This is a genomic window from Caulobacter ginsengisoli (assembly GCF_030814835.1).
GTDB classification, from domain to species: domain Bacteria; phylum Pseudomonadota; class Alphaproteobacteria; order Caulobacterales; family Caulobacteraceae; genus Caulobacter; species Caulobacter ginsengisoli.
The window spans coordinates 671811-726998 of the sequence record NZ_JAUSVS010000002.1 but is presented as its reverse complement, the minus strand read 5'-3'; the positions used below and the strand labels follow the sequence as shown (position 1 = coordinate 726998).

Sequence of the window (55188 nt, the reverse complement as noted above, 5' to 3'; positions counted from 1 at the left end):
GGAGCCGGCTGACCTTCTTCGGGGGGCCTGTAACACTGCGGCGACTACAGGCCCTGCATCCGGGCGTGAGGGTCATGGACCAGCGCGCCGCCGCCAAATGCGCGGTCCGCTATTTCGCCCTCGGCTGGAGCGGCGTGACGCCCAAGGCCTGCCGGGGGATCATCACCATCGTCTCGCTGGACCAGAGCTGGCTGGCCTGGGGTTGGCCCAACCGCTACCTGGCCCGGATGCGAGCGGCGGGGTCGGACGTGCTGGTCATCGGCGCGGTCGACAATCCCAAGTCGGGCGCGTTCCGGCGGGTCAACACGCCGGCCCAGCTCGAGCGGCTGCCGGCCGGCTTCGACGGCATGATCTGGACCGACCGCATCGACCTTGTCGGACCGGCGGCGCGGAAGCGCTGGCCCTAGGCTCGCGCCGGGATGTTCAGCCCGCGCTGCACCGCCGGCCGGGCCAGGCCCCGCTCCAGCCAGGCCGGGACGTGGCTGAGGCTGTCGTACTCGACCAGGTCGCCCGCCTCGTAGAAGCCGATCAGGTTGCGCACCCAGCCCAGGGTGGCGACATCGGCGATGCTGTAGTCCTCGCCCATCAGCCAGTCGCGGCCGTCCAGCCGGGTTTCCAGCACGCCCAGCAGGCGTTTGGACTCGGCGACGTAGCGTTCAAGCGGGCGCTTGTCCTCGTAGTCGCGCCCGGCGAATTTGTGGAAGAAGCCGACCTGGCCGAACATCGGGCCGATGGCGGCCATCTGGAAGAAGACCCACTGGATGGCCTCATAGCGGCGGGCCGGATCGGCGGGCAGCAGCTTGCCGGTCTTCTCGGCGAGATAGAGGAGGATCGCGCCCGACTCCCACAACGCCAAAGGTTGGCCGCCGGGGCCGTCGGGGTCGATGATGGCGGGGATCTTGCCGTTGGGATTGAGGGCCAGATATTCCGGCGTCCAGGTCTCGTTCTTGCCGATGTCGATCAGGTGCGGCTCGTACGGCAGGCCGATCTCCTCCAGCATGATCGACGCCTTCACCCCGTTGGGCGTGGGCAGCGAATAGAGCTGCAGGCGGTCGGGATGCTGGGCGGGCCAGAGCCTGGTGATCGGGAAGTCGGAGAGGTCGGTCATGCGGGACTCCATACGGCCGAACCTGTAACGACAGCCGGTGTTCCGACGAAATAGGATGTCGAACCGGAGACGCCAGCATGGCGACGCGCAGATCTTTTCTCACACTGGGCCTGGCGGCGATCGTCGCGGCCGGCTGTTCGGTCAGGGCCGGCGAGCCCAGCCGGCTGGTTCCCCCGCCGCTGCAGGATGAGGCGCCGGGCGCGATCATCGAGACGGCGGTTCTGGCCGGAGGCTGTTTCTGGGGCGTCCAGGGCGTCTTCCAGCACGTAAAGGGCGTCACCAGCGCGGTGTCGGGCTATGCCGGCGGCGACGGCTCCGCCGCCCATTACGAGACGGTGGGCACGGGCCGCACCGGTCACGCGGAATCGGTCCGCGTCACCTTCGATCCGCGCCGGATCAGCTATGGCCGCATCCTGCAGATCTATTTCTCGGTGGCCCACGACCCGACCCAGCTGAACCATCAGGGCCCCGACCACGGTCCGCAGTACCGCTCGGCCATCTTCCCGACCAGCCCGGAGCAGGCCAGGGTCGCCCAGGCCTATATCGCCCAGCTGGACCGGGCCAGGGTGTTCGGCGCGCCCATCGTCACCCGGGTCGAGCTGAACCGGCCCTTCTTCCCGGCCGAGGACTATCACCAGGACTATCTGGCCCGCTATCCGACCGACCCCTACATCGCCCAGAACGACCTGCCCAAGGTCCGCCAGCTGCAGCGGCTGTTCCCGGCCCTCTACAGCCCCACGCCGGTGCTGGTCGGCAACCGGAGGCTCTAGCCTGGCTGTGCTGGTCATGGGCGTCGCGGGGTCGGGCAAGTCGACCCTGGGCGCGGCCCTGGCCGGGCGGCTGGGCTGGCCGTTCCAGGATGGCGACGACCTGCATCCCGCGGCCAACATCGCCAGGATGGCGGCCGGGACGCCCCTGACCGACGCCGACCGCGCGCCCTGGCTGGCGGCGGTCGCCGACTGGATCGCCGGCCATCCCCAGGGGGTCGTCGCCTGCTCGGCCCTCAAGCGCGCTTACCGCGACCGGCTGGGCGCGCCCCGGCTGGTCTATCTGCGTGGCGAACCCGACCTGATCGCGAGACGGCTTGAAGCCCGTCGCGCCCACTTCTTCGCCCCCGACCTGCTGGCCAGCCAGTTCGCGGACCTGGAACCGCCGGGTCCCGACGAGCAGCCCATCGTCATCGACTGCGCCCTGCCGACCGCCGCCCAGGTCGAGGCGGTGCTGGCTCAGATGCGCTTGTAGTAGAAGGCCGAGCCGGTCAGGCCGCCATGCGGCTTGTAGGCATAGTCGGGGATGATCCCGGCCAGGCTGTAGCCCTGCTTCTCATAGAGGCCCGCCGCCCCGTCCTCCACGGCGGTGTCGAGCACCAGCAGGCTGCGGCCCTGCCCCCGCGCCAGCACTTCGGCGGCCTGCAGCAGGGCGCGGGCCAGGCCCCGGCCGCGGTGGCTGACCCGGGTCATCATCTTGCCGATCTCGGCCCGGTGCGGCTGGTTGGGCTGGGGCGCGGGCAGCAGGCTGACCGTCGCGGCCAGGGTCTCGCCGTCGAAGGCGCCCAGCACGATCCGCTCGCCCCGCGCCGCCGCCGCCAGCCAGTCGGCCCAGGCGACTTCAGCTGTCTCGAGCGGCAGAGGATGCATGAAGTTGACCGAACCACCATTGGCGACGACCTCGACCAGCATCTCGGCCAGGGCGCGGCGGACGGCGGGGCTGTCCTCAAGGGGGCGGATTTCGATGTCGGCCATGGCTCAGCCGGCGCCGGGGATGGGCCCGTCGATCTCCTGGGCCCGCTTCCAGGCCGGCCGGCTGGTGACGCGGCCGACATAGGCGGCGAAGGCCTCCCGGCGCGGCAGCGAGCCCACACCCGTCCCCCAGCCGATCTGGCTGCCGACATAGACGTCGGCGGCGGTGAAACGGTCGCCGCAGATGTAGGGCCTGGCCGATACGGCCTGCTCCAGGACATCGACCATCCTGTCGTAGGAACCGTAGCCGACCATGCGCTGCATGTCGGGCGGCACGTGCCAGCCCAGGGTGTTGTTGACCATCGCCGCCTCGGCCGGGCCGGCGGTGAAGAACAGCCAGCGGTAATAGTCCGCCCGCTCCTCCGCCGTCGGCGCCAGGCCGGCCTTCGGGAAGGCCTCGGCCAGATAAGCGCAGATGGCCGCCGCCTCGGTGACCACGCGGCCGGCATGGACGATGGCCGGGATCTTGGCCATCGGGTTGATCTTCCGATAGTCCTCGAACTGGCCGGCGTTGCCCCATTCCAGGATCACCGTCTCATAGGGCTCGCCCACCTCCTCCAGCATCCAGCGGATGATCCGGCCGCGGGACATGGGATTGGTGTAGAAGATCAGGTCGCTGGCCATGGCTGTCTCGCTTTGCGGAAGAGGGAGCCCTCAGGTTAGTCCTGCGGTGCGCCGAAGGATGTCAGCACCGGCCGGCGGATTTCCAGCGAAAGTTGGCGGGCGAAACGTCTGACCCAGATCAATTCCCGCGGACGGGAATGAGTGTTCGATGCCGCCCTCTTCCGTCGAACGGGATTCGATCATGTCTTGGCGCAACACGCGGACGGCCTACGGATGGGCGGCGATCGCCCTGCACTGGATTGCAGCCGCCGCGGTGGTGACGCTCTACCTGCTGGGCGAGCGTATGGAAGAGGCGGCCGACCGGGCCCAGGAACTGGCCGCGCGCCAGGTCCATGTCTCGGTCGGCGTGCTGCTCTTCGCCTTCCTGGTCGCCCAGATCTTCTGGAACCTTTCCCAGGCGCGACCCGAGCCGCTCGAGAAGCAGCGGGCCCTGCGGCTGGTCGCCGGCCTGGTGCAGATTCTCTTCCTGGTGATGATCGCCCTGCTGCTGATCAGCGGACCGGCCGTCATCTGGTCCGCGGCCCGGCCCATCCGGGTTTTCGACTGGTTCGCCATCCCCAGCCCCTTCTCCTCACGCGTCGATTGGCTGCACGAAGCGGCCGAGTTCGTCCACGAGGCCGCGGCCAAGCTGTTCTGGCCGCTGATCGTGCTGCACGTCCTGGGCGGGCTGAAGCATCTGGTTATCGACCGCGACCGCACCGTCCAGCGCATGCTCTGGGTCCGCCGCGCGCCCTGACGGAAAGGGCGGCCCGTCAGCCTCGCCGGGCGACCCGGACGATGAGGGCCCGCAGGCGGCTTCGCCGCCGCCAGGGCCGCCAGCTGTCCGCAGCGTCGCTGGGATCGCCCAGGCCGAAGTCCCCGACCAGAGCCTCCCAGAGCGTCGGGCGGCCGGGAGCCAGCGGCGCAAGCCGCCCCTTGGTGTTCAGCCGTTCGATGGCTCCGATCAGACCACCGGCCTCGCCGCGCGCCTGAACGAGGGCCCGGCTGGATACCCCCAGGAAGTGGCTCACCAACTGATCGCGCAGGCTGGCCACCGCCGCCCGCGCGTCCGGCCTCGCCGCCTCGATGGCCAGTTCACACTCGGTGTCGAACCCGGCGGAGCGGTTGTTGAGGTTGGCTGAACCGACCCGCAGAACCTCGTCATCGAGGATCGCCACCTTGGAATGGACAAGGACGGGTCCGCCCTTCTCGGTGCGGGGAAACCAGGCCCGGAAGCGGCCGAAGGCGTCGGCGGCTCTCAGGCGCCGCAGCACCGGGTTGCGGGCATGGTCCATGGTCAGGCGGTCGAACCAGCTGGGCGCGCGGCCGGTGACGATCAGCACCACCTCCGGCCCATCGGGCTCGGCCAGCCGGGCGGCCAGGGCCTCGGCGATGACGGGCGAGGTGAAATACTGGTTCTCCAGGTAGATGGTCCGCCGCGCCTGGGCGATGCAGGCCAGGGTCAGATCGAAGATCTCGGTCACCGCCGGCCGGTCGCGCCGGGCGGGGCGGGTGCGGGCGATGGCGACTTCGACATCGGTGAACCGCGGCGCGACCGACGCCGGCCAGGCGTCGCCCTCGGTCGGACCGCGCCGGGCTGGTTCGATCCCGCCGGCATCGCGCCAACGCTCACGAAAGAGCTCGCCCAGGGCCATCGCCGCGGCCCCGTCGGCCATCAGGGTCACCTCGTGCCGGGCGGGGTGCTTGGCCCGGTCGGGCAGCAGGCGCCGGGGCTCGTCGTGACGGTGATGCTGGCTGTCCCAGCGGTTGGTGACAATGTCTCCGCCGCCGCAGAAGGCCAGCTGGTCGTCGATGACGATGACCTTCTGATGATGGCAGGCGCCGAAAGGCCGGGCGACATCCAGCCTGAAATCCACGGGGGTATTCCTGAACCAGCGCCGGGCCCGATGACCGATGAAGTCGGGACTGCCATTGACCAGCATCGCCGACTTCCAGATCAGCAGCCGGACATCCAGCGCGGGGTTGGCGCGAACCATGCCGAGCAGAATCCGACCGATTTCGTCTGGATCGTCCGGCCCCTCGGTCCCATCCGGCGCCAGGCGGGTGCGCGGGTCGAACGCCCAGCCCAGGACCAGCACCGAATGACGGGCCCGGGTCAGCGCCTCCGCCAGGGCCGGATAGAAGGTTTCGTTGTCGATGAAGATCGTGGCGCGGGCGGCCGTCTCGGTTCGCCAGCAGGTCGCTCCCGGGACAAAGATATCCATCGACGCCGCCTCAGGGCTCGTCGGGCCGGAAAAAGTCGAGCAGATCGTCCCAGGGTTCGACCCGTCCGATCGGAACCCGCCAGAAGTCGGGCGCCTTGGCGGCCTCGAGGGCGGCGTCGAAGGTGCGGCCCATACTGGCGGTGTCGAAGCTGAGCATGCTGCCGTTCGCCGTGGCCTGCGGCGAGTCGGGGATGGAGGCGACGCTCAGGGGCAGATTGTTGGCCGCGCAGAAGGTCACCGCGACATTCAGCGCCTGGCGATAGGAGACCCGCAGCATGGTGTCGAAGCTGCGCACCAGGATGGCCGGCAGGTTGGGCGCCGTCGTGCGCGCCGCCGGGTCGAGGACGGTGTTGATCAGCACATAGATACGGCCCCTCTGCACCCGGCGGCCCAGCTTGCGCCAGTGCAGGAGGGCCTCGGGGAAGACGAACAGGGGCGCGGTGACCCCGCCGTCGATATGCATCTCCTCATATTCGACTCCGTCCGCCTCGCAGACGAACCGATGCGGCGGGAAGAGGCCCGGCAGGCTGGCGGAGGCGATCAGCACCTCGCGGAACAGCCGGGTGGCCTCCGGTCCGCCCCGGGCGGCGATCTCGCCCATGTCCCAGATGCAGGGCGCTTGGCTGTCGAGATTGGTGGTCGCCACCAGAAGCCGGCGTCCCAGCCGGTGCTGCGCCGCCACGGCGGCGACCAGCGCATCGTCGACAAAGGGATGGATCAGCCGCTCCAGGGCCTGGGTGCTGTAGACGCCGGCCTCCAGGGCCAGGGAGAAGCCGGCCAGGCTGAAGGTCTGGGCGGCATGACCGCCGGTGTAGGCGTCGCGCAGCCGATCGTCCCATTCAGGGCCGAGGAAGGCGAACGGGGCGATCAGCGCCCCGGTGCTGACGCCGGTGACGATGGCGAACTCGGGCCGGCCGCCGGCCTGGGTAAGCCCGACCAGGGCCCCCGCCCCAAAGGCGCCCCCCGCCGCCCCGCCAGAGATGGCCAGGACGTTGAAACCCGACCCGCTCCAGGCGGAGCGCGGCAGCGACAGCCGGTCGGCCACCGTGTCGAGTGAGGATTCGGCCTGTTCGAAGCTGAGCCGCACGCCCTTGAAGCCCTTTGGATCGGCGCACACCCCGACCGGCGCCGGCAAGCGGTTGCGGCCCGCGCGGCGCGGCCTGGATGGCGGATTCGATCCCGTCTCGGCCAAGTGCAGTCTCCCAAAGACCCGGGCGCGTCGCGCACCGGTCGATCCTAGTCTACCTCATGCGGAAGGGGCCGGGTTTCAGGCCTTCGTTCCGCCGAAGGATGTCAGCACCAGCCGGCGGATTTCCAGCGGAAGCTGGCGCTGCAGGGAGTCGAAGCCCTCGGCATACATCTGGCGCAGGGTCGGTTCCGAGACAGCCGCATAGGTCATGGCCCCGATCAGCAGATAGAGCCGCGCCAGGATCTCCGTGTCGCCCAGCGCCGCGCCGCCGCGGGTCTTGCGGGCCAGGGCGATCAGGCCGTCCAGGAAATCGCGCATATGCCAGCTGTGGGCGTGCTCGGCGCGCGGCCGGTTGTCGAGCAGTTCGCGCATCAGGAGCTGGGTGTCGTGCGGATGGTCCAGGGTGTTGTCGTAGAGGCGCTGAAACAGGATCTCCAGCTGCTGTTCGGGATCGGCGCCGCCCGCGCCGGCCTTGCCGATCATGGCGGTCAGGTTCTGCGCCATCTGGGCCAGGACCTCGCCGTAGAGCCGCTCCTTGCTGGCGAAATGGTGCAGCAGCGCCTGCTTGGTCAGGCCCAGTTCGTCGGCGATGGCGGCGATGCTGGCGCCATAGAAGCCGCGCTCGGCGAACAGCCGCTTGGCCGCCCGCAGGAAATCGGCCCGCGTATCGGTGACCGCCGCATCGCTCGAAATAGCCGATCTCCACCCTTGACGCCTTACCGATCGGTAAGACAAACTCCCCTACCACTCGGTAAGGAGCCCACTATGCCCGAGGACGCGGTGAAGTTCCATCAGCAGGACGACGACGGACGTCCGGGTCTGGCCGACGAGCCCACGGTGATCGAGCGCCTGCTGGGTCACATCGACCACCAGACCACGGACCTCGCCGACACGGTCTGGCGCGAGCCGGTGGAGCACTACCGCTCGCCCGAGCGCTTCCAGGCCGAGCTGTCAAAGGTGATGCGCCGCACGCCGACGCCCTTCTGCCCGTCCGCCGCCCTGCCCCGGACCGGCTCCTACCTGGCGCGGGACGCGGCCATGATTCCGATCCTGGCGGTGCGCGGCGCCGACGGCCAGGTCCGCGCCTTCCGCAACGCCTGCCGCCATCGGGGCGCCCAGGTCGCCGAGGGCCACGGCTGCAAGGCCGCCCTCGCCTGCCCCTATCACGGCTGGACCTATGGGCTGGACGGCCGGCTGCGCGGCATTCCGCACCCCGACGGCTTCCCGGGCGTCGACAAGGCCGAGCATGGGCTGGTTCCGGTCGGCTGTTTCGAGGCGAACGGCATTGTCTTCGTCACCCAGGACGGCGAGGCCAAACCGGACCTTGATCTCATCCCCGACCTGATCGGCGAGGGCTGGCGGTTCCTCGGCGCGGGCGAGCAGCTGATCCCGGCCAACTGGAAGATCGTCACCGAAGGGGTGCTGGAGGGCTACCATATCCGCTCGACCCACGCAGAGACCTTCTTCCCGCGCCAGTACGACAACCTCAACCTGGTCGAGGCCTTCGGGCGGGGCAGCCGGATCAGCTATCCCTACCAGAACATCGAGCGGCTGCGGGACGCCCCGCCGGCCGAGCGGCGGACCGAGCCGGTAATGACCCAGGTCTATCACCTGTTCCCCAACGCCGCGGTGGCCACCTTCCCGACCCATCGGGTGCTGACCATCTTCGAGCCCCTGGCCATCGATCGCACCGTCATCGTCAGCTACAGCCTGACCCGCCGCCCCGAGGGCGAGGAGGAGCAGGCGGCGGTCAGGCGCGGCCAGGACTTCGTCACCAAGGGCACCGACGAGGACCGGGCGATGCAGAGCGCCGTCCAGCGTGGGCTGGCAGCCAATGCCAATTCGGTCTTCACCTTCGGGCTGTTCGAGGGGGCGATCACCCGGCTGCACCGGAACCTGGCGCAGGTGCTCGGTGATCGGGACTGACAGCGGCGGCGAGGCGTGATCCAGTAGCGGCGTCCCAGCCCGAGGGGGTGAAGCGCCGTTGAACCTGCCGCTGCTGTTCTTCGCCGTCGATGTCGCCACGGTGGTGTGCGCGGTGCTGCTGGCCGCCCGCGTCCTGGCCAGCCATCCCCGCCAGCCCGCCGCCCAGCTGATCGCGCTGATCGCGGTCAGCGTGGTCTGCCATGTGATTCTTGGCCGGGCCGAGTACGGCCTCTGGACCCCGCCGGCGCTGCGCATCGAGGTTGGAGCGTGGCGGCCGTGGCTCAACCTGGGACGTAACCTGGCGCCAGGCCTTTTCATGCTGCTGGTCTTCCGGCTGTTCGCCGACCGCCAGAGACCGCCGCCGGTCCTCTGGGGCCTGCTGGCGGCGCAGCTGTTCCTGGAGGAGCCGGTGCGCTGGCTGCTGCCGGCGGGCTCGGCCCTGGCGCCGTTGCTCACCCAGATCGCCCCGACCCTGCTGCAGCTGCTGTTCGCGGGCCTGGCCGTCTACTGGACCCTGGCCGACTGGCGGTTCGACCTGGTCGAGGCCCGGCGGCGGGCCCGGGCCCTGGTGCTGGTCGTGGTGGGGATCAATGTGGTGGCCTCCAGCCTGCTGCTGCGCTGGCTGATCCCCGCAGACAGCCTGGCCAACTACCAGACCCATCTGGGACTGGGCGTCGCCAACCTGCTGCTGATGGGAGGCCTGCTGTTTCGCTACATGGGCGAGAGCCGCCTCCTGGACCCGGACCGGCCCCGCGAGCGGGCCACGCCCGCGGCGCAATCGGCCGACGCCGCGGCGCTGGCGCGACTGGAGCGATTGCTGAGCGAGGGGCTGGTCTATCGCGAGCCCAACCTGACCCTGGGGGTGCTGGCGGAGCGGGTGGGCGTGCCGGAATACCGGCTGCGGCGGCTGATCCACGAGGCGCTGGGCCACCGCAACTTCAACGCCTTCCTGCACAGCTACCGGATCGCCGAGGCGTGCGAGCAGCTGCGCGACCCGGCGCTGCGCCGCACGCCGATCCTGACCATCGGCCTGAGCGTCGGCTACCAGTCGATCAACACCTTCAACCGGGCCTTCCGGGAGGTGACGGGCCAGACCCCATCGGTCTGGCGCGCGGCCGCGGAGGCCTCACCAGAATCCGCATAACGACCCCGGTTTCTGCAATCGCCGGCCGTTTTCAGGAATCGGCCAGCCAGACCGCAAACGCCCTGCCAGGGTCGGTCCATCGCCCAATGGATCGGACCCGCCATGCCCTCCCGCCGCTATTTCCTCGACTGGATGCGCGTCATCGCCTTTGCGCTGCTGGCCGTCTTTCACGTCGGCATGCTCTACGTCACCTGGCGCTACAATCTGAAGAGCCCCAGGATCTTCCCGGACCTGGAATGGGCCATGCTGGCCCTGACCCCCTGGCGGATGGCGCTGCTGTTCGTCATTTCCGGCGTCGCCTGCCGGTTCCTGATCGAGAAACTGGGTCCGGGGCGCTTCACCCTGGACCGCCTGGCGCGGCTGCAGCCGGTCATCCTCACCGGCATGTTTCTGGTGATACCCGCCCAGACCTATGTCGAGCTGGTCGACAAGGGGCTGGTCCACACCGGCTATCTGGACTTCTGGTGGTCGTCCTACCTGCGCGCCGACCAGACGCTGGTCGCGCCGCTGCACAAGACCATGCCGACCTGGGATCACCTGTGGTTCCTGGTCTATCTGCAGGCCTATGTCCTGGGCTTTGCCGCCCTGTTCAAACTGTTCGGACGGCGCGGCGGGCGGGCCTTGCCGCTGGCGGTGCTGCTGATCGCGCCCGCCCTGTGGCTGGCGGCGACCAACCTGATCGTCGACACGGTGGCGCCCCGGACCGACGGCTTCGTCGACGACTGGGGCTGCCATCTGCGCTGGATCGGCCTGTTCGCGGCCGGCGCCGCCCTGGCCTTCCGCGACGACGCCTGGGCCTTCCTGGAGAAGCGGCGCGCGACGCTGGGCCTTGGCGCGCTGGCCCTGCTGGCCTTGCAGTTCGCCGTTCACGCCCTCGCCAGCGTCCCGGGCATCGATCCGCTGGCCCAGAAGATCGGCTGGAACCTGGCCAGCGGCCTCTATGGCTGGACCACCATCCTGGCCCTGGCCGGCTATGCGGCCCATTATCTCAACCGGGGTTCGGCGGTGCTGACCTATCTCAACCAGGCCATCCTGCCGGTCTATGTGCTGCACCAGCCGGTGATGCTGGTCAGCGCCTTCTGGCTGTTCCCCCTGCGCCTGCCGCTGGGGCTGGAAGTCGGGCTGCTGATCGCCGCGGCCTCGCTGGGTTCGCTGGTCCTCTATCACCTGGCCATCCGGCCCTTCGCCGCGACCCGCCTCCTGTTCGGTGTCAAAAATACCCAGCCAGGAACGCCGCCGCCGGCTCTGACAGCCCAACAATCTTGTTCGTCGCCTGGCGGTAGAACTTGAAATTGAGCTCGGTCTGCGGCCGGCCGTCCTGCCAGTCCGCGAACGCCTTGAGCTCGCGCCGCCCCAGGGGCCGGCTGGCCAGGGCGGTGCGGTTGACGGCGATACTGACCCGCGGCGTCTGCCGCTCGACGCCCGGTTTCAGCGGGATGGCCTCGGCGGCGGTGACCACGCCCCGCGCGACCAGCCCCTGCCCGCCCTTGGTCTCGCTGGCGAACAGGAAGACCGTGTCGCCCACGGCGATCCGCTTGCCGCCGTACATGGTCTTCTGGGCGGTGAAGACGAAGGTCTCCGCCCCTGAATCGGCAATCTCAGCCTTGATCGCGTAGGCCATAGATCAGGCCGACAAAGCGGCCAGCTCGGCCTTTTGCTTCCGGGTGAGCCCGTCGCGCACCAGCTCATACGACCGCGCGGCCAGGCTTTCGATCTCCTCGGCCGGCACATCGGCGTCGAGGTCGACGCTGATCCAGAACCGCCGGTCCAGGTGCGAGCGGTGGCCAACGCCCGCATACTGTTCGCGCAGGATCTCGGCCATGTGCGGATCGGATTTCAGGATAACGTTCTCGGTCCCCCGCACGGCCAGGATGGCGAACATCTTGCCCATGACCTTGTAGATCAGCACCAGCGGCAGCGTGCCCCGCGAGGCGGTCATCGGCGACCCCGCCGCGCCGGGCATGGCGTCTAGGATGGCCTTCAGGGCGGTGGTTCGGGCGGGGAAGTCCAAGATGGGGCTCCGCGGGCGGGCCTTGAGCCTAACGCCGCCGGGGCTGGACGGACAACCTCAGGAACAATCGCGGCGCCGGCAGGTTAGATTGCCTTGCGACAGGCGGCGGCAACCGCTTTTCTTGGCCGGCCCCAGCCGGAAGGCCGCGCCCGCGGAACAAGGATGCATGACATGACGGTCCAACCTCTTGCGTCGGCCCAGGCGCTGGCGTCGAAAGCCAAGACCCCGTTTCCGGGCGAGAGCGACGCCTATCGCGAGGCGCGCCAGGCCCTGCTGGCCGAGGAGATCGAGTTCCGCCGCCACATGACCCGCGTGGCCGAACAGCGCCGCGCCCTGCCGCCGGGACCGGTGATCGAGAAGAACTACCGCTTCAAGGACGAGCAGGCGTTCGAGGTCGGGCTGATCGACCTGTTCGGCGAGCACGACACCCTGGTCACCTATTTCTGGATGTACGGTCCGCAGCGGGAACGGCCATGCCCGATGTGTACGAACTGGCTGGGGGCGGTGAACGGCAACGCCGCCGATATCAAGCAGCGCGTCGCCCTCAAGATCCTGGGCCGCAGCCCCGTCGAACGGCAGTTCCTGTTCGCCCAGGAACGCGGTTGGCGGGACCTCAACTTCATCCAGACGGTCGGCGACGACTATGCCAACGACCTTGGCCTGATAGACGCCAAGGGCGGCGAGAGCCCCGCGCTGGTCGTCTTCCGCAAGGACGGCGACAAGGTGCGGCTGTTCTGGTCGAGCGAGATGACCCTGGAGATGGCCGATCCGGGGCAGGATCCGCGCGACGCGCCCGACATCGCCTCGCTCTGGTCGATCCTGGACCTGACGCCGGACGGCCGCGGGACGGACTGGTACCCCAAGCTCAGCTACTGACCCCGTCAGATATGGATGGCGTGTCCCAGCGCCCGCAACGCCGCCTCATGGACGGCTTCGCTCAACGTCGGGTGGACGTGGATGGTCCCGGCGAAGTCTTCCAGCCGCGCGCCCATCTCGATGGACATGGCGAACTCGCCCGATAACTCTGAGACATGGGCGCCGACCGCCTGCAGGCCGACCACGCGGTGATCGGACTTGCGCGCCACCACCCGCACGAAACCGCCGGTGTCGCCGGCCTCCATGGAGAGGGCCCGGCCGTTGGCCTGGAAGGGGAAGATGGCGCTGACCGGGTCGTGGCCGGCGGCCTCGGCCTCTTTCGGCAGCAGGCCGGCCGAGACGATCTCCGGCTCGGTGAAGCAAACCGCGGCAATGGTCGCCGGATCGAAGCGGCGGTTCTGGCCGGCGATGACCTCGACGGCGACATGGGCCTGGGCGGCGGCCTTGTGCTCGAGCATCGGCTCGCCGACCAAGTCGCCGATGGCGTAGACGCCGCTCATCGAGGTCTGCATCTTGTCGTTCACGCGGACGAAGGCGCCGTCCATGTCGACGCCCATCTCCTGCAGGCCCCAGCCCTCGGTCCGGGGCCGCCGGCCGACGGTGACCAGCAGCTTGTCGGCGGGGATGCGCAGGGTCTCGCCGCCCTTGTCCACCACCAGCTCGCCCTTGTCCCAGCCCGTGGCCTTGGCCGACAGATGCAGGGTGACGCCGGCCTTATCCAGCCAGGCCTTCACCGGCTTGGTCAGCGCATCGTCATAGAGCGGCAGGATGCGGTCCTGGGCCTCGACCACGGTCACCTCGCAGCCGAACTTGCGGAAGGCTGAGCCAAGCTCCAGGCCAATATACCCCGCCCCGATCACCGCCAGACGCTTGGGCAGTTCGCTCAGCGCCAGCGCTTCGGTCGAGGAGATCACGTCGCCGCCGAAGGGGATGTGCGGCAGGGCCGTGGCGATCGAACCGGCCGCCAGGATCACGTGTTCGGCCTTGATGACGACTGGCCCGTCCTTGGTCTCGACATGGCAGGTCTTGGCGTCGCTGAAGCGGCCCCAGCCGGCGACGACCCGGGTCTTGGCGCGCTTGAGCAGCGCGGTAACGCCGCTGTTCAGTTTGTCGACCACCGTCTCCTTCCAGGCCACGGTCTTGGCCATGTCGAGCACCGGCGCCGCCGAGAGGGAGATGCCGTCCTTGGCCCCGTGCGCGGCCTCGGCCATGCCCTCGAACTTCGAAGCCACATGGATCAGCGCCTTGGAGGGGATGCAGCCGCGGATCAGGCAGGTGCCGCCCAGCCGGTCGCCCTCGACCAGCACGGTGTCGATGCCCAGCTGGCCGGCGCGGATCGCCGCCACATAGCCGCCCGGGCCGCCGCCGAGGATCAGCAGGCGGGTGGTGATGGTTTCGGTCACGAGGTCAGTCCATGAACAGGGTGGCGGGGTGTTCCAGCATGGCCTTGACCCGCTGGATGAACTCCGCGGCGTCGTAGCCATCCACGACCCGGTGATCGAAGGACGACGACAGGTTCATCATCTTGCGCACGGCGATCTGGCCGTGGCGGACGACGGGACGGTCGACGATCTTGTTGGGCCCGATGATGGCCACTTCCGGGTGGTTGATCACCGGCGTGGTGGCGATGCCGCCCAGCGGGCCCAGCGAGGTCAGGGTGATGGTCGAGCCCGACAGGTCGTCCTTGGAACCCTTGCCGGAGCGGGCGATCTCGGCGACCCGCGCCACTTCGGCGGCGGCGGCCCAGACGTCCAGGGTCTCGGCATGCCTGACCACCGGCACGATCAGGCCGTTGGAGGTCTGGGTGGCGATGCCGATATGGACGCCGGCATAGCGGTGCACGACCCCCGCCTCGTCGTCGAAGCGGGCGTTGATCTGCGGATAGGCCGGCAGCACCCGCACCAGGGCCCGCATCATGAAGGGCAGCATGGTCAGCTTGGGCTGGTCAGCGCGCTTGGTGGCGTTGAGATGGACGCGCAGGTCCTCCAGCTCCGTCATGTCGACTTCCTCGACATAGGCGAAGTGCGGGATGCGGCGCTTGGACTCCTGCATCTGGCGGGCGATGGCCCGCCGCATGCCGATGACCTTGACCTCCTCGACGGCGGTGCGCCTGGCGAGGGTCGGGGCCGAGGCGGCCGGACCGGAGCGGGCGCCGGCGATGAAGGCGTCGAGATCCTCATGGGTGATCCGGCCGGCCGGGCCGGTCCCGGCGACATGGCCGAGCTTGACCCCCAGGTCCTCCGCCCGGCGGCGCACGGCCGGCGAGGCCAGCGGCTTTTCGCCGGGGGCGCGATCAGGGATGGCGTGGGCGACGGTTTCGACCGGTTGGCGCGGCGGGGTGGGTTGAGGCGCGGGCGGCGGCGCTTCGGCCTTTTCGACGACCGGCGGGGGGGCCTGCACGACCTCGGCGACGGGCTTGGGCTGGGCCTTCGGGGACGCCTCGTCGGCCGCGTTGCCGGATCCTTCGACCTCGAACACCGCGATGGCGCCGCCGACCGCCGCCATCTCACCGGGCGCGCCGGCGATCTCGATCACTTTGCCGGCGACCGGCGAGGTCATCTCCACCGTCGCCTTGTCGGTCAGCATGTCGACCAGCGGCGCGTCCTCGGCGACCATGTCGCCGATCTTAACGTGCCAGGCGACGATCTCGGCCTCAGCGGTGCCTTCGCCCAGGTCGGGCAGTTTGAAGACGAAACGTCCCACGCCTCTAAGCCTCCATCACGCGCTTGAGGGCCGCCCCGATGCGCTTCTGACCGGGGAAATACTCCCATTCGAAGGCGTGGGGATACGGCGTATCCCAACCGGTGACCCGCTCGATGGGCGCTTCCAGATGGTAGAAACAGGCTTCCTGGACCAAGGCCGAGAGTTCGGCCCCGAAACCGGAGGTCCGCGTCGCCTCGTGGACGATGACGCAGCGGCCGGTCTTCTTCACCGAGGCGGTGATGGACTCGATGTCCACCGGCGAGAGGGTGCGCAGATCGACCACCTCGGCGTCGACGCCCGCCGTCTCGGCCGAGGCGATGGCGACATGCACCATGGTGCCATAGGCCAGGACGGTGACCTCATTGCCGGCGCGGGCGATGCGGGCCTTGCCCAGCGGCACCACGTAATGGCCCACGGGCACGTCGTTGCCCTCGATCTTCTGCCAGGGCGTGACGGGGTTGTCCGGATTGCCGTCGAACGGGCCGTTGTAGAGCCGCTTGGGCTCGAAGATCACCACCGGGTCGTCGTCCTCGATGGCCGCGATCAGCAGGCCCTTCGCGTCGTAAGGGGTGGACGGGATGACCGTCTTGATCCCGGCGACATGGGTGAACAGAGCCTCGGGGCTCTGGCTGTGGGTCTGGCCGCCGAAGATGCCGCCGCCATAGGGGCTGCGGATGGTCATCGGACACCAGAAGTCGCCCGCCGAGCGGTAGCGCAGCCGGGCGGCCTCCGAGACGATCTGGTCGTAGCCAGGGTAGATGTAGTCGGCGAACTGGATCTCCACGCAGGGGCGCAGGCCGTAGGCGGCCATGCCGACCGCGGTGCCGATCAGGCCGGCCTCGGAGATTGGGGTGTCGAAGCAGCGGTTGAGGCCAAACTTCTTCTGCAGGCCCTCGGTGGCGTTGAAGACGCCGCCGAAATAGCCGACGTCCTCGCCGAACACGAGCACATCGGGATCGCGTCCCAGCATCACGTCCATGGCCGAGTTGATGGCCTGGATCATGTTCATCTTGATCGTTTCGGGCGCCTCAGTGGCGGCGGTTGGCTTGGTGATCGGCTTGTTCATGGTCAGATCCCCAGTTCCTGCCGTTGCCGGATCAGGCGCCAGTCCATTTCCTTGTAAACGTCCTCGAACATGGTCTTGACGCTGGGCCGGTCGCCGGCGTGCAGGGTGCCGTGCGACTCCGACTCCTTGCCGGCGGCCCGGACCAGTTCGACCAGCTCGGCGTGCAGGGCCTGCTGGTCGTCGTCCGACCATTCGCCGAGATGGATCAGGTGGTTCTTCAGCCGCTCGATGGGATCGCCCAGCGGCCAGAGCTTGGCCTCCTGGGCGGGCCGGTAGCGGCCCGGATCGTCGGAGGTGGAATGGCCCTCGGCCCGGTAGGTGAAGTGCTCGATCACGGTGGCGCCCAGATTGGACCTGGCCCGCTCCATCGCCCACTGGGTCGCCGCATAGACGGCCAGGAAGTCGTTGCCGTCCACCCGCAGGGCCGGAAGGTTGTAGCCGATGGCCCGCGAGGCGAACGGGGCGTCCTCGCCCCCGGCTATGCCCTGGAAGGAGGAGATGGCCCACTGATTGTTGACGATGTTGAGGATCACCGGGGCGCGATAGACCCCGGCGAAGGTCAGGGCGTGGTGAAAGTCGCCCTCCGCCGTGGAGCCGTCGCCGATATAGGCCGAGGCGATGCGGTCGTCGCCCTTCAGGGCCGAGGCCATGGCCCAGCCCACGGCCTGGGTGAACTGGGTGCCCAGGTTGCCGGAAATGGTGAAGAAGCCATGGGCCTTGGAGGAGTACATCACCGGCAGCTGGCGGCCCTTCATCGGGTCGAGCGCGTTGGAGAAGACCTGGTTCATCATCTCGACGATGGGATAGCCGCGGGCGATCAGGATCCCCTGCTGGCGATAGGTCGGGAAGCACATGTCGTCATGGTTCAGCACCATGGCCGGGGCGATCGACACCGCCTCCTCGCCGGTGCACTTCATGTAGAAGCTGGTCTTGCCCTGGCGCTGGGCGCGGAACAGCCGCTCGTCATAGACCCGGGTCAGCATCATATTGCGCAGGCCGCGCTTCAGCGTGGCGATGTCCAGGCCGGGATTCCACGGCCCGACCGCCTGGCCGTCCTTGTCCAGCACCCGCACCAGGCCATAGGCCAGGTCACGCATGTCCTTAGGCTGGGTGTCGACCTCCGGGCGCGGCATGACGCCGGCCTCGGAAATGTTGAGGTTGGAGAAGTCCGCCGTCTCGCCAGGCCGAAAGCGCGGCTCCGGAATACGGAGACTCAGCGCCCGACTGTTCTTCAATGACGCCATGACGGTTCAGTCCCAGGTGAATGGTCAGTGCAGCTGCGCGCCCGATGCAACGCGCAACCGGGCCCGAAGGGTGACGCGCCTTAAGCGCATTTGGCGAAAAAGTCCCAATATTCCGGTGACTGAGGTCGTTCTCACCAACAGGCGCGTCCGGAAAGGAACATTCTACCGGCACATGTCGATGGTTGACAAGGATATTGCTTGGTCGTGGCCTTCACCGCGGGCCGGCGCTCCGGCGGCGCTGCATTCCAGAGCGCGCGCCTTCTATTGTTCAGCGTCCGGCAAAAAATTCGGCCAGCGCCAGCGCGGTTTTCTCCGGAATCTCCTCCGGAAAGAAGTGACCTGCTCTGACCGCCTGGCCCCGCACGTCTCTGGCCCAGGCGCGCCAAAGCGCCAGCGGCCCGCCCGCCTCGGCGTACCAATCGTCCAGGGCGCCCGGCGCAGCCCAGAGCGCCAGCAACGGGCATTCGATACGTCGTCCGGCCGCCAGGTCTGCCTGGTCGTGCGTCCGATCAAGGCCGGCCGCGGCCCGGTATTCCTCGCAGATGGCGTGGAGGTGAGCCGGATCGCGCAACGCGTCCACATAGGCGGCATGGATATGGCCGGGAAAGGCGGAGCTGGCCGATCCCCACTGGTCACGCGCGTCGTCGATCACCGCTTCGGGCGCCCCGCCAAGCAGTCGCTCCGGCAGCGGGGCGGGCTGCGCCAGCAGCGACCAGGGCCAGAAGCTGAGCGCCAGCCTGGCGTCGGCGCGCGCCCAGACCGTCTCCGTCGGCAGGATGTCGAGCGCGGCCAGCCGCTCTATCCGTTCAGGATGATCCAGGGCGAGCCGATAGGCCACACGGCCGCCGCGATCATGGCCCGCCACGCTGAAACGCTCGAACCCCAGCGCCTGCATCACCGCGACCATGTCCCGCGCCATGGCGCGCTTGGCGTAGGGCGCATGGTCGGAAGTGGAGGGCGGACAGCCGCTCTGGCCGTACCCCCGCAAGTCGGCGCACACGACGCTGAAGTCGCGGGCGAGGATCGGCGCCACGCCACGCCACATCAGGTGGGTCTGGGGAAAACCGTGCAGCAGAAGCACCGGCGGCCCCGAGCCGCCGTGGCGAACGAAGATATGCGTCTCGCCGGTCGGGATATCGGCGCTCTCGAAACCATCGAACATGTCGATAGAACCGCCCAGCGCGTCACCCGCGTCGCGCCGCCTCGATGGCGGCGACGTCGATCTTCTTCATGTCCATCATCGCGTCGAACGCCCGCCTGGCTTCATCGCCGCCGGCCGCCATCGCCTCGGTCAGCACGCGCGGCGTGATCTGCCAGGAGACGCCCCACCGGTCCTTGCACCAGCCGCAGGCGCTCTCCTGGCCGCCATTGCCGACGACGGCGTTCCAGTAGCGGTCGGTCTCGGCCTGATCGTCGGTGGCGATCTGGAACGAGAAGGCTTCGCTCTGCTTGAATACGGGACCGCCGTTGAGCCCGATGCAGGCGACGCCGGCCACCGTGAATTCGACCGTCAGCACATCGCCCTTCTTGCCGGATGGGAAGTCACTGGGCGCGCGGTGAACCGCGCCCACAGCGCTGTCGGGGAAGGTCTGGGCATAGAAGCGGGCGGCGGCCTCGGCGTCCTTGTCGAACCAGAGGCAGATCGTGTTCTTGGCCATGTGCGTGTCCTTTCGCTTTCGTCCTGCCCCAAGGACGGGTCAGGTCGACAACTTCCGACAGCGCGCGATCGTTTTTTCCGCGCCTTCTGTCGACACGCCGGAAACCCCAGGGCTCCCTACTCCCACTCGATCGTCCCCGGCGGCTTTGACGTAACGTCATAGACTACCCGGTTGATCCCCTTGACTTCATTGATGATCCGCGTCGCCGCCTTGGCCAGCACGGCCCACGGAAACTCGTAGAAGTCCGCCGTCATCCCGTCCGTCGAGGTCACCGCCCTCAGGGCGCAGACGTCCTCATAGGTGCGGGCGTCGCCCATGACGCCGACGGTCTTGACGGGGAGCAGGACGGCGAAGGCCTGCCAGATCTGGTCGTAGAGGCCGGCGTTGCGGATTTCCTCCAGGTAGATGGCGTCGGCCTTCTGGAGGGTGGCGACCTTTTCGGGGGTGATCTCGCCGGGGATGCGGATGGCCAGGCCCGGGCCCGGGAAGGGGTGGCGGCCGACAAAGGCCGGGGGCAGGCCCAGTTCGACGCCCAGGACCCGGACCTCGTCCTTGAAGAGTTCGCGCAGGGGCTCGACCAGCTTGAGCTTCATGAAGTCGGGGAGGCCGCCGACATTGTGGTGGCTCTTGATCACCGCCGAGGGGCCGCCCTTGGCCGAGACGCTCTCGATGACGTCCGGATAGAGGGTGCCCTGGGCCAGGAACTCTGCCCCGTCGATCTTGCCGGCCTCACGGTCGAAGACCTCGATGAACAGACGTCCGATGGTCTTGCGCTTGGTTTCCGGGTCGCTGATCCCGGCCAGCTCGCCGAGGAATTGTTCAGACGCATCAACGTGGATCAGCGGGATGTTGTAGTGGTTCCTGAACAGCGAGACGACCTGCTCGCTCTCACCCAGCCGCATCAGGCCGGTGTCGACATAGACGCAGGTCAGCTGGTCGCCGATGGCTTCGTGGATCAGCACCGCCGCCACCGAGCTGTCGACCCCGCCGGAGAGGCCGCAGATGACCTTGCCCTTGCCGACCTGGGCGCGGATGCGGGCGATGGCTTCGCCCCGGAAGGCGGCCATGGTCCAGTCGCCGGAGAGGCCGGCGATGCCGTGGGTGAAGTTGCGGTAGATCTGGGCGCCGTGCGGGGTGTGGACCACCTCGGGATGGAACTGCACCCCGTAGAACTGGCGCGCCTCGTCGGCGATGGCGGCGAAGGGCGAGCCGGACGAGGTGGCGATGACCTGGAAGCCCTCGGGGATGGCGGTGATCTTGTCGCCGTGGCTCATCCAGACCTGCTGGTGTTCGCCAAGGCCGGCGAACAGCGGGCTATCGCGGGTGATGGCGATCTCGGCCCGGCCGAACTCGCGGTGATGACCGGTCTCCACCGCCCCGCCCAGCTCGGCGACCATGGTCTGTTCGCCATAGCAGACGCCCAGCACCGGCACGCCGGCCTCGAACAGCGCCCTGGCGGCCCGGGGGCTTTCGTCCTCGGTGGTGCTGGCCGGGCCGCCGGAGAGGATGATGGCGGCGGGCTGTAGGGCGAAGAGGGCGGCCTCGGCCTTGTCGTAGGGGTGGATCTCGCAATAGACGCCGCTCTCGCGCACCCGGCGGGCGATCAGCTGGGTCACCTGGCTGCCGAAGTCGACGATCAGGACGGGCTGGTGGCGGTCGGTCACGAGAGGCGCTCCGGAATGGCGGTGGACTGCTGCTCCCCCTCAGGGGGAGCTGTCACGAAGTGACTGAGGGGGCTACATCCACGGACGCCCGTGGATGTAGCCCCCATCGGCCCTCCGGGCCACTTCCCCCAGAGGGGGAAGAGCGGGGTGGGAAAGTGGCTCAAGGCGCTTTTTCCAGCACGGCGCCGAAGAAGCCGTCTGTGCCGTCCGTCAGCGGTGAGAGACGCAACGGCGGCTCGGTGGAAGCGAAGTCAGGATGCCGCTCGAGGAAGGCGGCGACGCGATCCTCGTTCTCCTCGGCGAAGAGGCTGCAGGTGACGTAGATCAGCCGGCCGCCGGGCTTCACGAAGGGGGCGGCCTGGTCCAGCACCGCGTCCTGCTCGCCCAGCCGGCGCTCCAGCTGTTCGGCCGAGAGCCGCCACTTGGCGTCGGGGTGACGTCGCCAGGTGCCCGAGCCGGTGCAGGGGGCGTCGACGAAAACGACATCCATCTTCGCGTCGAGGCCCCGCAGCGGGTCCTTCTCCATCGGGGTGCGGATCTGCAGGTTGCGCACCCCGGCCCGCTGGCTGCGCGGGGTGATGTCGGTCATCCGCCGGGCGTCGCTGTCATAGGCGTAGAGCTGGCCCTTGTTGCCCATGGCCGCAGCCAGGGCGAGCGTCTTGCCCCCGCCCCCGGCGCAGTAGTCCAGCACCTGCTTGCCGGCGATCTCGCCCGCCAGGCCGGCGGCGATCTGCGAGCCCAGGTCCTGGACCTCGAACCAGCCCTTGGCGAAGGCCGGATGCACCTCGACGGCGGCGGCCCGCTCGCTGGCGGCGGGCGCGGGCAGGCGCACGGCGTTGGGGAGGCGCCCGGCCGGCTCGGCGCCCTGGGCTTCAAGCGCATGCAGCACCTTGCCAGCGTCGGCCTTCAGGGTGTTGGCGCGCAGATCGACCGGGGCGCGGGCGGCCAGGGCGGCGGCCTCGGCGGCGCGGGTCTCGCCGAAAACGCGGGCCATGTGCGGGTCGAGCCAGTCGGGATAGTCGCCGGCCACCGGCGGCGGGGCCTGCGAGAGGTCGAGGTCGCCGGAGAGGCGCTTGGATTCTTCATTGGTCAGAGGACCGGGGCCGTGCGGTTCGTCGCCATAGGCGGCGGCGATCCTGGCCAGATCCCAGTCCCACAGCCAGCGCAGGGCCCCGGCGACGCGAACGCGGTCGGTCTCGGCCCCCATCGCCCAGGCCAGCGAGCGGCGATGGCGGAGCACGTCCAGCACCAGGCCGGAGACAAAGGCGCGGTCCTTGGAACCAGCGTAGCGGGCGCCATCACCCCAGGCCTTGAGGGCCAGGCGGGCGGGCTTGTGGCGAGCCTCCATGTCGGAGAGCACTTCGATCGCCGCTGAAAGCCTGCCGCCGTCCCGCACCTAAGTCCCGATCTAGTTGAAGAAGATGGCCCAGAAGACCATCAGGAGGCCGGCGGTGGAGACCAGCCAGACCAGAGAACGCAGCTGCTTCACCCCGAAGGCGTAGAGCGGCACATAGACGACCCGTCCGGCCAGATAGATCAGCGTGCCCCAATGGGTCAGGACGCCATCGCAGCCGGCGACATGGGCGATCAACACCGCGCCGATGAACAGCGGCAGGGTCTCGAAGAGGTTGTTCTGCGCCCGCTGCAGCCGGTTGGCCACCGGATTGAGCGGCGGCATCTCCTCGTCGCGCGCGCCGGTATTCCACTTCAGTCCGTACTGGCCCGTGCGGGCGATGTCGAACAGCAGGATCTGGATGAAGGCCAGGACCAGGGTCCCCGCCAGCATGTAGAGTTCAAAGGTCATCGTCTCGCCCTCCCCCTTCCCGTCTTAAGCGCTGCCCTGATAGTTCGGCGCCTCGCGGGTGATCATCACGTCATGGACATGGCTTTCGCGCAGGCCTGCCCCGGTGATGCGAATGAACCTGGCCCGCTCCCACAGGTCGGGAATGGTGGCCGAGCCGGTATAGCCCATGGCGGCGCGCAGACCCCCGACCAGTTGGTGAATGACCGGCCCGATCGGCCCCTTGTAGGGGGTCTGGCCCTCGATGCCCTCGGGCACGAGCTTCAAGCTATCGCTGACTTCCTTCTGGAAGTAGCGGTCGGCCGAGCCGCGGGCCATGGCGCCCAGGCTGCCCATGCCGCGATAAGTCTTGTACGACCGGCCCTGATAGAGGAAGACCTCGCCGGGCGCCTCTTCGGAACCGGCGAACATCGAGCCCATCATCACCGTGGAAGCCCCGACGGCGATGGCCTTGGCCAGGTCCCCGGACGACTTGACCCCGCCGTCGGCGATGACCGGCACCTGGCTGTCGCGGGCGGCGCGGACGGCCTCCTCGATGGCGGTCAGCTGCGGCACGCCCACCCCGGCGACGATGCGGGTGGTGCAGATGCTGCCCGGCCCGATGCCGACCTTCACCGCGTCGGCCCCGGCGTCGATCAGGGCCCGGGCGCCGTCGTAGGTGGCGACATTGCCGGCGATGATCTGGACCTTGTTGCTCTCGCGCTTGAGGCGGCGCACAGCTTCGCCGACCATGGCCGAGTGGCCGTGGGCGGTGTCGATGACCACCACGTCCACCCCGGCCTCGACCAGGGCCATGGAGCGCAGGAAGCCATCCTCGCCGACGGTCGAGGCGGCCCCGACCCGCAGGCGGCCCTTCTCGTCCTTGGCGGCGAACGGATAGGCCTCGGCCTTTTCCATGTCCTTGACGGTGATCAGGCCGATGGCCCGGCCCTCGTCGTCGACGACGATGAGCCGCTCGATCTTGTTGCGCTGCAGGAGGCTGCGGGCCTCGGCCTGGGTGACCCCCTCGCGGACGGTGATCAGGCCCTCATGGGTCATCAGGTCCCGCGCCCGCGCCGCGCCGTTCTGCTCGAAGCGCATATCGCGGTTGGTCAGGATGCCGACCAGCCGGCCGCTTCCGGGCTCCACGACGGGAAAGCCAGAGATGTGTTTCCTGGCCTTGATCTCGCGGATCTCGGCCAAGGTGGTGTCGGGGTGGATGGTCAGCGGGTTGATGACCATGCCGCTTTCGTAACGCTTGACCTCGCGGACCTGGTCGGCCTGCTCGTCGATGGTCAGGTTGCGGTGCAGGATCCCCATGCCGCCAGCCTGAGCCATGGCGATGGCCAGCCGGCTTTCGGTCACCGTGTCCATGGCGGCGGACACCAGGGGTATGTTCAACCCGATCTCGCGGGTCAGACGCGTTTCCGTGGATACCTGGGTCGGCAGCACTTCCGAGGGACCAGGTTCAAGCAAAACATCGTCGAAGGTCAGGCCTTCGCGAATCTCCATGGGAGTCTCCGTTTTGCGGGCGCGGTATTCCTGCAAAGCGGGGGTGAGTCAATCGGGCTGGCAGCGATTGAGGCTGATCGCTGCGCTTTGAACGTCAGTTGGCGAATTGAGCGTCGACGTCCTGACCGCCATAAAAGACACGCAGAATTTCCACCTCGTCGGACAGAACCCTAAAGGCGATCACGACACGCCGCTCGAACCCGATCGTGCGGACACCCGGTTCAAGGTCATCACGCCTGGAGCCTCGTTCCGGGAACAGGTTCAAGGCCATATAAGCCGCCTGAATACGTTCAAGATAAACGCCTGCACGGCGCGGGCCGGAGTCATCCGCGATGAAATCGTAGAGACGGATCAGATCGCGTCGAGCGCTCGGCCGAACAACGACCTTATAGGTCTTCGCCATCTGCCGCCATTCGGGCCAAGTGATGGGCCCTTAGTTCGGCAAGGACATCCTCGGCGGGGATGCTGGGCGCCGGATCATCCAACGCTTCCCGTATCTTCGCCCGCATCCAGGCATTGAGGGTTTCTTCTTCCCGATCCAGAGCTCTGAGCCCCGCGCGAACAACCTCACTCGCCGAGGCGTAGGCGCCGGATTTCACACGCGCCTCGACCTTTTCGTGCATCGCACCGAGCGTCACGGTCATGGGCCTGCTGGTTCGAGACATGATCACCTCCACAACGAATGATGTGACTTAGTCACACAAATTGCAAGATCACCCCTTGAACCCCGTCGCCACCAGATAGACCTCGGCGCTATCCGTGCGGCTGGCCTTGGGCTTGATGTTCTTCACGTCGGTGAAGTTCTGCTTGAGGATCTTCATGGTCGGGGCCGTCTCGCCGCCCTGGAAGGCCTTGGCGACGAACGAGCCGCCGGGCTTGAGCACAGAGATGGCGAACTCCGCCGCCACCTCGATCAGGCCCATGATCCGCAGGTGGTCGGTCTTGCGGTGGCCGACGGTGTTGGGGGCCATGTCGGAGAGGACGACGTCGGGCGCCCCGCCCAGCATCTCGATCAGGCGGGGGCCGCAGGCCGGGTCGGTGAAGTCCATCTGGATCAGTTCGGCGGGCGGCAGCGGATCGACCTCCAGCAGGTCGACCCCGACCACCTTGCCCGCCTCGCGCTGGAGGGCGATCTGCACCCAGCCGCCGGGGGCGCAGCCCAGGTCGATGATCTTGCTGCCCTTCTTGATCAGGTGCAGGCGGTCGTCGATCTCGGTCAGTTTGAAGGCCGCCCGGCTGCGGTAGCCCAGGGCCCGCGCCTCGGCGGCATAGGGGTCGTTGATCTGCCGCTCCAGCCAGGCCTGCGAGCTGGGGGTGCGGCCCTTGGCGGTCTTGAGGCGGGCGGGCTTGCCGCGGCCGCCCTCGTTGCCGCCGGTGGGCTTCTTGACCAGCCGGCGTTTGGGGATTTCGTCGTCGGTCATGCGCTCGCTCCGGCCAGCTGCGGGGCCCGGCCGCCGCGCCGGCGGCGCCGGCGCTTGCGCTTCTGGTTCTCGCTCATCAGGCTCATCAATATGCCCTCGCGCAGGCCCCGGTCAGCCACCCGCACCCGCTCGCAGGGCCAAAGCTCCTGCACGGCCTGCAGAATCGCCGCGCCGGCCAGCACCAGGTCGGCGCGGTCGGGGCCGATACAGGGCTGCTGGGCGCGCTCGCCGGCGGTCAGGGCCAGCAGGCGGTCGGCGGCGGCCTCGCACTCGCCCCGGGTCATCCACAGGCCATCGACCTGATTGCGGTCATAGCGGGCCAGGTTGAGATGCAGCCCGGCCAAGCTGGTGATCGCCCCCGAGGTGCCGATCATATGGGCGCGGCCGGCGTCGAAAGTCGGCCTAAGCGACTCGGCGGGCGCGAAATTGGCCAGCTCAGCCTTCACGGCGTCGACCATGGCGCGGTACCAGGCGTGCTCGGTCCGCTCGCCCTCGGGAAAGCGCTCGGCCAGGGTGACGACGCCGATGGGAATGGAGATCCAGGCGCGGATCGGCAGCCGCCAGGTCGCGAACTGGCGCGGGCGGGCGTCCAGGCCCGGGCCCTTCAGGTCCACCCACGAGATTTCGGTCGAGCCGCCCCCGACATCCAGCACCAGGGCCGCATCGGCCTCGCGGTCCAGCAGGGCCACGCAGCCGGCCACCGACAGCTGGGCCTCCTCGCGTGGCGGAATGATCTGCAGGCGCAGGCCGGTCTGGTCGGCGACCCTCTGCACGAAGGCCTCGCCGTTGGAGGCCATGCGGCAGGCCTGAGTCGCGATGGCCTTGATCTTCAGACAGCGGCGGCGGCGCACCTTCTCGGCGCAGACGGTGAGGGCCGCCATGGCCCGCTCCATGGCCGCTTCCGACAGCGCCCCGGTCTGGCCCAGCCCCTCGCCCAGCCGCACGATGCGGCTATAGGCCTCAACCACGCGAAAGCCCCCCGCCGTAGGGGTGGCGATCAGCAGCCGGCAGTTGTTGGTGCCCAGATCGAGCGCCGCGTAGGACGGCGACTCGCCCGGCGTCCCGCGCGCCCCGCCGTTGCTGGCAGGGCCGCGTTCACGCGGCGGCTCCGACATGGTCTTGCACCTTGTCTGCGCAGACGCCGGTTGCCGGCGCCTCATTTCGCCGACTAGCTTAGCGGTTCAGTTCGCGCGCCGGAAGGCGTAGGGTTTCCCAATTGAGACCTGATGGTTACGTTCAGCAAATCGTCAGGAAGCGATGTCTATGATTCAGGCCATGAACACGCGACTCGCCAAATTCGGCATAGGTCAGGTGGTCAGACACCGGATCTTCCCCTTCCGAGGGGTGATCTTCGACGTCGATCCGACCTTCGCCAACACCGACGAATGGTGGCTGTCGATCCCCGAGGACATCCGTCCGCGCAAGGATCAGCCCTTCTACCATTTGCTGGCCGAGAACGATCAGAACACCTACGTCGCCTATGTCTCCGAGCAGAACCTGCTGCCCGACGATACCGGCGAGCCGGTGGGCCACCCGCATACGGCGCTGATCTTCGACGGCTTCCAGGACGGGCACTACCATATGCGCCCCAGGGTGGCTCACTAGCCTCCCACGAGGGTGATGGCGTCCTCCGGACAGGCCTTCACGCAGAGGCCGCAGGCGCGGCACGCTTCGCCGTTGTCGACATAGGCGACCTTGCCGCCATGCACGGCGATCTTGATCCGGCTCAGCCAGGACAGCCCCGCCCGGTCCGCCGGCTCCAGCTTCCGCACCACGAAGACATCGTAGGGACAGACCGCCTCGCAGGCCGCCTTGCCCTCGCAGCGGCCCAGATCGACGCTGGGCCGGAACGCGCCCGGCTCGGCCTGGCAGGCGCGCTCAGGCGGCCTCGGCGTCGTATTCGGCATAGGCGTTCTCCAGGGCCGGAATGATGTCGACGACCTCGTAGTAGGGCGCCGAAAAGAAGGCGGTGTCACGCAGGGCGTCCATCAGGAAGGACCAGCTCTTCAGATCCTGCGCGGTCCACACCGCCACATCCGTGCAGCGGCTGGTGAAGGCCTCGGCGTCGAAGAAGCGCAGCGTCACCGCCGGATACCGGGCCAGGATCGGCGCCACCTCGGCGGCGATGAAGTCCTGCCGCGCCTGGCGGGACAGCCGCAGCCAGGCGGGCTGCGAGCGCAGCAGCATGAACAGGGTGAGCGTTTGCATCGGCTTGCCTCCGTCGGGCCGCCAGGATACGAGCTTTTATTCGCAATTGGATATTCGCATTGGCCGCCGACCCGCTAAGTCCCCGAAAACAGCCGGTCCAGGCGCGCTCGCGGGCTCTGGTCGAGGCTATTTTGGTCGCGGCGGCTCGCGTTCTGGAACAGTCGGGGCTGGAGGGTTTCAACACCAACCGGGTGGCTGAGGCGGCCGGGGTCAGCGTCGGCTCGCTCTACCAGTATTTCCCGGGCAAGACGGCGCTGCTGGCCGCCCTGGTGCGACAGGACGCGGCGGCGTTCGGCGAGGCCCTGACCCAGGCGGCCAACCAGGGTGCGACCCTGCGTGAAACCGCCGAGGCTCTGATCGATGTCATGATCGCCCATCAGTCCGAGCGGCCGGCCCTGGCCCGGGCGCTGGACTTCGCCGAACGGGATCTGGACCTTGAGCACGAGGATGACACGGTGATGCTGGCCCTGACCCAGGGAGCACTGGCCCGCCACGCGGCCGAGCTTCCAGGTGTCGATTTCGCCGAGGCGGCGCAGGACCTGATGGTCATCGGCCGGGCGCTGAGCGACTCCGGCATCGACCCGGCCAGCCTCAAGCGGCGGCTGCTTCGGGCGGTTCTTGGCTATCTGACCGGGCCTTGAGCAAGGTCGTTTCGCGCAACGGGTGAAATCGGGGCAACTCCGGTGGGACTTTCCAGGGATTCCGGCACATCCTCACCCCATGAGCGCCGATGGCTTTACCACCGCCCCGCCCCCCGGGGCCGCCGCCGACTGGACGATCGACCAGGGCTGGAACGCCTATACGGCCGAAGAGCACGCGGTGTGGAACACCCTCTATGAGCGCCAGACCGCCCTGCTCCCGGGTCGGGCCGCCGATCCGTTCCTGAAGGGCCTGGACGCGCTCGACCTGCATCGCGGCGGCATTCCCGACTTCGCGCGGATCAACCCCGAGCTGCAGCGCCTGACCGGCTGGCAGGTCGTGGCCGTGCCGGGCCTGGTGCCCGAGGACGTCTTCTTCGAGCACCTGGCCAACCGCAGATTCCCGGCCGGCCAGTTCATCCGCCGAGCCGACCAGTTGGACTACCTGCAGGAGCCGGACATCTTCCACGATGTCTTCGGCCATGTGCCGATGCTGACCGATCCCACCTTCGCCGACTACATGCAGGCCTATGGCCAGGGCGGCCGCCGCGCCGCCGAACTGGGCCGGCTGGAAAACCTGGCGCGGCTCTACTGGTACACGGTCGAGTTCGGACTGATGGAGAGCCCGCAGGGTTTACGCATCTACGGCGCCGGCATCGTCTCCTCGCGCACCGAGTCCATGTTCGCCCTGGACGACCCCTCCCCCAACCGGCTGGGTTTCGACCTGGTCCGGCTGATGCGCACCCACTACCGGATCGACGACTTCCAGCAGGTCTATTTCGTCATCCCCTCGCTGCAGGCGCTGCTGGACGCCACGCTGCAGGACTTCGGGCCGGTCTATGCGGCGCTGGATGCGGCGGAGGATCTGGCCATCGAGACGGTGCTGCCGACGGACAGGGTGTTCACGCTCGGGACGCAGGCGTACGCGCGGGCGAAGGCGGGGTAGCTATTCCGCCCCCGGCGGGGGCGGACGGCCGCTCCGAGGCGCGCATGCAGCGCGCCCGTGAGCAGCCAGGTGAGGGTTTGACAGGCCGTGCTCGGGGCCAGCCATTTGATCTAAGGCCTCACCCGGTATGATCGTTTCCGCTGGCGCTGTTCTTCTGCAGCCTGGCCGATCATCTCCAGCACGCCCGAAAGACCCTGAACTACGTAGCTCGCGGGCAACCGCAGGACCACAATCCCGCGCTCCCTCAGCCATGCATCCCGCCGCTGGTCATGTGCGATTTGATCAGGGTCACCGTGGACTCCGCCGTCCACCTCAATGGCCAGGTCACGTTCGGCGCAGAAGAAGTCGAGGATGTAAGGTCCGGCGGGATGCTGGCGGCGGAATTTTAGGCCGTTCAGCCGGTTAGCTCGCACTGCTTGCCATAGCATCACCTCCGGAAGCGTCATGCTTTTCCGGAGGTCTCTCGCGCGTTCGAAGGTGAGGTCTCGACCCCGCATAACCTGAACATAACAAGAACGGTGATACTTGGAAGAGGCCTTAACACGGCCTTTGAAACCCTCACCGGGCCGGGCCACGGGCGCGCTGCAGGCGCGCCTCGGGCGGCCGTCCGCTCCCGCCGGGAGCGGAGTTTTACCTCTGGAACGGATAAAACCCCGACCCCAGTCCGAGGATCTGGGTCAGTTCGTCCAGCGCCTCGCGGCTTTCCACCAGCAGGTTCGGGTCGGCCAGGTCGGCCGGCGGCAGGCGGTCGCGGTAGCGGCGGTTGGCCCAGGCGGTCAGCAGATCGTGCAGAGCGGCGTCGAACCGCTGGGCCGGGTTGGCTGCGGCCAGTTCCTCGGGGGTCAGGACCACGCGCAGGCGCAGGCAGGCGGGGCCGCCGCCGTTGCGCATGCTCTGGCGGACGTCGGCGTATTCGACGTGGCCGATCGGGCCGTTGGAATCGATCAGGCGCTGGACGACGGCCGCCGCGGTCGGGGTCTCCGCGACCTCGATTGGGGCGATCAGGGTCAGGCGGTCGCGGTCCGGCAGGGCCACCAGCATCGAGTTGAAGAGGTAGGAGCGCACCGCGTCGATGACCGGCAGGTCGTTGGTGGCGATCTCGATGAACTGCGGCTCGAAGCCGACGGCGGCGGCGCGGATTTCGGCCAGGACCTGGGCTTTGTCCTCGAAGGCGGCTTCGTGGAAGAACAGGGTCGACTTGGCCCCCACGCAAACCACGTCGTTGTGAAACACCCCGGCCTCGATGGCTGCCCTCGCCTGTCGCGCATAGACTGCCCCGTGGGCCCCGTGGCGGCGGACGACGGCCTGGCTGGCCTGCAGGGTCTGGCGGGCCGGGAAGCGGCCGGTCCACTGCTCCCAGGCCTCACGGCCATAGGCGAACAGGTTGACCCCGGGCCGGCCGTGGTCGGCGCAGAGGCGGACATGGTTGGCCGCGCCTTCGTCGCCGAAGTGGGGCTGCGGCGGCAGCGGGTCGTGGACGGCGAAGCGGCGCTCGTCGGGGAACAGGGTGCGCAGGGCCCGGGCGGTCTGCTCGCCCTCCAGGCTGCGGTGCAGGTTGGTCAACAGGTTGGCGGCGGTGAAGTGGACGCGGCCGTCAGCGCTGTCGGCGCTGGGCGTCACCGTGGCGGCGTTGGCGGCCCACATCGAGGAGGCGGAACTGGCGCTGTTCAGCATCTCGGGCGCCAGGCGCCCGGCGGTCTCGATGATGTGGCGGTCACTGCCGGTGAAGCCAATGCTTTTCAGGAAGGCGATATCGGGCCGTTCGTGCGGCGGCAGCACGAACTGGGGCAGGCCCCAGTCGGCTAGCCGCTTCATCTTGGCCAGACCCTCCAGAACCGCCCCGCGCGGGTTGGAGTCATCGCCCTTATTGACCTCGCTGGCGATGTTGCCGGGGGCCAGCCCCGCGAAGCTGTGGGTCGGCCCGACCAGGCCGTCGCAATTGGCTTCGACGGCTGAGGTCACGCGCGCAGACCTTTGATTTCACTCAGGGTCGAGGCGACATGGCCGGCCTCGAAACTGGCCACGGGATAGGCGCAGTAGTCGGCGGCGTAGTAGGCGCTGGGCCGATGATTGCCGCTGTCGCCCAGCCCGCCGAACGGGGCCGAGCCGGCGGCGCCGGTGGTCGGCCGGTTCCAGTTGACGACGCCGGCGCGGATACGGTTGAGGAACCGGCCCCAGAGGGCGGCGTCGTCGCTGATCAGCCCGGCGGAAAGGCCGAACCGGGTGTCGTTGGCGAGCGCCATTGCGCCGTCGAAGGTGGCGGCGCGGCGGACGGTCAGGATGGGGGCGAAGATTTCCTCGTCCGGCGTGGTCAGGTGGCTGACATCGATCAGGCCCGGGGTGATGAAGCTGTCCGGCGCCTCGGGAATCCGGTCGGCCTGGCGGATCACCCGGCCGCCCAGGGCGGCGGCGGCGGCCCGCGCCTGGTTGGCGGCGCGATCGCTGATCAGGGGGCCCATGAAGGGCTCCTCACCGCCGTCCCAGGGGCCGATGACCAGCCGGTCGGCCAGGGCGGCGACCGCCTCGATGATGGCCTCGCCCTCGTGACCCTCGGGCACGATCAGCCGGCGGGCGCAGGAGCAGCGCTGGCCGCTGGTGATATAGGCCGACTGGATGACCAAGCCGGCGGCGGCCTCGACATTGGTGGCGTCCCAGACGATCAGCGGATTGTTGCCGCCCAGCTCCAGGGCCAGAATGACGTCGGGCCGGTCGGCGAAATGGCGGCGGAAGTGGGCGCCCGCCCCGGCCGAACCGGTAAACAGCAGGCCGTCGATGGGCTGGTCGATCAGAGCCGCGCCGGTCTCGCGCCCGCCCTGCACCAGGTTGACGACCCCGGCCGGCAGGTCGGCGGCTTCGAGGGCCTCGACCATAAGCTGGCCGGCCAGCGGGGTCTCTTCCGAGGGCTTGAACACCACGGTATCGCCGGCCAGCAGGGCCGGGACGATGTGGCCGTTGGGCAGGTGGCCCGGGAAGTTGAACGGCCCCAGCACCGCCATCACCCCATGAGCCCTGTGGCGCAGCACCGCCCGGCCGAACGGCATGGCGGTTTCCCTGACCCCGGTGCGCTCGTCATAGGCGGCGATGGAGATGTCGACCTTGCCGATCATCGAGCCCAGTTCGGCCGTGGTCTCCCACAGCGCCTTGCCGGTCTCGCGCGACAGGGCCTTGGCGAAGGCCTCGCGGCGGGCCTCCAGGGCGGCCTTGTAGCGGCGCAGGGCGGCGATCCGCTCCTCGCGCGGCCGGTCGGACCAGCCGTGGAAGGCGGCGCGAGCGGCTTCGACCGCCGCGGCGACGTCGGCGCCGGTCGATGCGGCGCCCTGCCAGACGGGCTGGCCGGTGGCCGGATCAATCGAAGCGAAGGCCGCGCCCTCGGCGGCCTGCCAGCGGCCGGCGATGAAATTCCCCTTGCTCATGACGACTTCACCCGCACCGCTTCGCCTTCCCGCACGCCCAGCACCTCCGCCGCGTCCCGCGACAGCACCGCCGCCTCGCCATCGATCAGCACCGGCGCCCGCACCGCCCGGAAGCGGCCGATATCGGCGGTGGAGACCAGGGCCTCCTCGCCAAAGGCGTCCTCGCCCAGCCGCACCATCAGGCGGCGGCCTTCCTTGACCGTGCGGATGTCGTCGCGCCGCGCCCCCATGGTGGGGCCGGCGTCGAACAGGTCGACCAGGCCCTGATAGCGGAAGCCTTCGCGCTCCAGCATGGCCCGGGCCGCCTCGCCCTCGCGGTGGCAGCGGCCGATCGACTGGCGGGCGTCCTCGGGCAGCAGGCCGGTATAGATGGCGTGGCGGGGCGCCAGATCCAGGATGAACTGGCCGTTGGTCGAGGCGCTGAGCAGGTCGGCCTCGTCGAAGGGGATGCGGAAGAACTTCTGGGCGACATGGTCCCAGAACGGGCAGGTCCCGTCCTCGTTGAACCAGCCCCGCAGTTCGGCCAGCACGTTCTCGGCGAACCGCTGCGGCTCGATGCCGATCAGCATGTAGCGCGACTGGGCCAGCAGCCGCCCGGCCCCGCCCATCCGCCGCTCGGGCCGCAGGAACAGCGAGCCGACCTCCGACCAGCCGGCGCATTCGTTGACCAGCACCAGGGCCTGGTGGTCGAAGCGCATGTCCAGGGTCGGGGAGGACTGGGCCAGGGTCACGACCCGGAACGAGAAGAACGGCCGCTTCAGCCCCACCCCCGCCTTGACGGCCGCCACGCCGATGACGGCGTTGTCGGAGAGGTCCTCGAGCATCAGGGTGTAGTAGGCGTCGGGGGCGGCGGTTTCGCCGGCGAAGCTGGCCTGGGAACGCTCCAGGCGGTCGCGCAGGGTGGGCTCGTCCTCGGGCAGGCTGGTAAAGCCGCGGCCGGACAGCACCGCCAGGTTCATCAGGGCGTCGTAGTCGGCCGGCAGGGCGGGTCGGACGACCAGCATCAGGCGCTCGCTTTCATCAGGGCGTGGATGCCGTGGGCGTCGATCTCGCCCGAGGCCAGCTTCATCAGGATCAGGGCCGACAGCCGGGCCCGCTCGGCGAAGCTGTCAGGCCAGGCGAACTCGTTCTCGCTGTGGATGTCGCCGCCGCGCACCCCCAGGGTGTCGACATTGGGCAGGCCGACGGCGAACAGGTTGTTGCCCTCGCAGACCCCGCCGGAGGACTTCCAGGCGATCTCCTGGCCCAGCAGCGCGCCGGCCTCCTTGACCGCCCCGAACAGCGCCGACTGGGCCGCGTTGAACGGCTTGGCCGGCCGGGTGAAACCGCCATGCAGGCTGACGGTCAGGCCATCCCCCTGCCCCGCCTTCATGGCCTCCTCGATCTTCAGCCGCAGCCAGCCGCCGGCCTCGGCGTCGGGGAAGCGAACGTTGAAGCGAACCACGGCAATGTCCGGCACCTGGTTCAGCGGCGAGCCGCCATCGATGCGAGCGACGTTGAGCGTCACCCCGTCACGCTTGCCATTCAGACCGTCCAGCGCCCCGGCGATGCGGGCGGCGGCGGTGATGGCGTTGCGGCCCAGGGCGAAGTCGCGGCCGGCATGGGCGGCGCGGCCGGTGATCTTCACATGGAAATTGCCCGAGCCCTTGCGTTCCGAGGCCAGGGTCCCGTCGGCCAGGGCGGGCTCATAGGTCAGCCCCACATGCCCCAGCGCCCCGATCCGAGCCAGCACTGGCCCGGAGGCCAGCGAACCGATCTCCTCGTCCGGCGACAGCAGCAGGCGGTAGCCGACATTCTTCGCATCCGGATGCGCCTCGAAGGCCTCCAGGGCGCCCAGCAGCATGGAGATGCCGCCCTTCATGTCGGCGATCCCGGGACCGTTGAGGGCGCCGTCGGCGCGGGTCGTCACCGCCTGAAAGCGGCTCTCGGCGGGAAACACTGTGTCGTAGTGGCCCGTCAGCACGACCTGCACCGGCGCGTCCGGCCGGGCGGTCACCAGGATGGACGGCGTGTATTTCTGGACCTTTTCACTGCCGTCAGCGGCGATCTCGACCGTGGGCGCAAGCGGCTCAAGCGTTAGCTCGCCGCCCGGCAGGCTGTCCTCGCTGGCCTTGACCAGGACTTTCAGCGTATCGGTCAGGCCCGCCGTGTTACGGCTGCCACTATTGATGGCGCACCAGTCGACGGCGCGGCCGACCAGGTCACCGCCCCTTTCGCTGAGGGAATCCAGAATCATCTGGTCGTCGCGCGTCAAACGCATCGCAATGAGCCCACGGTCTAGACGCCATTGCCGCGGACTAGCTGTCGACGCGGGTTCCTCCAGGGCGACCGTCCGGAATGGCGCAAGACGGCGGTCGCTGGGGGGTTGTAGCGGGGGTTGGAGGGAAGGTGAACCCCCGGAGACGGCCCGCGCGCTCAGCGCCGTCAGGTCCCGGCCGGAACAGCGGCCCAGGCGCCCAGCTCCGTCCGGGCGGCCGGCGTCTTGATGTAGCGCTGCAGCGCCGCCGCCAGCAGCTGGGCGTCCAGGCCGAAAAGCTTGGGCATGATGACCAGGTCCGCGCCGTAGAGGCCCTGGGTCGAGGCGATCTCCCGCTGGACCAGGGCCCGCTGAGCGCCCGGCAGGATGGTGACGGCGGCGGAGTCGTGGAAATGCAGCAGGATCATCGGGTTGCGGGCGAGCTCGCCGACCGACAGGCCGGCGATATTGTCCCAGTCCGCCCGGTAGCGGCGTCTGGATCCGCGCTGGACGACCAGGCCCTGCGGCTCGAACCGCAGAGCCGGCGTTGGCAGCCAGTTGCAGAGCAGCGCCAGGGTGAAGCCAACGGCGAAGAGCGCCAGGCCAGCGCAGAGACCCTGCAGCACCAGGCCCATGCTTCCGCCCAGCAGGGCGCCAGCCAGGCCGAAGACGCCGACAGCCGCGACCAGCGCCAGAATCCGGCCCCGCGCCATAGGGATGTCTCGGCTGCCGGCGATGGCCACCTTGCCCGGGCTGGAGCGGCGCCAGCGCAGCTTGGTGAATATCTGGCCGGCGAACAGCAGGGCTCCGCCGCCGAAGAACATCAGGGTGATAGCCCCGGTGCGCCAGTCGCCGCGGACGATCTCCAGGACGCCGGCGGCGACGAACAGCAGGCTGATGACCAGCAGTATCCAATCTCGCGCGCTGGGCGGATCGAATGGCGTGTGGCGAGGATCTCTCGATCTCATGGCTTTCCCAGGCGCAAAGGGCTTGCGTGGCCGTCCAGGTGATGGGTCAACCCGGTGATACGCTATCCATTCCTGGTCTTTCCAGTCCCGGCTCAATGGCCACGCCCGCCCTCTTTTTGCAGGAAGCGAACCGTCACAGAACTTGATTTCAGGCCGTAGTCGAGTCGCCCGCACATGGTGGAACCGTAGATGGTCCTCCAAGACAGACGCCAGCATGCGCCTAGCCCTGACTGACAGCCTCAGCGACCCCGGAAGCGCCGGCCGCCCCAACGACGACGCCTTCTGCGCGGCTGACGGCTTCGCCGCGGTGCTCGATGGCGCCACCGGCCTCGGTGGCCGCCTGCTCGACACGCCGAGTGACGCGGCCTGGGTGGCGCAGCAGGGCGCGGAGCGGCTGACTCACCACTCAACCACCCACCACGGCCACGACCTGCTGCGGGCGGCGCTGGCCGATGTCGAGGCGCGGTTCGTCGCCGAGCGGCTGAGCGCCCCGACCGAGATGTACGAACTGCCCATGGCTTCGCTGATGATGGTCCAGGCCGGGCCGCCCGACGCCCTGACCGCCCTGTGGTTCGGCGATTGTAGCGCCCTGGTCCAGCGGCCAGGGCAGGCCATCGAGGTGGTGGGCAGCGCCTTCGACCAGAAGGCCGACGAGGCCGGCGCCGCCGCCAGCCTGGCCGCCTCGCTGGGGATGGGCGCGGTCGGGCATCTGGAGCGGCCGGAGTTCCTGACCCTCGCCCGCGCCGCCCGCAATCGTTACAACACCGCCGACGACGGGGACTGGGTGTTCGCGCCGGATGTCCGCTGCGCCGAGCACGCCCAGACGGCGACCCTCGCCGCCCCGCCCGGAACCTGGTTGCTGCTGGCCACCGACGGCTTCCTGGCCCTGGCCAGCGACTACCAGCGCTACGACCCCGCCGGCCTGATGGCGGCGGCGCGCACGGAGGGGCTGGCGGCCCTGCTACGGGAACTGCGGGCGATCGAGGACGCCGATCCCGAGGGCCGGCGTTTCCCGCGGTTCAAGAAGGGTGACGACGCCACCGCCCTGCTGCTGGAGGTCCGGTAGCGCCGTGACCGAACCCCTCCCCCAGGCCCTGATCGACACCATCGAGCGCGAACTTCTCGTCCGCACCCGGCTGGCCCCCGCCGACCTGCTGTTCGTGTTCGGCACCCGGCACGGGGTAGCCGAGTTCATCGAGGCCATCGCCGACCTCTGGCGACGGGGCTACTTCAAGGCCGCCATCGTCACCGGTGGCCCGACCCTGGGCGAGGCGCGGACCGAGGCGGAGGTGATCTCGGCCGGCATGGCGGCGGCGGGCGTTCCCGCCGAGGTCATCCTGACCGAGCACCGGGCGACCAACACCGGCGAGAACGTCATCTTCTCCCTGCCCATCATCGACGCCGAACTGGGCCTGCGAAACGTCCGCTCGCTGATCGCCGTGGGCAAACACTGCACCTCGGTGCGCTACCTGATGACCCTTGAGCGCCACTGGCCCGAGGTCGACAAGATGCTCGCGCCCGTCAGCCACTACGGCCATGCGGCCGAGGAGTGGCATCTCCATCCAGCCTCCCGCGACCGCGTGCTACTGGAATGGCGCAAGCTTGGGCCCTATCGGGATGCGGGATTCATCGCCGACTGGAGGGAGACCCCGGAGAGCCATGAGGATCGGGGCGGCTAGGCCCGCCGCCGCACTTCCACCGGCGCACCAGGCGCCCGCCCACCCTGCTCCGCCCCGACCTTGAACCGGCTGACCGACCGCGCCAGGGCCTGCGCCTCGGCGGCCAGGGCGTGGCTGGCGGCGGTGGTCTGTTCGACCATGGCCGCGTTCTGCTGGGTCACCTGGTCCATCTGGTTGACGGAGGTGTTGACCTGGCTCAGGCCCGTGGCCTGCTCCTGGGCGGAGGCGGAGATCTCGCGCACCAGGTTGTCGACGCCGATGATCCGCTCGGCGATGTTGTGCAGCGCGGTTCCAGTGCGGCCCACCAGGTCCACGCCGCTCTTCACCTGAGTGGCGGAGGCCGAGATCAGGGTCTTGATTTCCCGGGCCGCGTCCGCCGAGCGCTGAGCCAGAGCGCGGACCTCAGCGGCGACCACCGCGAACCCCCGGCCGGCGTCGCCAGCCCTCGCCGCCTCGACGCCGGCGTTCAGGGCCAGCAGGTTGGTCTGGAAGGCGATCTCGTCGATCACCCCGATGATCTGGCCGATCTGGCGCGAGGAGTCCTCGATCTGGGTCATGGCCTGGACGGTTTCCTGGACCACGGCCGTGGAATTCTGGGCCTCGGCCTTGGAGGCGCCGACCACCGAGGCGGCCTGGCCCGCGCTGGCCGCCGCCCGCTGCACCGTGGCGGTGATCTGCTCGATCGCCGCGGCGGTTTCCTCCAGGCTGGCCGCCTGGTGCTCGGTCCGGCGGGACAGATCGTCCGCCGCCTGGGAAATCTCGCGGGCCCCGCCGTCGATGGCCCGGACATTGATCAGGATGGTCTGCACCGCCCCCTCGAGCTGTCCGATGGCCGAGTTGAAGTCCGCCCGAAGCGACTCGTATTCCGGGGCGAAGACCTGGTCGATGCGACGCGTCAGGTCGCCGCTGGCCAGGCCGGCCAGCCCCGCGGCGAGCAGTTCCACCACCTGGGCCAGTTCAGCGGCGGTGCGGGTGCGCTCCGCCTCGGTCGTGGCGCGTTGCTGGTCGGCCAGCTGTTCGTGGCGCCGGCTTTCCGCCTCCAGCTGGATCTTCGCGATCGAAGCCTCCTTGAAGACCTGGACGCCGGTGGCGATCCGCCCGGTTTCATTGCGGTCGGTGAGATGGGGGACCTGGCGCGTCAGGTCGCCGCCGGCGATATCGTCCATGGCGCCGACGATATCGCCGATGCGACGGGTCAGCGCCCTGGCGATCGTCCAGGCCAGGAGGCTGGAGAGCGCCAGGAAGGCCGCCGCGATCGCCAGGTTGACGACCAGACCGTTGATCAGATGCGCAAGCCGCACCTCGAGCAGACGGGTCAGCTCGGCATGGGCGCCTCGCCAGGAGGCCCCGAGCGCCGTGGCGACCTGGGCCTGCTCGCCATCGGGACGGACGGCAAGGGCGCCGACCGCCAGGCCCGCCTTGGCCCGGCCGTCGAGCCCGGCCACCGCTGTCCGCAGCGGCTCGCTCAAGGGTGACAGCTTGCGGCGGGTTTCGCCCGCGGCGTTGGCGTCCATGGCCGTGGCCAGATCGTTGACCGTCTCGGAGGCCCGGGCGTTCAGGCGGTCCAGGGCGGCCGCGAGCCGGGCAATGCGGGCGGCGTCCTCGTCCTGCAAGGCGCTGGCGTTGGTGACGTCGACATTGGCCAGCGCAAGGGCCGGCATGCGCACCGTGACCGCATCCATCACGTAGAAGCTGTCGAGATCGGGATCCAGGGTCAGGTTCGAAGCGTCGGCGACCTTGCCGATCAGCGCGGTCGCCGCGCGCAGGCGCAGGTCCGCGTCCTTGGCGTCGCGCAGTGCGATCATGGCTTCACCGGTGCGAAAAACCGGATCGTAGCGCGCCGCCATCTTGCCGAGATCGTCGCCGGTGGCGGCTTCCCCCTTCGCAGCCGCCTCGAGTTGCGGCCAGACGGTAGAGAGATATTCGGCGCCGGCGATCTCCCTTTGGGCGAAGGCGATCTCCTTCCAGCTCTGGCGCACGAACAGGAAGGTCAGAAGGGCGAGCGGCGCGGCGAACAGCAGCCCCAGCAGCGCCAGGCGCGCGCCGAACGACATGTGGGAGTGGATGAAGCGCAGCATGATTTTGATCCGCCTACGGAATTTCCACAGACCCTGCGCCCGCAAAGTTAATGGAGTGCTTTCTTTAAATGGATCGGCCCGGGAGCCTTTGTCGCAGGCAAGTTTTCCCAAGCAGACAGAAAAGCAACCTTCTCCAAATGCTTATTCACCTTAGCGAGAACTACCCAAGGTGGAGGTCTAGATCCGTTCAAATACCCTCAATCCGAGCATAGCAGCGGCAAACACCAAGCGATGGCTTGGTCAAGGCTGGGCGCGGGTGGCCCCCTCATACCGTCCAGCGGCGGCTCGGCCCGGCCCTTTGCTTGCAACCCGCGCCGCCATGGGTGCGGCGGGCCCCTGAATTCGACCGGTTTTGGCACATTTCAGGGTAGCAGGATGAGCAACTTTCGCGGCACGGCGGGTAACGACAGCTTTTTCGGGACCGACGCCGACGACATCGCCTACGGCTTCGCGGGCGACGACCAGATCCAGGGCAATGGCGGCAACGACACCCTGGTCGGGCATGAGGGCAATGACACGCTGAACGGCGGGGCGGGCGACGACTGGCTGGTCGGCGGGGCCGGCGCCGACCAGATGAATGGCGGCGAGGGCAACGACTGGATCTCCTACGAGGACGCTACGTCGTCGATCACCTTCAACATGCTGCAGGTGAACTGGCAGGACACCGGCGGCGGTGGGACCGATCGCATCGCCAGCATCGAGAACATCTACGGCTCGATCCATGACGACAGCCTGTTCGGCGACAACGGCGCCAACACCCTGTCGGGCCAGGCGGGCAACGACACCCTGGTCGGGCGGCTGGGCGACGATGTACTGAACGGCGGGGCCGGCCATGACTGGCTGGTCGGCGGCGAGGGCGCCGACCAGCTCTACGGCGGCGATGGCGTCGACTGGGCCTCCTACGAGGATGCGGCCAGGGGCGTGACGGTCAATCTGACGCTGAAGGGCGCCCAGAACACCATCGGGGCCGGGACCGACATCCTGGGCGGCATCGAGCGCCTCTACGGCTCGGCCTTTGCCGACACCCTGACGGGCGATGCGGCGGTCAACCTGCTGCAGGGCGCCGGCGGCGACGACAGCCTGACCAGTGTCGGGGCGGGTGACACGCTGGATGGCGGCGAGGGCAATGACCGCCTCTACGGCGGTGGCGGCGGGATCATGCTGGGCGGCAACGGCAGCGACACCTTGATTACGCCCACCACCGGCCAAGGCTTTGTGCTGGACCTGGCCAAGACCGCCGCCCAGGTCAACGGCGGAGTCAGCTTCACCCTCAATTCCATCGAGAACATCCAGACCGGATCGGGCAATGACACCCTCTATCTCAGCGCCGCGGCCAACACGGTCGGCACCGGCGCCGGGAACGACAAGGTCATCTATCGTAGCCTGGCGGAGATCGGCCTGGGCTCGAGCGCCGATCATTTCATCGATGTCGGCGCCTTCGACGTCATCGACCTGTCGGCGATCGACGCCAACACCAAGCTGGCCGGCAACCAGGCCTTCACCGGGGTCACCGCCTTCAACGGCCAGGCGGGCCAGATGGTGATGGGCTACGACCTGGCGACCGGCGTGGTGCACGTGCAGTTCGACGTCAACGGCGACAAGCTCGCCGACGCCGAGCTGTGGCTGCACGGCTCGGGCGCGCTGGGGGTGGGCTGGGTGCTATAGGGCCCTGCCCTCCTCATCCAGAACCAGCCTGACCAGTTCGGCCTGCCGGTGGACGCCGGTCTTGTCGAAGATGTGCGAGAGATGGGTGCGGGCGGTGGCGTAGGCGATGCCGCTGCGGCGGGCGGCGGCGGGCTTGCCGTCGCCCTTGGCGATCTCCAGGGCGAAGGCCGCCTCGGCGGGGGTCAGGCCGTAGGTCAGGCGCAGGCGGTCGGCCGCCCCTAGCGGCGCCTGGCGGCCGGCGTCGAGGATGATGGCCGCCGGCTGCCCGGCCCAGATGATGGGCGTGGGCCGGCGCACCGCGCTCACCTGCAGAATGAGCGGGCGGCCGGAGATGTTGTCGATGCGGACGACGCCGCCGGCCTGGTCCAGACCGTCGCCGGCGGCGCAGCCGGCGATCAGGGCGCGCAGTCGCTCGGCGTCGGCGCTCCGCTCGGCGGTAAGGCTGCCCTGGGCCAGCCTTAGCCCGCGACCGCCGCGGAACAGCGCCTCGGCGGCGGGATTGGCGAACAGCACCCGGCCCTCGGCGTCGACCAGCAGAGCGGCCGCCTCCAGCCGTTGCAGCAGCTGCGAGGTCAGCCCCTCGCCGCCCTGGCCCAGGGCCAGGCGGATATTGAGCCGCACCGCCCGTTCCAGATGCGGGGTCAGGGCCTGGAGCAGGCGCAGGGCCTCGGGCTCGAAGTCCTCGCGCCCCGGCAGCATGAGCACCGACCGCCAGCCCTGCTCGGCCAGCACCATGCAGCCCATGACGGTGCGATAGCCCTGCGGCCGGGACCACTCGTTGTGGAAGGCGCTCCTTTGCAGATTCTCGCGCGGCAGGACCATGGCGTCGGTCGCCGCCGAGCCGACGCCCCGGCGGGTGACGCCGTGCCAGACATGGTCGTCGGCGTGATAGTCGCCATAACGGCGCATGAAGTCGGGATCGGTGCGGGGCGCGAAGATCCAGGGTATGCCGTGCGGGGCCATCGCCCCCAGCGAGGCGTCCTGCGCCCCGCAGGCGTCGGCGATGCTGGTCAGAACCCGGGGCCAGAGGTCGAAGTCGGCGGCGGCCTGGTAGATCTCGTCGACCAGGCCCAGAACGCGCGTGTCGTCGATGGCCGTCATGGCGATCCCCCGCTTGCGCAGCTGGTCGCCCACCCTTCTTGCCAATGAAACCACGAGACCGCCGGCCCGCCAAGCGAAGATGGGGCCGGATTCGCGGCCTGGGCGAATTTCGTCGCCGCCTAGGACGTTCGTTCGATGTGCGCCCCGCCTCGCGCCCATAGCCTCGGCATGTCCTCGGGGGAGGCCGCCACACCCAACCGGAGGCTACAGCCATGCCCGATACCCTGACCAAGACCCGTCCCGAAACCAAGGCGGCCGTCACGCCCGCCGCCTCGCCCTCGATCCTGCAGATCAATCCTCCCCTCCCCACGGCGCCGGAAATCCGCGCCCTGGCCGGCGACATCCAGGCGCGATTGAAGCTGGCCTTCGCCATGGCCGCCGCCGGCCGCACGCCGGCCGGGGCCAAGGGCGGCGACGAGTTGTTCGCCCGCATCGTCGCCAGCCGGCCGGCCGCCGGCAAGCAGCGCCTGCAGGCGAAGGCCAGGGCGATGCTGGATGCGCCGCGGGCGACCCGCGAGAGCTTCTTCGGCCGCTATGGCGCCGTGGAGCCCGCGCGCTATACGGGCCTGGCCATGGTTCACGCCTCGGTGGGACCTGTCGCGGTCGATGGCAAGAAGCTCAAGGCCGCCTTGGAAGCCGTCGGCAAGAACGACGCGGCGCGCATGCATCTGGAGGCGGTCCACAGCACCGCCAGCGAGGTCAAGATTGTCCGGAAGAAGCAGCCGCAAGACACTGGCCAGAAATCCGCGGCCCAGCTCGACGCCGAGGCCGGGGCCAAGTTCAAGCACCTCAGCCTCTACCTCAACAAGGTCAAGTGCCTGAACACCACCGACGGCGAGGCGGGCTCGGACGAAATCGCCATGGGCGGCACCGCCACCAACCCCAGCGGCGAGACCACCAAGATCAGCCAGTTCCTGGTCTATGACGATTTCGACAAGGACGACCGGCGGGCCTATGGCGGCGCGGGCAAGCGCCTGCATCGCTGGAACATCCCGGTCAACAACAACTGGCCCCATACCTACGCCGCCGTGCTGGTCATGGCGGAAAAGGACGAGGGCGGGTTCGGCGACTTCCTCAAGGCGCTCTGGGACTATATCGACGAGGAGGTGAAGAGCGCCGTGGCCGGGGCCGTGGGGGCCGCCATCGGGGCCGCGCTGGGTTCGTTCTTCGGCCCGCTGGGCACCGCCCTGGGCGCGCTGACCGGCATACTGGTCGGGTTGTTCATCGACTGGCTGATCGGCCTGTTCGAGGATGACCTGATCGCCGCCAGGACCATCATCCTCTACCTCGGCGCGGCCACCAAGTCCTACTACGACCAGTGCGGCCTGACCGCCGATCCGGCCCCGCGCTTCACCATCGACTACAACGGCGACGGCGGACACTACCGCACCTGGTTCAGCCTGGCCGTCGAGGCCTAGAACCGACCCGGCCCTGGCCAGGCGGTCAGGGCCGGGACCCGTTCTGGACTTCTGTCCGTTCTGGGGCTCCCCTGCGCCCTTCGTTGCCGTGCGGGAGACCCCGTGATCAGATTCGCCGCCCTCCTGTCGGTGTTGTTGCTGGGCGCGGCTCCGATCCAGGGAGCGAGAGGCCTCGATTTCGACGCCAACCGGCTCTCCGAACACGTTCGCATCCTGTCGTCCGACCAGTTCGAGGGTCGCGGTCCCGGCCAGCCCGGCGAGACCAAGACCGTGGAGTACTTGGCCGGCCAGTTCGCTACCCTGGGCCTGGAACCCGGCGGGCCGGACGGCGGCTGGTTCCAGACGGTCATGCTGCACCGCTTCACGCAGGACGGAACGCCCAGTCTTTCAGTCTCCATCGCCGGCCGGGACTGGCCAATCGTCTACGGGAACCAGGCCCTGGTTGGACCCCAGCGCGCGGCCGGGGCGAGCGTCGCCGATGCGGCCATGGTTTTCGTCGGCTTCGGCGTCCACGCCCCCGAGCTGGGCTGGGACGACTACAAGGGCGTCGACCTGCGCGGCAAGATCGCGGTCATGCTGGCCAACGATCCGGACTTCGACGCGACGGCGTCCGGCCGGTTCGGCGGCGAGGCGATGAGCGTGCATGGCGACTGGACCCACAAGTATCTCGAGGTGACGCGGCGGGGCGCCGTCGGGATGGTCTGGGTTCACGACACGGCCTCGGCCGGCTTCGACTGGCCGGCGCTGCAGGGCTTCTGGACCAGCCCGCAGCTCGACATAGTCCGGCCGGCTGCCGAAACGGACGTCGCGCCGATCACCGGCTGGCTGCGAGGCGATACGGCGGCGGCGCTGTTCGCCGCGGCCGGGCTCGATCTGAAGACCCAAAGCCTCCGGGCCCGCAGCCGGTCCTTCCAGCCGGTGACCCTGCCGCGCACGAGACTCTCCATCAGCTATCGGGTGAAGCGAGAGGTCCGCGTCAGCCGCAACGTGATCGCCCGCCTGCCGGGCGCGCGCCACCCAGGCGAGAGCGTCCTCTACGGCGCGCATTGGGACCATCTGGGCCGGGGCGAACCTCAGGCCGATGGCGACGACATCTACAACGGGGCGCTGGACAACGCTTCGGGCCTGGCCGGCCTGCTGGAGCTGGCGCGGCTGTTCGCCGCCGGCGAGCGGCCCGGCCGCTCGATCGTCTTTATCGCCTTCACCGGTGAGGAAACGGGGCTGCTGGGCTCGGCCTGGTACGCGGCTCACTCGGCCTTTCCCCTGGAGACCACGGCGGGCGGCGTCAATATCGACGGGCTGCCGATCATCGCCCCCTCGGATATGAAGGTCAGTTTCGGCCTTTCCGACCTGCAGGACATCCTGGCGCGGGCGTCGGCGCGCCAGGGGCGGCGGATCCTCCCGCCCAGCCCCTGGAAGGGCGGCGCCTACGCCCGTTCCGACCACTATTCCCTGGCCCAGGCCGGCCTGCCGATGCTGTTCGCCGGTTCCCGCGTCGCCGGTCGGGACTATTTTGAGAAGCGCTACCACCAGCCGGACGACGAATGGAGCCCGGACTGGGACTGGAGCGGCGCGATCGCCGATCTGCAACTCTATCGGGCGGTGGGGCTGGAGCTGGCCAATAGCCGACGCTGGCCCCGATGGTGGCCCGGCGCGGAGTTTGGCGCGATCCGCGACCGCTCGGCCGCCGCCCGCCGATGAGGCAGGGTCGGCCCGCTTCAAGTTCGCAAAAAAGACGCGCCCCTTCTGGCCAAACGGCGCGCCATGCCCCACATCTGGCGCTGCGCTCAAGGGCCGCGCAGCCCATTTCCATCGCACGGAAGCCGCACCGATGACCGACACGCCCGCCTACACCCCGCCCAAGGTCTGGACCTGGAACAAGGAAAACGGGGGTCGGTTCGCCAATATCAACCGGCCCATCGCCGGTCCGACCCACGACAAGGAGCTGCCGGTCGGCAAGCATCCGTTCCAGCTCTATTCGCTGGCCACGCCCAACGGGGTGAAGGTGACGGTGCTGCTGGAGGAACTGCTGGCGCTGGGCCATACGGGCGCGGAATACGACGCCTGGCTGATCAACATCGGCTCGGGCGACCAGTTCGGCAGCGGCTTCGTCGGGGTCAATCCCAACTCCAAGATCCCGGCCCTGATGGACTACAGCGATCCGAAGAAGCCGATCCGCATCTTCGAGTCCGGCGCCATCCTGATCCACCTGGCCGAGAAGTTCGGCGAATTCCTGCCGACCGACCCGGCGGCCCGGGCCGAGACCCTGTCCTGGCTGATGTGGCAGATGGGGAGCGCCCCCTACCTGGGCGGCGGCTTCGGCCACTTCTACGCCTATGCCCCCTTCAAGATCGAATACGCCATCGACCGGTTCGCCATGGAGGTGAAGCGCCAGCTGGACGTGCTGGACCGCCGGCTGGCCGAGAGCGAATACCTGGGCGGTAGCGAGTACACGATCGCCGACATGGCCGTCTGGCCCTGGTACGGGGCCCTGGCCAAGGGCGTGGTCTATGAGGCCGGCGAGTTCCTGGCCGTGCAGGACTACAAGAACGTCCAGCGCTGGACCGACCTGATCGCCGCCCGCCCCGCCGTCAAGCGCGGCCGGATGGTCAACCGGGCCATGGGCGACCCCGCCAGCCAGCTGCGCGAACGCCACGACGCCAGCGACTTCGACACCAAGACCCAGGACAAGATCGAGGCCGCCGCCGAAGCCGCCGCGTCCTAACGCGGTCGCAGCCGCAGGTAGGCCTCGGCGATCGCCAGGTTGGGAATCCAACACAGGAAGGACGCGGCGCAATAGGCGGCGACCGGCGGCAGGCCCGTGGCGGGAATGGCCAGCAGCAGGAGCCGCAGGGTTATGGCCGCCAGGGTGAGGGCCCAGCCGCGGATCATCCAGCGGCGGTGAGCGACGAACTCGCGGCGCACGGCCGCCCGCCAGCCCAGCGCCACGAAGGCGATCCACAGGACGTCCAGGCTGCCGAAGCCGAGCGTGGCCGCCGGCCCCGCCGTGGTTCCCAGCGCCAGAGCCAGACCCCCTGCCCCGCCGATCAGACAGCCAAGCGCATAGGTGCGGCCGATCCAGCGGTGGGCGGAACCGCGCCGCAGGACCGGCAGGAACTGGAACGAGCCCAGCAGCAGGGCTGTGGCGGCGCCGACGATGTGCAGATCAAGCCACGGCTTGGCGAACAGGTTGGCCAGGATCGGCGGGGCAAGCGGGCCGATCCCCGGCAGGTAGCGGTAGGAAAATATCGCCAGGGCCAGGCTGAGCAGCATCGCCGCGCTCCACCACACGCCGCCCGCCATCGTCTTGATCATCGCCTTGCTCCCTGTTGCGTTGACCCTGGGATTGCGGGTCGGGAGCAGCGCGGCTAGGCGTGGTTTCGCGAACGGCGCCAGGGGTGCGCGAACGGGACGGAATGGACGGCGAAGCGCTCGCCAAGCTCTGGAAACTGGGATCGCCAGCCGGCCGTCGGCTGGCGGCGGAACTGGGCGTGCTGGCGGCGATGGGCCTGCTGGTCGCGGTGCTGGGGCCGTTCGGATCGGACTTTCTGCCGGCGCCGGTCCGGTTCGCCTACTGGCTGGCCTGCATTGTCGGCGGCGGGCTGATCGGCATTGGCCTGGATCGGCTGATCGGCCGCCGCCTCACCCCGCTGTGGTGGCGGGTGCTGGCCATTTCGCTGCTGATGACCGCGCCGGTCACCCTCTACGTGGTGGGCTGCATCGCCGTGATCCGAGGCGAGAGCGTGCAGCCTGGCGCGTCTCTCAATCTGCTCTGGCAGGTCTTCGCCCTCTCCCTGCCGGTGATGGCGGTGCGGGCGCTGGTTTGGCGGCGAGGCCCGACTCGGGTCGAGACCCGCACGATCATCGAGCCGCCCCTGCCGGAAGCCGAGGCCGTCTTCCGTCGACGGCTCTCGGCCAGACGCCGGTCGGCGCGGCTGCTGGCCCTGGAGGCCGAGGACCACTACCTGCGCGTCTACACCGACGCCGGCGCGGAGCTGCTGACCCTGCGCCTCTCCGACGCTCTGGCCGAGCTGGCCCGGGCCCACGGCTATCAGGTCCACCGCTCCTGGTGGATCAGCGCCGAGGCCATCGAGGCGGTGACCTGGAAGCGCGGCCGGGGCGAGGCGCGGCTGGCGGGCGGGCTGACCGTGCCGGTCAGCCGCACCCACGCCCCGGTACTGCGCGAGGCCGGCTGGACCTAGAAGGTCTCGCCGACCATCGTCTCGCTGAGCGCCCACAGCGCCTTGGCCCGCTCGGGGTCGAGGGCGTAGGCGCGGACGCCGCCGCGCAGGCCCGGATCGTCCTGCGGCTCGGCGATATGGCAGTCCTCGCAATAGAGCCCACCCACCGCATCGGCCGGCGCGACCTCGGCGGCCCAGACGCTGGTCGCCGCGCCTTGCGGGATGGTCTTCCAGCTGAAGGCGGCGCCGGCCGGCTGGGCCCTGTTGATGGAATCGATCATCGCCTGGGTGACCTCCGGAGTCATGTGGCGGCCCAGCTCGGTCTGGATGCCGCCCGGGTGGACGGCGGCGGCGCGGACGCCCCGGGCCTTGTGGCGGCGGTCGAACTCCACGGCGAACAGGATGTTGGCGGTCTTGGAGCGGCCATAGGCGCCGAACTCGGTGTAGGGCGTGGTCTCGAAGTTGGGATCGTCCAGGTCGACATCCGAGAAGCGATGGCCGGCCGAGGACAGGTTGACCAGTCGGCCGCCCGGCTTGATCAGCCCGGCGATGCGGTTGACCAGCACGAAATGGCCCAGGTGGTTGGTCCCGAACTGGGTTTCGAAGCCGTCGACGGTCTTGCCGAACGGGGTGGCCATGACACCGGCGTTGCAGATCACCCGGTCGAACTGTCGGCCGTCGGCGTTCAGGGCGTCGGCGCAGGCGCGGACGCTGGCCAGGCTGGCGAGGTCCAGCTCGACCAGTTCCAGATTGGGGATGCCCGCGGTCGCTGTGCGGGCCTTGGCCAGGTCGCGGGCGGCGCCGACGACATGGGCGCCATGGGCGGCCAGGGCGCGGGCGGTTTCGACGCCCAGCCCGGCCGAAACGCCGGTGACCAGGATGCGCTGGCCGGTCAGATCGACGCCTTCCAGGACGTCGTCGGTGGTGGAAGTGGCTCCAAAAGTCATGCTGCGCTCCTTGTCGGCAAGGCCCATCCGCGCTAAACGGAGGGCAACTCCGATTTATATACGGAGGCATCCTCCGTTTATCAAGGCCACCTTGTGAGAAAACCGAGAGCCGATTCCTTACGCAACCGCGAGCGCCTGCTCGAGGCGGCCAAGGCCGGCTTTACCGAGGTCGGGCCCGAGGTCAGCCTGGAGGAGATCGCCCGCCGCGCCGGCGTGGGCATCGGCACCCTCTATCGCCACTTCCCCACGCGCGACGCGGTGGTGGAGGCGGTCTACCGCCGTGAGGTCGAGCAGCTGGCCGAGGCGGCGGGACGGCTCTCCGAGACGTTGGCGCCGGCCGAGGCGCTGCACGCCTGGATGCGGCTTTTCATCGACTACATCGCCACCAAGAAGGTGGTCGCCCCTGCGCTGGGCGCCATGGTCGGCGGGCCTTCCGAGCTCTACGCCGTCACCGGCCAGCGGTTTACGACGGCCATCAGCGATCTGGTTTCACGGGGCGTCGCGGCCGGCGAAATCCGCTCCGATGTCGAGCCTTACGATGTCCTGCGCGCTGTGGGCGCCTTCGCCTACGGCGCCAGCGGGCCGGGCTGGGAGGCCAGCGCGCTGCGGTTGGTGGACATCTTCATGGATGGGTTGCGGGCTCAGTAGTCCTTCCGCCACCGCACCGACAGTTTCGCATCCCCCTGCCCCGCCACGCGAGAGACGATGGAAAGGGTCTTCTTGACCCGCCATTCGACCTGGGCCGCCGGGCCTTCGCGGCCGCCACCGATGATCTCGAGATAGACGTCGTCGGTGATGTATTTGCCGCCGGCGATGGTCATGGCGCCCGAGGCCCCGCCGCCGGCGAAGGCGATGCGGTCCAGGCCCGTGAGGCTGCGCAGGCCGCCGATGACGTCGAAGCCGCCGCCGCCGGCCAGGGCGGCCAGGCCTGACGCCAGTTGCGCGGCCTCCAGCGGCGAAAGCTGGCTGGCCGAGGAACCGAACAGCACGCGGGAGAGCACCTCGTCGTCCGGCAGGGCCGGGGTGGAGGTCAGGGTGATCTCGGGCTTGGCGGCGGTGCCCCTGACCCGGATGACGGCGGTCAGGGTGGGGTCATCGCGGGTGGCGGTCAGGTCCAGGCGGATGCGGTCGGCGCGGCTGGCCAGGTAGACGGCGCCGCGATTGTCGAACTGGAAGCGCTTGCCGGCGAAGTCGTATTCGCCGCGCACCAGGCGGGCGACGCCCTCCAGGGTCGGGTCGGCGGTGGTGCCGCCGACCCTGGCGTCCAGGCTCATCTCGGCGTTGAGGCCCCGACCCTCGATGAAGATGCCGCGCGAGGCCTTGAGGCTGACATCCAGGGCCACGACCAGGCCGCGGGCCTTGGCTGGCTGCAGGGTCAGGCCTTTGCTGGGCGGCTTGTTGATCTCGATGACGTCCATCGGGGTGACGCCCGAGGGGGTGGGCGGATCGGCGGCGATGTCGGCGCGGTCAACCTTGAGGGCGCCTTCCAGCCGCACCTTGCCGGCGGCGTCGCGATTGAGGGTCGCCTGGCCCGAGGCGATGGCCATGGCGGTTTCGTTGTTGATCAGGGTGAACTGCTTGAGGTCCATCCGGAAACTTGAGGTCCCCTCGCGGACCAGGCTGATCCGGCCGCTGCCCGTCATCGACCCGCCCCGCCCGTCGCTGCCCTGCACGCGGCTGACATCGATGGCGCTGTCGTTGAAGTCGGCCTGCAGCGCGACGTCCTTGAGTTTCAGGCCCGTCTGGCCGTCCTCGAAGGCCCCGCCGTCCAGACGGGCGTCGCCGACGATGCGGGGGTCGGCCAGGGTGCCGCTCAGTGTCGCCTGAGAGGTGACATTACCCGACAGGCTGCGCTCGCCGCCGACCAGCAGGTCCCAGAGCGGCTTGACCTCGCCGTTGGCCTTGAACCAGCCCTTCATCGGCTGGCGGCGGGCGATGGCCAGGTGAAGCGGCGCGGCCGAGGCCTCGACCGGCAGGGTCAGGGCGGCCTGGGCCTGCAGGCCCTTGTCGTTGGAGGCCTGGGCGGTGATGTCGAGGACCGTGTCGTTCAGCGTCGCCTTCACCGTGCCGTCCATCGAGGCGTTCTTCGACGAGCCCCGGGCGCGGGCGTCATTCAGCGTGGCCTCCAGCGCCCCGCCCAGCCGGGTCCCCTGCCCGCGCAGGGTCAGTTTGGCGTCGATCTGACCGGCCAGGTCCTCGTTGACGACGCCCAGTTCGACGCCCTCCAGGGCCAGCAGGATGTCGGCCGAGCCCGAGCCGCTGCGGGCGTCCAGGGCGGCCTTGCCCTTGCCCATGGCCAGCCGCAGATGGGCGGTGGTGTCGCCGCCGCCGCCGAAGGCGAACTGGCCGGTCTCCAGGGTCTTGAAGTTCAGCTGCACGAACTGGCCGGCCCCATCCAGGGCCACCTGATAGCGGTCGCCCTTGTTGGTCACCGTGCCGGTGGAATCGAACTTGAAGGGCCCGGGCCCCGTGACGCCCTGGGCCTGGATGGCGACGGGCAGTTGGCTGAGCGGGCCGTTGGCGCGCAGATGGGCGGTGTCGAACCGCACACCGGCGACGTCGCGCAGGGTGGCGTTCTTGGCGGTGATGTCGAGATCGACCCGGGGACCGCCGGCCGCGTCGACGATCTTCAGCATGCCGCTGGCCGAGCCCTGGGTCAGCAGCACGCCGGGCCCGGCCGCCACCGTAAGGTCGGCGGTCGAGGGCAGGCCCCGGCGCAGGGACAGCGCCCCCTTGGCCTGCACGCCGCCAGCGTCGGCGTCGAGACCGGTGAGGTCGAGGCCACCGGGCATGAAGTTGAAGGCCGTCTTGGCGCGCGCGGCGCCAAAGGCGCTGGTCGCCGTGATGGCGAACTGGCCGTCCGTGCCGTTGGGCCCGCGCAGGAAGCTTAAGGTCACATGCGCCGCCTTGAGCGGCAGGCGCGGCAGGTCGATGGCGTCGAAATCGGCATTGAGATCGGCGCGCGGGGCGCCCAGCGTGCCGGTCAGGGCCCCGTCGCCCTTGGCCTTGCCAGCGATCTCGACGGGTCCGGCATGGAACGGCCCCTCGGCGGTCCAGTTGAGGTTGAAGCCCAGGGTCCCGCCCTTGCCCAGCACGCCTTTTGCCTGCATTTGGCCGGCCTTGCCCTCCAGCCGGCCGTCGCCCAGCGAGACGGCGCCGTCGGCATAGCTGGCGGCCAGCTTCAGGTGCGGGGTCGGGCCCAGCAGGCGGTCCAGCTCGGCCCAGCCGCTGGCATAGGCGCTGCCCCTGGCGTCGACGGTGAACAGCCAGGGCTTGCCGGCCGCCGCCTGGCTGGCCGACCAGCCGCCGGAGATGCCGCCATTGGCGCCCGCCCGGGCCGCCTTGAGATTGGTGAGCTGGGCCTGGCCCTTGAAGTTGAGGCCGCCGAGGATGCCGCGGTCGCCGCTGCCCTGGACCTTCAGGCCCACGCCGTTGGCGTCGAGGCGCTTCATCAAGAGGCGCCCGTCCTTGAGCCGCACCAGCTCGACCACGGCCGTCGGCGCGCCGCCCAGCAGCGCCGCCAGATAGCCGGAGCCCGACCCGCCCTGCCCGGTCAGCTTGCCGCTGATGGTCGTCTCGCGGTCCTTGCGGCCGACCGTGACCGTTCCGCTGGCGCGGGCCAGGTCATAGGGGCCGAAGTCGAGTTTATCGCCCGCCAGCGAGCCGACGATCTTCCAGTCCTTGGCGACGCCCTTGAACACGCCCTGGGCCTGGGCCCCGCCCTTGAACACGGGTCCGGCGATGCGGCCGAGATTGGGGGTGCGGGCGGTGAGGGCCAGGCCCGCGGGGCCGGTGGTCTGCTGGCCGACATTGGCCTCGCCCTTGACGGTGGCGCTGAGGTTCTCGGCGTCGGCCCTGGCCTCCAGGGCATAGAGGCCCTTGGTTTTGGCCTTGGCGCCGGTGACCGTGAAGCGGGCGCGGTCGCCGAACATCCTGGCCAGGGGCGTGGTCAGGCGCGACGCCGCCAGGGAGATGTCGCCCTGGGCGTTGCCGCCCGCGGCGTTCCAGGCGCCGGTGGCCTGGGCCGGCGTCGTGGTTCCGCTGGTGGTGACCAGGTTGAAGCGGCCTTCCTTCACCGTCCCGGAAAGACGGGCGGTCAGCTTGAAGGTCTGGTCGGCCGGCAGGCCCAGGGCCCCGGCCAGCGCCCCGCCCTTGGCCTCGCTGGCGTCGGCGGTCAGGGCCATCAGCTTCTTGCCGCCCAGGTCGAAGGCGATGTTGGCGTAGTCGCCCAGATGCAGCAGGCTGCGGGTCTGGATACGGGTCTTGGTCCCGCCGTTGCGCTCGACATCGAGGTTGCCGGCGATGTCGAAGAGGCCGGCCTGGTAGCTGAAGGCCGGCAGGGTCTCCAGGGTCAGGTGGGCCGTCTCGATCTGCACCGACAGCGGGATCGGCCGGGGCGGCGTGGGCGCCGACAGGATCGGACGGCGGTAGATGATGACCCGCTGGGCGGTCAGCCGGTCGACGAACAGGCGGCGGCTGACCAGCCGGGGCGAACGCCAGACCAGCTCGGCGTTGCGGCCCTCCAGCCAGACGCCCTTCTCATCGCTGATGGTCAGGCGGCGGATCTTGAGATCCCGCCACAGGTCGCCCGACAGCCCCTCGACATGCAGCCGCCCGAAGCGGCCCAGCTTCAGCCCCTCCAGCCGCGATTCCAGGAAGGCGCGGCCGGGGCCAGTGTTGACGCCGTAGCGCACGGTCAGGCCCGCCGCCACGACCAGCACCGCCAGCAGGCTCACCGTGATGATCAGCCATGGCCCCTTCAAGCTGGGCAGGCGGAACCTGGGCAACCTCATCGGGGGCAGCCGGAACCTGCGTTTGGGTGGTGGCGGGGCGGCGTCGGTCAAAAGCTCTGCCCGATGCTGATATAGATCTGGAATGCCGCGTCGCCCTTGCGCTTGTCCAGCGGTATGGCGATGTCGGCCCGGATCGGCCCAAAGCCCAGATTGTAGCGCACTCCGATCCCGGCTCCGACGCCGAAGTCCTTGCCGGCCGGAAAGCCATCGGCCCCCACCGCCCCGACGTCCAGGAAGGCCACCGCCCCCCAGCGCTCGGTGATGTCGCGGCGATACTCGATCGAGGCTTCCAGCAGCGAGCGGCCGCCGATCGGGGTGTTGTCGCTGAGGCGCGGACCGATGCCCTGGTAGCCATAGCCGCGCACCGACCCGCCGCCGCCGGAATAGAATCGCCGCGAGGCCGGGATGTCGTTGATGCTGCCGCCCCAGATGGTTCCCAGTTCCAGACGGCCCGCCAGGATGTTGTGCTCGCCGCGGTCGAGCGGCAGGTAGTAGCTGCCCTGGACCTGGCTGCGCAGATAGACCTGCTGGATGTCGCCGAAGGTGGCGGTGGGTTCGGTGCGCCCCTCGACACGCCAGCCCCGGCGGGGGTCGAGCGGATCGCTTGAACGATCCAGGGCGAAGGCGGCCAGCAGCGAGCCGGTGACGAGGTTCTGGGGCACGCCCTTGATGATCACCACCCCAATGGTCTGTTTGTTGGTCACCTGGCCGGCGTCCAGCGCCGCGCCGACGGTGATGAAACTGGTGCGTCCGTAGCGGCGGGTCAGGTCCAGCGAGACGCCGACGCCGGTCTGGTCATAGGCGTCGGTCTGTTCGTTATAGGCGCTGCCGACCAGGGTCAGGGTCTGCTGCGGCCGGCGCCAGTGCGGCAGGGCCAGGCGGTATTCCAGCCGTTGCTCGATCTGGGCCAGCTTGAGGGTGATGGTGCTGGTGTCGGCCCGGCCAAGGCGGTTGTAGCGGATCCAACGGGCGTCCAGGCCCGCCCCCTCGCTGGTCGAATAGCCGGCCCCCAGTTCCAGCGTATGCGGCGGACGGTCGGTCAGGCTGA

54 protein-coding genes and 1 pseudogene (2 of these 55 running past the window's edge) are annotated in these 55188 nt (G+C 69.2%); 19 read left to right on the top strand and 36 right to left on the bottom strand.

All coding sequences use genetic code 11. The features are described from left to right. Positions 1-407: the end of a glycerophosphodiester phosphodiesterase family protein gene (locus tag QO010_RS08955; protein ID WP_307348344.1), read on the top strand. The gene continues 580 nt to the left of window position 1, outside the view; the window shows 407 of its 987 coding nt (coding positions 581-987); the start codon falls outside the window, past its left edge; its stop codon occupies positions 405-407. Here QO010_RS08955 and QO010_RS08950 read toward each other — a convergent pair. Then, a complete protein-coding gene (locus QO010_RS08950) occupies positions 404-1108 on the bottom strand; it encodes a glutathione S-transferase N-terminal domain-containing protein (protein WP_307348343.1) in 705 nt (234 codons plus the stop codon). The genes QO010_RS08955 and QO010_RS08950 overlap by 4 nt on opposite strands. A 77-nt stretch (positions 1109-1185) precedes the next feature. On the opposite strand from QO010_RS08950, the gene msrA reads away from it, so the two are divergent. Then, on the top strand, positions 1186-1878 hold the full coding sequence (msrA, locus tag QO010_RS08945; protein WP_307348342.1) for a peptide-methionine (S)-S-oxide reductase MsrA: 693 nt from the start codon (positions 1186-1188) through the stop codon (positions 1876-1878). 16 nt (positions 1879-1894) lie between these two features. Next, positions 1895-2350 carry a gluconokinase gene (locus tag QO010_RS08940; RefSeq protein ID WP_307348340.1) on the top strand — a complete coding sequence of 152 codons (456 nt, stop codon included), beginning with the start codon at positions 1895-1897 and terminating at the stop codon, positions 2348-2350. On the opposite strand, the gene QO010_RS08935 is transcribed toward QO010_RS08940, so the two are convergent. Together QO010_RS08935 and QO010_RS08930 are read right to left on the bottom strand one after the other, a co-directional pair. Next, positions 2335-2850, bottom strand: a complete 516-nt coding sequence (locus QO010_RS08935; RefSeq protein WP_307348338.1) for a GNAT family N-acetyltransferase — start codon at positions 2848-2850, stop codon at positions 2335-2337. The two genes, QO010_RS08940 and QO010_RS08935, sit on opposite strands and share 16 nt — an antisense overlap. 3 nt (positions 2851-2853) lie before the next feature. Next, positions 2854-3471 carry a glutathione S-transferase family protein gene (locus tag QO010_RS08930; protein ID WP_307348336.1) on the bottom strand — a complete coding sequence of 206 codons (618 nt, stop codon included), beginning with the start codon at positions 3469-3471 and terminating at the stop codon, positions 2854-2856. Between the two features lie 181 nt (positions 3472-3652). Here QO010_RS08930 and QO010_RS08925 point away from each other — a divergent pair, with 181 nt between their 5' ends. Further along, positions 3653-4207, top strand: coding sequence for a cytochrome b (locus QO010_RS08925; protein ID WP_307348334.1), 555 nt, complete (start codon positions 3653-3655; stop codon positions 4205-4207). A 16-nt stretch (positions 4208-4223) separates the two neighbouring features. Here the strand turns inward: QO010_RS08925 and QO010_RS08920 are convergent, their stop codons facing one another. The 3 genes from QO010_RS08920 to QO010_RS08910 all read right to left on the bottom strand — a co-directional run bounded on the left by QO010_RS08920 (position 4224) and on the right by QO010_RS08910 (position 7599). Beyond that, a complete protein-coding gene (locus QO010_RS08920) occupies positions 4224-5675 on the bottom strand; it encodes a phospholipase D-like domain-containing protein (RefSeq protein WP_307348332.1) in 1452 nt (483 codons plus the stop codon). Positions 5676-5685: 10 nt separating this feature from the next. After that, on the bottom strand, positions 5686-6810 hold the full coding sequence (locus tag QO010_RS08915; RefSeq protein WP_307348330.1) for a patatin-like phospholipase family protein: 1125 nt from the start codon (positions 6808-6810) through the stop codon (positions 5686-5688). 132 nt (positions 6811-6942) lie between these two features. After that, complete coding sequence (locus QO010_RS08910) at positions 6943-7599, bottom strand: TetR/AcrR family transcriptional regulator (RefSeq protein WP_307348327.1); 657 nt, start codon at positions 7597-7599, stop codon at positions 6943-6945. Positions 7600-7629: 30 nt separating this feature from the next. Here QO010_RS08910 and QO010_RS08905 point away from each other — a divergent pair, with 30 nt between their 5' ends. The 3 genes from QO010_RS08905 to QO010_RS08895 all read left to right on the top strand — a co-directional run bounded on the left by QO010_RS08905 (position 7630) and on the right by QO010_RS08895 (position 11224). Further along, entirely contained in the window at positions 7630-8790 is a 1161-nt protein-coding gene (locus QO010_RS08905) for an aromatic ring-hydroxylating oxygenase subunit alpha (RefSeq protein WP_307348326.1), read from the top strand. A gap of 58 nt (positions 8791-8848) precedes the next feature. Then, positions 8849-9934 (top strand): helix-turn-helix transcriptional regulator, encoded by a 1086-nt coding sequence (locus QO010_RS08900; RefSeq protein WP_307348324.1) that lies wholly within the window; start codon positions 8849-8851, stop codon positions 9932-9934. 102 nt (positions 9935-10036) lie between these two features. Further along, positions 10037-11224, top strand: coding sequence for an acyltransferase family protein (locus QO010_RS08895; RefSeq protein ID WP_307348323.1), 1188 nt, complete (start codon positions 10037-10039; stop codon positions 11222-11224). Here the strand turns inward: QO010_RS08895 and QO010_RS08890 are convergent. Together QO010_RS08890 and QO010_RS08885 are read right to left on the bottom strand one after the other, a co-directional pair. Beyond that, on the bottom strand, positions 11145-11555 hold the full coding sequence (locus QO010_RS08890; protein ID WP_307348320.1) for a hypothetical protein: 411 nt from the start codon (positions 11553-11555) through the stop codon (positions 11145-11147). The genes QO010_RS08895 and QO010_RS08890 overlap by 80 nt on opposite strands. A gap of 3 nt (positions 11556-11558) precedes the next feature. Continuing rightward, the gene (locus QO010_RS08885) at positions 11559-11945 is read right to left on the bottom strand and encodes an MmcQ/YjbR family DNA-binding protein (protein WP_307348318.1); all 387 of its coding nucleotides are present in this window, start codon (positions 11943-11945) and stop codon (positions 11559-11561) included. A 171-nt stretch (positions 11946-12116) separates the two neighbouring features. Between QO010_RS08885 and QO010_RS08880 the strand changes: the two genes are divergently transcribed. Continuing rightward, complete coding sequence (locus QO010_RS08880; RefSeq protein ID WP_307348317.1) at positions 12117-12821, top strand: DUF899 family protein; 705 nt, start codon at positions 12117-12119, stop codon at positions 12819-12821. 5 nt (positions 12822-12826) lie between these two features. Here the strand turns inward: QO010_RS08880 and lpdA are convergent, their stop codons facing one another. The 14 genes from lpdA to QO010_RS08810 form a co-directional block, all read right to left on the bottom strand. Then, positions 12827-14224, bottom strand: coding sequence for a dihydrolipoyl dehydrogenase (gene lpdA / locus QO010_RS08875; protein ID WP_307348316.1), 1398 nt, complete (start codon positions 14222-14224; stop codon positions 12827-12829). 4 nt (positions 14225-14228) lie between these two features. Continuing rightward, on the bottom strand, positions 14229-15524 hold the full coding sequence (locus QO010_RS08870) for a dihydrolipoamide acetyltransferase family protein (protein WP_307348314.1): 1296 nt from the start codon (positions 15522-15524) through the stop codon (positions 14229-14231). Positions 15525-15528: 4 nt separating this feature from the next. After that, positions 15529-16590 carry an alpha-ketoacid dehydrogenase subunit beta gene (locus QO010_RS08865; RefSeq protein ID WP_307348311.1) on the bottom strand — a complete coding sequence of 354 codons (1062 nt, stop codon included), beginning with the start codon at positions 16588-16590 and terminating at the stop codon, positions 15529-15531. Between the two features lie 2 nt (positions 16591-16592). Next, a complete protein-coding gene (locus tag QO010_RS08860) occupies positions 16593-17834 on the bottom strand; it encodes a thiamine pyrophosphate-dependent enzyme (RefSeq protein WP_307348309.1) in 1242 nt (413 codons plus the stop codon). A gap of 268 nt (positions 17835-18102) precedes the next feature. After that, positions 18103-18996: an alpha/beta fold hydrolase gene (locus QO010_RS08855; RefSeq protein ID WP_307348307.1), complete on the bottom strand. Its 894-nt coding sequence runs from the start codon at positions 18994-18996 to the stop codon at positions 18103-18105. Positions 18997-19018: 22 nt separating this feature from the next. Continuing rightward, positions 19019-19492 carry a VOC family protein gene (locus QO010_RS08850; RefSeq protein WP_307348305.1) on the bottom strand — a complete coding sequence of 158 codons (474 nt, stop codon included), beginning with the start codon at positions 19490-19492 and terminating at the stop codon, positions 19019-19021. Between the two features lie 116 nt (positions 19493-19608). After that, positions 19609-21156, bottom strand: coding sequence for a glutamine-hydrolyzing GMP synthase (gene guaA / locus QO010_RS08845; RefSeq protein WP_307348303.1), 1548 nt, complete (start codon positions 21154-21156; stop codon positions 19609-19611). Between the two features lie 160 nt (positions 21157-21316). Further along, a complete protein-coding gene (locus QO010_RS08840) occupies positions 21317-22552 on the bottom strand; it encodes an RsmB/NOP family class I SAM-dependent RNA methyltransferase (protein WP_307348301.1) in 1236 nt (411 codons plus the stop codon). A gap of 12 nt (positions 22553-22564) precedes the next feature. Further along, on the bottom strand, positions 22565-22960 hold the full coding sequence (locus QO010_RS08835; protein WP_307348299.1) for an MAPEG family protein: 396 nt from the start codon (positions 22958-22960) through the stop codon (positions 22565-22567). A gap of 24 nt (positions 22961-22984) precedes the next feature. Next, positions 22985-24448 carry an IMP dehydrogenase gene (gene guaB / locus QO010_RS08830; RefSeq protein WP_307348297.1) on the bottom strand — a complete coding sequence of 488 codons (1464 nt, stop codon included), beginning with the start codon at positions 24446-24448 and terminating at the stop codon, positions 22985-22987. A gap of 94 nt (positions 24449-24542) precedes the next feature. Then, positions 24543-24851, bottom strand: coding sequence for a type II toxin-antitoxin system RelE/ParE family toxin (locus tag QO010_RS08825; RefSeq protein ID WP_307348295.1), 309 nt, complete (start codon positions 24849-24851; stop codon positions 24543-24545). Further along, a complete protein-coding gene (locus tag QO010_RS08820; protein WP_307348293.1) occupies positions 24835-25092 on the bottom strand; it encodes a type II toxin-antitoxin system ParD family antitoxin in 258 nt (85 codons plus the stop codon). Before QO010_RS08820 ends, QO010_RS08825 begins: the two co-directional genes overlap by 17 nt. 69 nt (positions 25093-25161) lie before the next feature. Beyond that, the gene (locus QO010_RS08815; protein ID WP_307348291.1) at positions 25162-25869 is read right to left on the bottom strand and encodes an RlmE family RNA methyltransferase; all 708 of its coding nucleotides are present in this window, start codon (positions 25867-25869) and stop codon (positions 25162-25164) included. Continuing rightward, the gene (locus QO010_RS08810) at positions 25866-26984 is read right to left on the bottom strand and encodes a Ppx/GppA phosphatase family protein (RefSeq protein WP_307348289.1); all 1119 of its coding nucleotides are present in this window, start codon (positions 26982-26984) and stop codon (positions 25866-25868) included. Before QO010_RS08810 ends, QO010_RS08815 begins: the two co-directional genes overlap by 4 nt. Positions 26985-27144: 160 nt before the next feature. Here QO010_RS08810 and hspQ point away from each other — a divergent pair, with 160 nt between their 5' ends. Beyond that, a complete protein-coding gene (gene hspQ, locus QO010_RS08805; protein ID WP_307348288.1) occupies positions 27145-27474 on the top strand; it encodes a heat shock protein HspQ in 330 nt (109 codons plus the stop codon). Here the strand turns inward: hspQ and QO010_RS08800 are convergent. Further along, positions 27471-27776, bottom strand: a complete 306-nt coding sequence (locus QO010_RS08800; RefSeq protein WP_307348287.1) for a 4Fe-4S dicluster domain-containing protein — start codon at positions 27774-27776, stop codon at positions 27471-27473. The two genes, hspQ and QO010_RS08800, sit on opposite strands and share 4 nt — an antisense overlap. Next, positions 27748-28077 carry a darcynin family protein gene (locus QO010_RS08795; protein WP_307348286.1) on the bottom strand — a complete coding sequence of 110 codons (330 nt, stop codon included), beginning with the start codon at positions 28075-28077 and terminating at the stop codon, positions 27748-27750. Before QO010_RS08795 ends, QO010_RS08800 begins: the two co-directional genes overlap by 29 nt. Positions 28078-28136: 59 nt before the next feature. Here QO010_RS08795 and QO010_RS08790 point away from each other — a divergent pair, with 59 nt between their 5' ends. Next, positions 28137-28718, top strand: coding sequence for a TetR/AcrR family transcriptional regulator (locus QO010_RS08790; RefSeq protein ID WP_307348284.1), 582 nt, complete (start codon positions 28137-28139; stop codon positions 28716-28718). Between the two features lie 79 nt (positions 28719-28797). Beyond that, the gene (phhA, locus tag QO010_RS08785; protein WP_307348282.1) at positions 28798-29661 is read left to right on the top strand and encodes a phenylalanine 4-monooxygenase; all 864 of its coding nucleotides are present in this window, start codon (positions 28798-28800) and stop codon (positions 29659-29661) included. 110 nt (positions 29662-29771) lie between these two features. Here phhA and QO010_RS08780 read toward each other — a convergent pair whose 3' ends face one another. From QO010_RS08780 to QO010_RS08755, 6 genes are all read right to left on the bottom strand, one after another. Beyond that, positions 29772-30158, bottom strand: coding sequence for an endonuclease domain-containing protein (locus QO010_RS08780; RefSeq protein WP_307348279.1), 387 nt, complete (start codon positions 30156-30158; stop codon positions 29772-29774). A 133-nt stretch (positions 30159-30291) separates the two neighbouring features. Beyond that, on the bottom strand, positions 30292-31623 hold the full coding sequence (gene astB, locus QO010_RS08775) for an N-succinylarginine dihydrolase (RefSeq protein WP_307348278.1): 1332 nt from the start codon (positions 31621-31623) through the stop codon (positions 30292-30294). Then, positions 31620-33074 carry a succinylglutamate-semialdehyde dehydrogenase gene (gene astD, locus QO010_RS08770; protein ID WP_307348277.1) on the bottom strand — a complete coding sequence of 485 codons (1455 nt, stop codon included), beginning with the start codon at positions 33072-33074 and terminating at the stop codon, positions 31620-31622. The genes astB and astD overlap by 4 nt, the downstream gene beginning before the upstream one ends. Then, positions 33071-34078, bottom strand: a complete 1008-nt coding sequence (locus QO010_RS08765; RefSeq protein ID WP_307348276.1) for an arginine N-succinyltransferase — start codon at positions 34076-34078, stop codon at positions 33071-33073. Before QO010_RS08765 ends, astD begins: the two co-directional genes overlap by 4 nt. Continuing rightward, complete coding sequence (locus tag QO010_RS08760) at positions 34078-35334, bottom strand: hydrolase (RefSeq protein ID WP_307348275.1); 1257 nt, start codon at positions 35332-35334, stop codon at positions 34078-34080. The genes QO010_RS08765 and QO010_RS08760 overlap by 1 nt, the downstream gene beginning before the upstream one ends. 164 nt (positions 35335-35498) lie before the next feature. Beyond that, a complete protein-coding gene (locus tag QO010_RS08755) occupies positions 35499-36278 on the bottom strand; it encodes a hypothetical protein (protein WP_307348274.1) in 780 nt (259 codons plus the stop codon). Between the two features lie 214 nt (positions 36279-36492). Here QO010_RS08755 and QO010_RS08750 point away from each other — a divergent pair, with 214 nt between their 5' ends. Next, positions 36493-37344, top strand: a complete 852-nt coding sequence (locus QO010_RS08750) for a protein phosphatase 2C domain-containing protein (protein ID WP_307348271.1) — start codon at positions 36493-36495, stop codon at positions 37342-37344. 4 nt (positions 37345-37348) lie between these two features. Further along, entirely contained in the window at positions 37349-37957 is a 609-nt protein-coding gene (locus QO010_RS08745) for a YdcF family protein (protein ID WP_307348269.1), read from the top strand. Here the strand turns inward: QO010_RS08745 and QO010_RS24055 are convergent. Continuing rightward, positions 37954-39243: pseudogene (locus tag QO010_RS24055) on the bottom strand (methyl-accepting chemotaxis protein); the annotation flags it as partial. The gene QO010_RS08745 and the pseudogene QO010_RS24055 sit on opposite strands and share 4 nt — an antisense overlap. 1167 nt (positions 39244-40410) lie before the next feature. On the opposite strand from QO010_RS24055, the gene QO010_RS08735 reads away from it, so the two are divergent. Continuing rightward, the gene (locus QO010_RS08735) at positions 40411-41700 is read left to right on the top strand and encodes a calcium-binding protein (RefSeq protein ID WP_307348265.1); all 1290 of its coding nucleotides are present in this window, start codon (positions 40411-40413) and stop codon (positions 41698-41700) included. Here QO010_RS08735 and QO010_RS08730 read toward each other — a convergent pair. Continuing rightward, a complete protein-coding gene (locus QO010_RS08730) occupies positions 41695-42834 on the bottom strand; it encodes a helix-turn-helix transcriptional regulator (RefSeq protein ID WP_307348264.1) in 1140 nt (379 codons plus the stop codon). The two genes, QO010_RS08735 and QO010_RS08730, sit on opposite strands and share 6 nt — an antisense overlap. A gap of 179 nt (positions 42835-43013) precedes the next feature. Between QO010_RS08730 and QO010_RS08725 the strand changes: the two genes are divergently transcribed. The 3 genes from QO010_RS08725 to yghU all read left to right on the top strand — a co-directional run bounded on the left by QO010_RS08725 (position 43014) and on the right by yghU (position 46944). Further along, entirely contained in the window at positions 43014-44219 is a 1206-nt protein-coding gene (locus QO010_RS08725) for a hypothetical protein (protein WP_307348262.1), read from the top strand. 102 nt (positions 44220-44321) lie between these two features. After that, positions 44322-45920, top strand: coding sequence for a M28 family peptidase (locus QO010_RS08720; RefSeq protein WP_307348261.1), 1599 nt, complete (start codon positions 44322-44324; stop codon positions 45918-45920). Between the two features lie 130 nt (positions 45921-46050). Next, the gene (gene yghU, locus QO010_RS08715; RefSeq protein ID WP_307348260.1) at positions 46051-46944 is read left to right on the top strand and encodes a glutathione-dependent disulfide-bond oxidoreductase; all 894 of its coding nucleotides are present in this window, start codon (positions 46051-46053) and stop codon (positions 46942-46944) included. On the opposite strand, the gene QO010_RS08710 is transcribed toward yghU, so the two are convergent. Then, positions 46941-47534, bottom strand: a complete 594-nt coding sequence (locus QO010_RS08710; protein WP_307348259.1) for a DUF2306 domain-containing protein — start codon at positions 47532-47534, stop codon at positions 46941-46943. The two genes, yghU and QO010_RS08710, sit on opposite strands and share 4 nt — an antisense overlap. Positions 47535-47635: 101 nt before the next feature. Between QO010_RS08710 and QO010_RS08705 the strand changes: the two genes are divergently transcribed. Further along, positions 47636-48421 (top strand): LytTR family DNA-binding domain-containing protein, encoded by a 786-nt coding sequence (locus QO010_RS08705; protein WP_307348258.1) that lies wholly within the window; start codon positions 47636-47638, stop codon positions 48419-48421. On the opposite strand, the gene QO010_RS08700 is transcribed toward QO010_RS08705, so the two are convergent. Then, the gene (locus tag QO010_RS08700; protein WP_307348257.1) at positions 48418-49347 is read right to left on the bottom strand and encodes an SDR family NAD(P)-dependent oxidoreductase; all 930 of its coding nucleotides are present in this window, start codon (positions 49345-49347) and stop codon (positions 48418-48420) included. The two genes, QO010_RS08705 and QO010_RS08700, sit on opposite strands and share 4 nt — an antisense overlap. A 93-nt stretch (positions 49348-49440) precedes the next feature. On the opposite strand from QO010_RS08700, the gene QO010_RS08695 reads away from it, so the two are divergent. After that, positions 49441-49995 (top strand): TetR/AcrR family transcriptional regulator, encoded by a 555-nt coding sequence (locus tag QO010_RS08695; RefSeq protein ID WP_307348255.1) that lies wholly within the window; start codon positions 49441-49443, stop codon positions 49993-49995. Here QO010_RS08695 and QO010_RS08690 read toward each other — a convergent pair. Next, a complete protein-coding gene (locus QO010_RS08690) occupies positions 49989-54140 on the bottom strand; it encodes a translocation/assembly module TamB domain-containing protein (protein ID WP_307348253.1) in 4152 nt (1383 codons plus the stop codon). The two genes, QO010_RS08695 and QO010_RS08690, sit on opposite strands and share 7 nt — an antisense overlap. Before the next feature lie 47 nt (positions 54141-54187). Further along, positions 54188-55188, bottom strand: the 3' portion of a protein-coding gene (locus QO010_RS08685) for an autotransporter assembly complex protein TamA (RefSeq protein WP_307348251.1). It continues 820 nt past the right edge of the window; 1001 of the gene's 1821 nt are visible here — the last part of the coding sequence; the start codon falls outside the window, past its right edge; it ends in the stop codon at positions 54188-54190.

What these genes read in the sequence shown, in the direction of transcription:
- QO010_RS08890 (WP_307348320.1), bottom strand. Translation starts at nt 11,555, where the DNA reads ATGGCCTACGCGATCAAGGCTGAGATTGCCGATTCAGGGGCGGAGACC.
- msrA (WP_307348342.1), top strand. Translation starts at nt 1,186, where the DNA reads ATGGCGACGCGCAGATCTTTTCTCACACTGGGCCTGGCGGCGATCGTC.
- QO010_RS08855 (WP_307348307.1), bottom strand. Translation starts at nt 18,996, where the DNA reads ATGTTCGATGGTTTCGAGAGCGCCGATATCCCGACCGGCGAGACGCAT.
- QO010_RS08800 (WP_307348287.1), bottom strand. Translation starts at nt 27,776, where the DNA reads ATGCCGAATACGACGCCGAGGCCGCCTGAGCGCGCCTGCCAGGCCGAG.
- QO010_RS08700 (WP_307348257.1), bottom strand. Translation starts at nt 49,347, where the DNA reads ATGACTTTTGGAGCCACTTCCACCACCGACGACGTCCTGGAAGGCGTC.
- QO010_RS08835 (WP_307348299.1), bottom strand. Translation starts at nt 22,960, where the DNA reads ATGACCTTTGAACTCTACATGCTGGCGGGGACCCTGGTCCTGGCCTTC.
- QO010_RS08795 (WP_307348286.1), bottom strand. Translation starts at nt 28,077, where the DNA reads ATGCAAACGCTCACCCTGTTCATGCTGCTGCGCTCGCAGCCCGCCTGG.
- QO010_RS08725 (WP_307348262.1), top strand. Translation starts at nt 43,014, where the DNA reads ATGCCCGATACCCTGACCAAGACCCGTCCCGAAACCAAGGCGGCCGTC.
- QO010_RS08780 (WP_307348279.1), bottom strand. Translation starts at nt 30,158, where the DNA reads ATGCGGGGTCGAGACCTCACCTTCGAACGCGCGAGAGACCTCCGGAAA.
- hspQ (WP_307348288.1), top strand. Translation starts at nt 27,145, where the DNA reads ATGAACACGCGACTCGCCAAATTCGGCATAGGTCAGGTGGTCAGACAC.
- QO010_RS08755 (WP_307348274.1), bottom strand. Translation starts at nt 36,278, where the DNA reads ATGAGATCGAGAGATCCTCGCCACACGCCATTCGATCCGCCCAGCGCG.
- QO010_RS08810 (WP_307348289.1), bottom strand. Translation starts at nt 26,984, where the DNA reads ATGTCGGAGCCGCCGCGTGAACGCGGCCCTGCCAGCAACGGCGGGGCG.
- QO010_RS08895 (WP_307348323.1), top strand. Translation starts at nt 10,037, where the DNA reads ATGCCCTCCCGCCGCTATTTCCTCGACTGGATGCGCGTCATCGCCTTT.
- phhA (WP_307348282.1), top strand. Translation starts at nt 28,798, where the DNA reads ATGAGCGCCGATGGCTTTACCACCGCCCCGCCCCCCGGGGCCGCCGCC.
- QO010_RS08905 (WP_307348326.1), top strand. Translation starts at nt 7,630, where the DNA reads ATGCCCGAGGACGCGGTGAAGTTCCATCAGCAGGACGACGACGGACGT.
- QO010_RS08950 (WP_307348343.1), bottom strand. Translation starts at nt 1,108, where the DNA reads ATGACCGACCTCTCCGACTTCCCGATCACCAGGCTCTGGCCCGCCCAG.
- guaB (WP_307348297.1), bottom strand. Translation starts at nt 24,448, where the DNA reads ATGGAGATTCGCGAAGGCCTGACCTTCGACGATGTTTTGCTTGAACCT.
- QO010_RS08925 (WP_307348334.1), top strand. Translation starts at nt 3,653, where the DNA reads ATGTCTTGGCGCAACACGCGGACGGCCTACGGATGGGCGGCGATCGCC.
- QO010_RS08815 (WP_307348291.1), bottom strand. Translation starts at nt 25,869, where the DNA reads ATGACCGACGACGAAATCCCCAAACGCCGGCTGGTCAAGAAGCCCACC.
- QO010_RS08935 (WP_307348338.1), bottom strand. Translation starts at nt 2,850, where the DNA reads ATGGCCGACATCGAAATCCGCCCCCTTGAGGACAGCCCCGCCGTCCGC.
- QO010_RS08710 (WP_307348259.1), bottom strand. Translation starts at nt 47,534, where the DNA reads ATGATCAAGACGATGGCGGGCGGCGTGTGGTGGAGCGCGGCGATGCTG.
- QO010_RS08820 (WP_307348293.1), bottom strand. Translation starts at nt 25,092, where the DNA reads ATGACCGTGACGCTCGGTGCGATGCACGAAAAGGTCGAGGCGCGTGTG.
- QO010_RS08880 (WP_307348317.1), top strand. Translation starts at nt 12,117, where the DNA reads ATGACGGTCCAACCTCTTGCGTCGGCCCAGGCGCTGGCGTCGAAAGCC.
- astD (WP_307348277.1), bottom strand. Translation starts at nt 33,074, where the DNA reads ATGAGCAAGGGGAATTTCATCGCCGGCCGCTGGCAGGCCGCCGAGGGC.
- QO010_RS08825 (WP_307348295.1), bottom strand. Translation starts at nt 24,851, where the DNA reads ATGGCGAAGACCTATAAGGTCGTTGTTCGGCCGAGCGCTCGACGCGAT.
- QO010_RS08765 (WP_307348276.1), bottom strand. Translation starts at nt 34,078, where the DNA reads ATGCTGGTCGTCCGACCCGCCCTGCCGGCCGACTACGACGCCCTGATG.
- QO010_RS08735 (WP_307348265.1), top strand. Translation starts at nt 40,411, where the DNA reads ATGAGCAACTTTCGCGGCACGGCGGGTAACGACAGCTTTTTCGGGACC.
- QO010_RS08850 (WP_307348305.1), bottom strand. Translation starts at nt 19,492, where the DNA reads ATGGCCAAGAACACGATCTGCCTCTGGTTCGACAAGGACGCCGAGGCC.
- QO010_RS08705 (WP_307348258.1), top strand. Translation starts at nt 47,636, where the DNA reads ATGGACGGCGAAGCGCTCGCCAAGCTCTGGAAACTGGGATCGCCAGCC.
- QO010_RS08940 (WP_307348340.1), top strand. Translation starts at nt 1,895, where the DNA reads ATGGGCGTCGCGGGGTCGGGCAAGTCGACCCTGGGCGCGGCCCTGGCC.
- QO010_RS08750 (WP_307348271.1), top strand. Translation starts at nt 36,493, where the DNA reads ATGCGCCTAGCCCTGACTGACAGCCTCAGCGACCCCGGAAGCGCCGGC.
- QO010_RS08860 (WP_307348309.1), bottom strand. Translation starts at nt 17,834, where the DNA reads ATGGCGTCATTGAAGAACAGTCGGGCGCTGAGTCTCCGTATTCCGGAG.
- yghU (WP_307348260.1), top strand. Translation starts at nt 46,051, where the DNA reads ATGACCGACACGCCCGCCTACACCCCGCCCAAGGTCTGGACCTGGAAC.
- QO010_RS08690 (WP_307348253.1), bottom strand. Translation starts at nt 54,140, where the DNA reads ATGAGGTTGCCCAGGTTCCGCCTGCCCAGCTTGAAGGGGCCATGGCTG.
- QO010_RS08760 (WP_307348275.1), bottom strand. Translation starts at nt 35,334, where the DNA reads ATGCGTTTGACGCGCGACGACCAGATGATTCTGGATTCCCTCAGCGAA.
- QO010_RS08865 (WP_307348311.1), bottom strand. Translation starts at nt 16,590, where the DNA reads ATGAACAAGCCGATCACCAAGCCAACCGCCGCCACTGAGGCGCCCGAA.
- QO010_RS08930 (WP_307348336.1), bottom strand. Translation starts at nt 3,471, where the DNA reads ATGGCCAGCGACCTGATCTTCTACACCAATCCCATGTCCCGCGGCCGG.
- QO010_RS08920 (WP_307348332.1), bottom strand. Translation starts at nt 5,675, where the DNA reads ATGGATATCTTTGTCCCGGGAGCGACCTGCTGGCGAACCGAGACGGCC.